Genomic DNA, 57,671 nt, shown 5'->3' with positions numbered 1-57,671 from the left:
GATTTTTTATTTACACGGATGTATTATCTATTTTTTTATTTACATCATAATCAATACGTACGTGATAGATACTCTTCAACATCGCTTTAAAGATGTCAGAAACCTCAGTAATGTCGCGCATTGTGATATTAGCATCCATAAATTGTCGCTGCGTTATTTTATAATCAATAATTTTATCAACAAGCCCATTTATGGAAGCTTCAGTTGGTTCTTTCAAAGCGCGAGAAGCAGCCTCAACAGAGTCCGCCATCATCAGTACCGCTGTCTCTTTAGAAAACGGAATAGGCCCTGGGTATCTAAAAATACTCTCATCTACGAGCTTATCCGGATTATTCTTTAAAAATACATTGTAGAAATAGTCGACACGCGTTGTTCCGTGATGGCTACGGATAAAATCTATAACAACTTCAGGAAGTAAATTCTTTTTCGCCATTTCCACGCCTTTATGAACATGCGAAATAATAATTTGAGCAGACTGCTCCGGTGTAAGTTCCTCGTGCGGATTTGTTCCACTTTTTTGATTCTCAATAAAAAACAATGGATTCAGCATCTTGCCTATATCGTGGTAAAGAGCTCCAGCGCGAACCAAGAGTGGATTGCCACCAATCTTGTAAATAGCCGCTTCTGCCAAATTAGCAACCTGCAAAGAATGCTGGAATGTCCCTGGAGCTTTCAAGGACAATTCCCTCAAAAGTCTAGAGTTACTATTGGTCAGTTCCATGAGAGTAAGATCAGACACAATACCAAACAATCGTTCAAAGGCATAAATCAACGGATAAGCTAGCAACGTAAGCCCTACACTAACGATAAACGGCACAACATCAATCCAATAAATCGAATTAATACTACCATTACGCGTCAGAACGAGACCCAAATAAGCGACAATATAAGTGGCGAGGATAACGAGTGAGGAAAGTAAAAACTGTTCCCGCTTAACCAACGTTTTAATGCTGTAAATAGCTACCATACCCGCTATAAACTGCAGAAATACAAACTCATAGCTGTTAGGGACAAAAAGTGCTGCAATCAATACCATTAATAAGTGAATATTTAGAGCGACACGCGTATCGAATAATACCCGAAAAATGATAGGTACACTACAATAAGGAATATAATATAGGTTGGGGATTTTCATATTGATAGCCCACGATAATACCCCTAGCATAGCTAAAATAACAATCAGAATAATAAAAACAAGTCTATTGTTGTAATATATGGATGTCCTAAAAAAATACAGAAACACCATGAGAAGCGTGATACATAGTGAAATCATAATAAATTGACCAAAAGCAACAAAATTCTGGTTCCCACTGATACGAGCCTCGTCTTCAAACACCTTACGTAAAGACTCTAATTTTTGGTAGGTTTCATTATTGATAATTTTATCCTTTTCTGCAATAAGTTCCCCCTTTTGTACAACCCCTCGTGTCATGGAAATATTGGCCAGTGCATTTTGTTCGACCTTATTCGTCAAATTCTCATCAAAAATATAGTTAATGGTAATGTAGTTTTTTAAGACTTCGGTCAACCAGTTTTTCTTTCCAATTTTCGTATTCTTCTGAATAGCTTCCGATACATATTGATTTGCAGATTCAATCGTAAAAATATCTGCAGTATTTTTTTGTTGCGCGATGTTTTCGTGAATGAGCGTAAAGTTATATTGGCTTTGGGTCCTATCTAGCTTATCAGAATTACCACCTTTATTTTGATAACGATTGTTTAAAGATACGATACCTCGATTGTAGACATAGTTTAATAAAGCATTTCCTACACTTTGATAGCTCTCCATATTCTGATCAATCAGCGAGTCCATATTACTGATTTGCCATTTTTCGGCTATATCGGTATTAAATTGATCGATCTGCTCTTTACTGATACTGATATTTAGATTATAGATAGGCTGAACTGTCTTCAAAATCTGTTCTTTGTCCCTATTAAGCTCCTCTTGGGTTTTTAATATCGCAAAATTATAAGGAGACACAAGATTGTCATGATTCCAAGCTTTTCCTTTTTGAAACTCATACCTAAATCGGGGTTGTTTGGGGAGAAAGATACAGATCAGCACAATCGCCAAAATAACCATTGCAAATTTCACGATGAATGAATTGCTTTGGTTTTTTCCCCGAATATAGTTTATCTTAAGTTTTGCCACTTATTTTCCTTTTTAATGTTTACCAATTTAAACCTACAACAAATGTACTATTTTATAGGTTTAAACGTAGTCGTCATTAATTTACGAAAAGTTTGCGCATTACTTATTCTAAGGCTATCGGCTATATTTAATTCTTCGCCCTCTGGTTATTCCTTTGCAAGGCCATATTATTAAATCTGGCTATAATCCTGCTACACAAGTGAAAACGTAAAAAACAATCTTATTCGAATAAGCTAGCTGCATATTCATTTCTATCACACCAAATCATTTACTCGCGCCATTAAATATGACGAAACGCTATATATTTTATGCTGACTTTTAGCTAAAATCTGAAAACCGTAATTTTCTAAAAAGGGGATTAATAGACTATTCTCCAATACCATAATCCAATGGTGATAAGAACGTGTGCTAGCAAAGCATTTATTCCAAAGTACCGTCCCTATTTCCTGTACATCATACGTTGGAAGAATATAGAATGATAAAAGTTGAACCGATTTTTGTTCCTTAAATATTCCTTGTTTATCTACGGAATTCTTAAAAAGAACATATCCTACAGGCAAATCATCAGAGAAAGCTATAACCATTTGCGTACCTAGAGCATTCAACTCATCTATCGTATCATTTCTGTTTAAGAATTTATTTTTCAACCCTTCGACATTGTCAGTAGTTTGTAAATAAGGGTAAAATTCATTCCACTCCGCCTCTCTAAGTGACAGAAAAAAATCGATTCCTTGATCTGATCCTACAACAAATTTTGATATAATTTTCATTTATTTTCTATTTCTCACAAAAATAGTCCCTATCAAATGTCTATCATCGATACAGAATATAAAAAAAACATCGGTACAGCAACTCAGCGAATGGATAAACCTATCTCCCTTATAAAGTGGAGTGTATTTATAGTGATATTTTCGAAAAATGTAGCTCTAAAATGAAAATCAAAGGCATTTGTCAAAGAAAATGTTTTTCCAGGCGTAAAACTAACACCAAAATCATTACAAGATTTAAAAAACTGTACCATATCTGTACCTTGAGGTAACTGATTCCAAAGACTAAAACCACCATCTGGAGTTGACATTAAGGTTTTTTCAGGAAAAAAAGTTCGGATTTGTTCTGTAATCTCGGCAGCCTGAAGTTGTAAGTAACGCCTAAAAAAACGCAAATGCCTATCATAAGCCACCGAAGACAATAACTTTATTACCATCTCCTGATTTATAGCAGACACACTTCTCCCTAAAGAAAACTTTAATCGTTCTGCAGCAGAAAAATAGCGCCCTGGCGAGAGCCATCCGAGACGTAGACCTGGCGCAACAGTTTTTGAAAAGGAAGAGTAGGTAAGAACCAAACCTCGGTCATCATAATTTCTAATCGTACTGGGTCTAATTGCTCCAAAATATAGATCGCCGTAGATATCATTTTCTATAATAGGAATATCATATTGGCAAGCAATAGCATAAAGCTCTTTCTTTTTTGCCTCCGGCATTGATATACCCGTCGGATTATGAAAGTTAGGGGTTACGACAATTGCCTTAATAGGACTCGATTTACAGACGGATTCAAGGTAGTCAGTATCAAAGCCGATAGTATGTCTAACTGGAATATCAACCGTACGCAATCCAAGATTAGACAGCACCTCCAAAATTGAAAAAACACATGGACTTTCTACCGCGACTATATCATTCGGCTTTGTAATTACAGCAAGAGAAATATACAAACTTTGCAATGCACCATCCGTAATTAAAATCTCTTCAGACGGGACAAATGCGCCATGTCGAGCTATTCGCTTGGACAACAATTCTCGGAGCTCTACGCTTCCATTACTGGGATAGTAGCGAAGAAGAGCTGCCCCCTTCTCCCGAATGATTTGCTGCATAATCTTCAATACCAACTTTTGAGGCATTATATAATCACCAGGGATAGCGGCATTAAGATTTCCTCCCAAAAACTTCTGCTTTCTAGAGGAAGTAATAGAAACCTTATGTCTAAAATCGGAATCTACAGAAAATGGAACAATACTCTTGTCTTCAGCCTTTTTGTCCTGTTGCAATTCGTCACTTACAATATATCCCTTACGCGGGATACTTTTCACAAATCCTTTAAACGAAAGATAATCATAGCCTTTTTGTATAGTACTGACACTAAGGCCATAATCTCTCCTTATCGTTCTTACAGAAGGTAATTTATCTCCAGCTTTAAGTATGTTTTTTATAATTTTTTCCTCAATAACGGAAGTAAATAGCTGATGGCGATATGTTTTCATGATTTCAAAATACTCAACCTCGCTAAATATACGCTTTTTGGATTTGCATCTTAAAAATGAACATTTATCTATTTGTTCATCACTTCACTGTCGCAATATTTCATCTTTCGATAGACCCACTTACTATTAAAATCACCAAAGAAGGAAAATGTCCAAAACGACTAAATGATCCGATTTATCGTTGCCTAGTAACTAAAAAACGTTAAACAAGATAGCCCATAGAAATATCTAAGTTTAACGTTTTTGTATAGACATTCCGGATTTCACAACGTCTTATTTAAACAAAGGGAACTTGTCTATAACGACATTATGTTCCACCAGTAATTATGTTCAAGAATTCTATTACTTCAAATTCTTGAAGATCGAATTCAAAAAAGATGAAAAATAATTTCCGCCCAGATTTAGATTTGAAAAATGCCCGTAATCGTCGATACATCCAGCCTCGTACAATCTGCTATCGGTATCCGATAATGGCTGCATACTTACTTGAATAAAGATTCGATATTCAAACTCATAAAAATACGTTTGTGAAGCTCTATCATATTGGATAGGGGCTCCTGTTTCTCTCAGATATTCAATTATTCGAGCTAATCGGGAAACAGAAAGGTCTAACCTCCTAGCTAAATTTTCAGGTTTACCGGTTCTTTTTTGAGAAATCAACTTATCAAGTAGATTTAATCTTTCAATTTGCTTAAATAGTTGCATAGTAGATTTGCTTATTTATAAAGTTTCTTCAATAAAGAATTTGATCATTTTTGATACAAAAAGACAATTATATTTAGCCTGTAACATTTCACTTTCAGCTTTCAAAAGATTCCCTCGTGAACTGTTTAAGTCATATATTGAGCTTTTCCCTGCTTCATAACTTTTACTTGTAAAACTTAGCGCCATCTCTGCACTTTCGAACATATCTTGTGCCGCCTCATACTGATCCAAATAGGCCCAATAATCAAAGTACAATTTCTCGACATCCTGCTTGATGACTAGATACTGCTGTTTCACTTGAATATCGTTCTGTTGGATGTAATGTTGATTTTTGGCAAGGGTATTTCTCACTCTTCCTTTGTTAAAAATTGGAATGGATAATGTTATGGCTACTTGTTGCGCAAAATTATCTTTTATCTGCGGAAAGAAGCGTCTATCTCCTGTAGACACAAGACTATTAAAGTATAGACTACCGATTAAAGCACTTCCCCGAACAGCTGGATAACGATCTGCTTTAGCTATTTCATTCTCTATCTCGGTCGTCCGTCTCAACAGCTTAAGTTTCTTAAGTTCCGGATGATTGCTTGCCGATTGCTCTATTGCATCCTCTAATGAAAATCCTAAATGTGACGACGGTTCATATCCTTTTTGGTCTTCAACAATATCAAAATTCTTATAATCGAGCAACTGGATCAACTGCACCATATTTAATTTAGCTCGCTGTACATCTTGCTCTGCCTTTTTCAACTGTTGATTTTCTCTCGCTAAATTAGCTTTAGCTTCGTACTGAACGGTCAATGCAGTCGTGCCAGCATTTGTCGTTTTAACTGCCTTTTCATATTGTAAATTAGCGTAAAACACAGCTGTATCCACAGCCCTAGCTATTTCTTTGTTTAACTGAATAGCGAGATAATATTCAATAACCTTGATAGCAATATTCCGTTTCAACACGCGAATTTCTTCTTCGCTCACACCAACCAGAAGCGTCGTTCTTTTAATGTCTTTTTTTAATTTGCCATGATTATAGAGCGTTGCATTGATATCTATACCAAACTCTCCATTTAGGTTGTCATTTCTTCTGGTATTCCCAAAAACGTCTTGGCCTTGTCCAAACTTAGAATACAAGCTCGAAAATCCACTCACTTCTGGAAGCTTTTCATTTTTAGCGATCTTGAGGTCTACAAGTTTTACGCCATTGTTAATCTTACTATTCTGGATTTCCAAATTATTTTCTTGTGCAAATTGAATACAGCGCTGCAAAGTCCACCTTTCCTGACCGAATCCCGAAAACCTAGTCAACAAAAAACAAGAGACAAAAACAAATATTCTGATCATGTTATACCTCCAAAAGTAAAGTCTGTTTATCCCACATGCTGCGATACACCGAATCTTGAAGTAGTAAACTATCATGTGTTCCTTCCTCAACCACTTTACCTGATTTCAGAACCATAATCTTATCCGCATGTGCAATCGTACTCAAACGGTGAGCTATTACAATCATTGTTTTACCTGCAGCTTTAAATGCTTCCAAGGTCTTTTGTATAATCTGTTCCGATTCCGTATCAAGTGAGGATGTTGCCTCATCTAAAATCAAGATATCTGGATTTTTATATAAAGCGCGTGCAATAGCAATACGCTGTTTTTGTCCTCCAGATAGCAATGCTCCATTTTCCCCGAGGTAAGTCTGAAAACCATTAGGAAGCTTCTCGATAAAAGATAAAATATTAAGACTTTTCGTAATGTCTAAAATTCGCTGTACATCTGGAAAATCTTCTCCTAAAGCGATATTATCGATTACATTTCCAGAGAAAAGATCGATTTGTTGTGGTACAACCGACACAACCTGTCGCAACGAATGGTTTGAAATATAATTCAAATCATATTGGCCAATAGTGATTTTTCCTTTTTTTAACGGATACAGGCTTTGCATTAATGCCGCAATGGTCGTTTTTCCCGAACCACTTTCTCCGACAATTGCTGTTGTCTCTCCCTTTTTGAATACGCAGTTAAAACCGTCAAAAACATCTACTCGAGAACAGTAGCTAAAAGAGACATTCACGAACGATATATCGCCAACATGGCTTGAAGTAAGGTCGAGTTTTTCGGTAGATTCTTCGCGCTCCAAATCCATAATTTCGAAGAGACGATCTGATGCTATAATTGCATTCTGGATGGTTTTATTCATTCCTATCAACTGGGTTACAGGAGCCGTAAAGTAGCCTACTAACGCATAAAAAGAAAGTAATTCTCCTGGAGTGATAATCTGCTCTACGACATATTTAGCACCAACCCAAAGTAGAATTATCGTGAATATTCTTGATAAAAACTCAGATGAATTAGCAGAAAACAAACCATTCATCACGGACTTGTAGACAGTTTTTAATAATGTACTAAACCTAGTATCCGTTTTATTATTAGAAAATCCTTCCACACCAAATTGCTTAATCGTTCTAACAGAATTTAGCGATTCTACAAGATGAGACTCCAAATCAGCACCATCTTCCATAAGCTTACGTTCTACTTTTTTATTTAGTTTATTGGTCAACCAATAGACAGCAAAATAAAAAGGAATGACCAATGCTAAGACCAGTGCCAATTTCCAATAATAACTGAACATTAACGCAAAAGAGAAAATTACAATAAATACATTGACAACAATTTGTATAGAAACGTCATTAATAAAAGCTCTAATTTTAACGGCATCATTAACCCGTGAAATGATTTCACCGACCTTCATGGTATCAAAAAAACGTTGAGGAAGTTTTAGTATGTGCTTATAGTAGCCAAGGATCAAATATTTATCAATACGCTGGCCTGTCTCTAAAACCATCACACTTTTCATTGCTCCAATAAAAATTTGAAAGAGCAATAGGATAACCATACCGATAGATAAAAGATTGAGTAATCTAATGTTACCATCAATAAGAACATAATCTGTAATCTTTTCAATATATAAGGATGTAGACAACCCTAAAATAGTATATACAACGGCACCAATCAGGGCCTGGGTAACCACCGTCTTATGAGGTTTAACCAAATTCCAAAATCGGCGATAAACGCCAACTTTTTCATTACGTTGCTCAAAGTATTCATTTGGCTCTAACAAGATCAAAACACCTGTCCAAATTTTTTGAAAATCTGCTATGGTATGCTTTTCCATTTTTCCAAAAGCAGGATCCATTACATGTACATGTGTTTTGTCTACTTTATAAATGACGACAAAATGGTGCAGTTGATTCATCACGATAATGTGGGCGATAGCTGGTAAAGGAATTTGGCCAAGTGCCTCTAGCCCGCCTTTAACCCCTTTAGCATGAAATCCCATATCATTTAACCCTTGTGTCATCCCTAATATATTTGTCCCTCTTGTATCTGTATGGCAAATTTGTCGAATCTTAGCAATGGGAAGATTCAGTCCGTAATGTGACGCTACCGAAGAAAGACAAGCTGCTCCACAGTCCTTGATATCATGTTGTTTTACTATCGTTCCTTTTTTCATCTGTAAATTAGTTACTCATTAGTGTCTGTTTCAGATTATACTTATACTGCCTTTAGTGGTATAAGCATTACATTTCATCCGTCTAAACAAGTTTGTTGCACTCCAATCGTTTTTTTACCTTGATCAAGTGCTCAGGTTTACTTATTTCATCCGATAACCATTCAGTAATAATTTTATATCCATGAACTGGGGTACGGTTTCATGAATAAATCATATAATTTCTCTTCCTTTATATTAAGTTTGGATTAAACCAATCGTCAACTCTATCGAACAATAACTGCCAGAGCGTACGATCTAAAAGATAGAATCGTGCTGTGTATGTACTCCCTTTTTGCACCTCTCCTTTGTAACCATTTTTTAATTGAAGATAATTTTTATCCATAGAGCACCTGACTTTGAAAAAGCTCTGTCCATTCTCCATCGTGACAATATTCTGGTCAATATCATCCACTATACCTTCAATCGTGCCCCATTGATTGTAGTTATAAGTATCGATTTGAAACCGCACTTTCTGCCCTTTTTTGATCAAGCCTATATCATTGGGAGCAACAGAACATTCAGCAATTAGATTACTATCTGCAGATATCTCTACAACGTTCTGTCCTTGGATTAAGAAATTACCTTCTTGAACTCCGGAAAGATTAACCAGTCTGCCTGCGACAGGCGAACGTACAATGTAGTTTTCTCCTTCAATTTTTATTTGAGAAATATCGCTGTTTACCGTGGTCAACTGCCGTTGGACTTCTCTCTTTTGCGCTTGCCATTGTGCCATCTGCTCCTCTTGGATAGCGCTGATTTTACTTTTAGCATTTTTAAAAGTGAAAAAGGTTTTATCGTACTCGGCCTGTGGAATAACACCTTGATCAAACAGAACTTTAGAACGGGAAAGATCTTTTTCTGCCAATTCCAATTGCGCGTTTAGTTCTTCAACTCGCTCCCGAAGTGTCGCCACCTCTTTTTGATATTGTCCTGTGGAAAGATTTTCAAAATTGCCATTTACCAATTTAGATAAATCGGAAAGTTGAGCACTGTAATCGCTATTCAATCCATCTTGCAGTTGCTTCTTTGCTCCCAGATGTTCTGAAGTAATAACAAGTAGTGTATCTCCTGCAGAGACCTCCTGATTATTAAATTTAAGATTGGATTTAATAATACGCCCACTAACAACCGATACAATTTTCGTATTTTCAGATACAGGTCGGACAATACCTCTGGAAGAGGTCGAAACTGGTATTTTAACCAATGGCATCGTTGCAATCGCGCAAATAACCAATACAACAATGGAAATATAAATGGTATTTCTTTTCATGCTACTTTTTTAAAAAAACGTTGATTAACGTCTTTTTCCTGTTAAACCATAGTAGATGCTTCCCGTACACATCTTTTAATAACATAAAAGTAAAATCGGAGGCACTTAAATGAAAAGCTCGTTTACAATTCGTAATTATGGGTTTACAATTCGATGCTTTTTCAACAAAATTTATCGAATAACGATTATTTATTTACACAACCCTACTATATAGAGAAATATAGGATGGAAGTTCACTTCGTATCATTTCTTATTTAACAGGAGATGTTCGCAGAAAAACGACGATACAAGATTCAAAAACACAGAGCGAATATCACAATAAAAGCTTCTTTCCTAAAAGATCTCTACAGATTTTGCAGCAAGAAAATAGGTGTTAAATAAATAGTAGAGACACACGGGAGGTGGTCTCTACTAATGATGAGATTCATCGTTTTTACTAGTTTTTATAGGAGATTAGGGTCTGGTTCCATAATGCTGGATGATCAGTTTGAATGATATTGACAAATGGATAAGCCATGAGGAAAGCTTTGTAAACTTTTTCCCCCTCTAATTCAGCCTTTTCATCGAAATCTCCAAGACTATTCATCCAAAAGTAAACACCTTGCGATTTCAACTTAAGCAGCCGCTCATGATCGCGAAACGATTCGTCGATGTGTATAATCTTGGTCAGATTAGTTTTTAAAATCTCATGCAGATCTTTCATACTTCTTGCCCGAGGAAATAAAGTTATCGAAGGATTAATACGGTGTACACGTTCCATATCCCTATGATCATAGAGAAAAAAAAGTACTTCATCTTCCATACCAACTTTCTCAATAAGTTCAAAAGTCGGATGAATATATTCTTCTTTTTCCTCTTTGAAATCGAGATCGATAATACACTTTCCTTTACAAAAAAGTAAAACCTCGTTTAAGGTCGGTATACGATGTTCTGATATTTCGCCATGCGGTTCCTTTCTCAAGGACAAAGCTTGTACTTCTTCAAATGTAAGCTCACTAATCTTTCCTTTTCCTGTAGTTGTACGATCGACAGTATTATCGTGCATAAGTACCAAAACACCATCTTTCGTACTACGAACATCGACTTCTACAATACTCACTCCTAGCCGGATAGCTTCCTGTATAGACGCTATAGAATTTTCAGGATAATCAATATGAGCCCCTCGATGCGCTGCCACGTGTCGCTCGTTTTTGTTCAACTTATCCAATAACAATTGCGATTGTGCATTTACATCAGATAATCCTACCAAATTGACAAAGATCCAAGACAGCGAATAACCTATTAATCTTCTCATATTTTTATTTTTTTGGCAACTCAAATGAATCAAACAACTCACCATTAAGCTTGTAGCTAGAGAAATAGAGTTTGTTATCCGTTACTCGAATTACTTGATACAGCTGTGTCCGAGAAGCGGAGACCTCCATCCAGCGTTCAGAATCAGAATCATACATTTTAGGCCCAGCTACAGAAAGTAAATAAATGGGACGAGGTGCGTCAACAGCGCCACGAGCGTAGGTATGATCGTGACCTTGTAGAACCATATCAACACCATATTTTTCAAAAATAGGTTTAAAACGTTCGCGTAAGATAGTATTATCTCTATTTTTTGCTGTCGAATACACCGGATGGTGCATTACTACGAGGTTCCATTTTTTCTTTGATGACTTCAAAATTTCTTCTAGCCATTGTTCTTGGATAACCGCAGCTGCAGAATCCAGCATAATTAATTGGGAATTTAACGACACAATACGTAAATCTTGATAATCTAAGAAATAAACAGCATCCTGTAAGTTCTTAGGTCCATTTTTAGGTAGATTAAACTGTACGGACCAATGAGGATCTAGAACTAGCCGCTCCAAAGAATCCCTGCGATATTCATGATTCCCTGGCGTAGGAACAGCAGGAATTATTTGGTGTATAAACCCTGCGCCTTCATACCATTCTCCCCATTCACTATCTGTATTCGATCGATTGATAAGATCACCCGCATGAACGATAAATCGTGCATTTGGCTCCTGTTGAAAGGCTTTTCGGATACTACGCGACCAACGTGATCGCAAATCATTTTGAGCATCTCCTAGATAGATAAACGAAAAATCGCCAGAAGCATTAGCTGTACGAAATTGATTCCAAGAGCTCCACAGCTCACCATCGCCTACACGGTAAACGTAGACTGTACCAGGTTTTAAATTCGTAAAAGTAACATGACCGTACTCGTCCATTTTTCCGGCTCCCCGATCCAATAGCGCAGATGTTCCATGAACTAAGCGTGCATTTTCTTCCAAATCAGGGTTACTCTGCTCTTCAACGATCTGCCCGACAAGTTTATGGGATTTACTATGAGTTCTCCAACTAACAGATTGTGTTGTGGCAGGGTCGTCGGACCAAGTCAACATAACACGATCAGGATATTGACTTTGATCGTTAGTTTGTGCCGTGCTACTCAATACAGCACAACATAAACTTAGACTAAGCAATAATTTCTCTATTTTTTTCATATGTAAATTATTATTTATAAGGATTAGATTTCATTGGAATAAATGAGCTCGTTTCACTCGGTTTGTCTTTTAAAATCCATATGGAATGTCCAGATTTGCTTTGGAGAGCTCACTTCGTTCGGTTATCTTTGATGAGCCCTCCGGGGTTATTTTCATTCGTATTTGTGTTTTTGCAATCATGGACATTCCATAGATGTATAAATCAATATTGAAAGACGTCTAGTAAACTTAAGCCAAATACATAAAGCCTATGCTGCGTTTCTCAACTGTTTCACGCTTACCAAGGTTTATTCGTGCCTTGTAGCAACCAGGGTTTAGACCACGCACTATTTTCGTTATCCGCCTGCGAGTAAGCTGTTTTTTCAATACGTGCTAAGGCTTCCTCTGCATTTTTTTGATTTACACTCATCTCAGTCTGCATATAGGGAATACGTACAGGTAATTGCGTCCTTATAGCCGCAGGGCCTGCCTTCAATTTCGGATACCCTGTCCTTCTGTAATCAAACCATGCCTGCGCAGCAGTAGACCAATTAGAAATCCATTTTTGTTCAATAATTTGTTCTTGTGTATTTGCGAAAACGACTCCATCTTGTTGAATATAGGTTGCATAGTCAGCAGATTTACCCCAACTTGTTAGCGAAAGCTGTACAGCTCTTTCATAATAAGTCTTGGCATCTTCAGGTGTTGTCCATCCTTTCAAAGCGGCTTCCGCTAAAATAAAGCTCACCTCAGAGGCTGCCAAGAGACGAGCTTTTAACAAATCACCTTTTGCGGCGCGGTAAATGTCATTCAAGTAGGAAACATGCGGATTCATCGAGGTCTGTCCGGGTGTCGGATTCAGGTTGTAGGCTGAAGGATTCTTAGAGCCACTCGCTGGCAAACCTACATAATCTGGATCAGTATCTACCGCAATTCCTTCTACCACATCTGGCGATACAATACGAACTCCGTTCACAATTTTATCGGTTTTCGCAGGTTCCGTAGCTCTCACTTCAATAGGGATCTCTACAGGCTTTGCCCATACCGAGAGACGCGGATCATGCAGTTCTTGTAAACGATCAACAAAAGTTGCACACATCTTCATGCGACGAAAATTACTCCCACTTGCATCGAAAACTGTATTCGATGGCCATGAATCACTTGAATTTACCCCTACAAAATCCATCAACACCTCATCTTCCACCGAGGTTATTAATGGAAATTCAGTAGGATTAGCCAACATAGTCTCTATCCCTTCTTTAGCAAAGGCCGGTTCTTTTTCTGATAACCGCATGTAATAACGTAAGGCCAAGGAATTTGCAAAACGTCGCCATTTTAACACATCTCCATCAAAATAAAGATCTGCGCCAGCCAGTACTTCATATGTTCCATTAGGCTTAGCTAGGACTGTATTCGCTTGTTTTAATTCTTCGAGAATTCCCTTATAAATTACATCCTGTTGATCGAATTTAGGGAAGTTATAGTTTACCCCACCTAAGTCTGCCTTAACAGCATCTGTGTAAGGTGCATCACCCCACAAATCTGTGATAAGCCCAAAGATGTAAGCGCGCATAACAAGCGATACACCGTGATGAAAATCGAGACCTAATTCTTTCGAGCGAGTTAGCATAAGTTTATTATCACGTAGGTATCCATAATAGGCATCCCAACTTAATATCCCTCCGGTCAATTCGTAGTCGTTATGTCCATCGAACCAAGCGTCCTTTTGTGTATGCTGCATCACACCGCCCAAATCAATAAAACTCAACTCATTGTATTTACTCGCAGCACCACTTAACACTGTTGAAAGTAATAGATTTGGATTTACATCCTCCTCACTGACACCATTGGGGTTTATATTTAATTCGGTCAAATCCTTACAGCTGGATAATCCCAAGCTTAAAGTAATAGCAAAAAGACATGCACTGATTTTTATATTTTTCTTCATTTCGTGTGCCCTGATAATTTAAAATGTTAAGTTTACTTTGAATCCAATAGGCATAGACCAAGGGTTTACGTTATATCGTTCTATCCCCTGTTTGAAACCTCCTCCCGATTGTGGTTGAAAAGCCATTTCTGGATCTATTCCCACTTTAGCCTTTGTCCAAAGGATAATATTCCGTGTGTATACGCCTACACTACCCGCGTCAATTCCCATACGTTTCAACCATTTTCCAGATAAATCGTAGCTAAAAGACAACTCACGTAGTTTAATAAACGACGCATCAAAGGTCGCTGCACTCATAAAGTCCCACGGATAATTATCCGAATACAAAATATATTTCGTTCCTTCACCCCCTAAATTTTCGGTATATCCTGTAATGTTCCCTTCGGCATCATACTGCGCTATCACACCTGGATTAAACACACCGAAATTTCCAACACCATCCACTGCATAACCGCCATATTCTTCACCTGGTCCCCCAACAATTGGAAAACGATTTCCTTGTACACGTACCAAATCATTATCAATCAAATAATCGCGTAGATCGTCTCCCGTTAAACCATTAGGATTAATCAACTGGTCCAGAAAACGTTGTGTAGTCAAATTAGACTCAAAATACCGATAAGTTTGCGACATAAACTTGCCCCCAAAACGCATATCAGCAGCGATGTTCATCGTGATTTTTTTGTAGCGTAATGTCGACTGCACGCCCATACTAAAGTCAGGGTTGAAGTTTCCAATTTTATTACGGCTATTGTTGATACGAATCGCTTGCCAAGAGCCATTACTGTCCAAAATCGGATAACCGTAATATGGTGATGATGGATCCTCGACAGTAACAAGCTTCGAGTCATATAGATCACCTACTTCTTCGCCTACGTAGGTTCGAGCACCTCCACGTCCCTCAGTCCAAAAGGTATGAAATTCAGCTCCCTCCGATAGTTCCATAATCCGAGTACGGTTACGATGCCAGTTTACACCAATATCCCATGTCCAGTTTTCTTTCTGAATAGGGCGCCCAGAAATAGCCAACTCAATTCCATTACTACGAAGCAAGCCTGCATTGATATTTTTCGAAGTAAAACCACTCGAACTTGGCAACGAAGCTCCTATAATCTGGTTTCTATTATCGAGCTTATATATGGTAGCCTCAAGCTTTAATCTGTTTTGGTAAAGACCGAAATCTGCCCCAACTTCGTAAGAAGTTGCAATCTCCGGTTTTAAGTCGGGTGTCAATAGCGAGCTCGATCGTGTTAAACGTAGAACCTCACCCCAGCTTCCTGGATTGCTAACAATATTAAGAAGGTTGTAGGGAGTCGTGTCATTACCTGCTCTAGCAATACCACCACGAAGCTTGAACAGGCTGACTTCTGCCGTCAGTGGAAGAATCTGGTCTACTAGTACACTTAAGGAGGCCGATGGATAAAAATACGATCGATTCGCTTTAGGCAAACTACTCGCCCAATCGTTACGGGCGGTTAAATCCAAGTAAACCATATCCCGGTAACTTAAGTTAAGTAAACCATAGACGCTATTCACGGCCTTCTGATTAAGCGTACTTAAAAAATCTAGATTCAATGGGCTAATATTCGACAGACTATATAAACCTGGCGTAATTAATCCTGATTCATTTTTTGATGCATTTCTCACCGAAGTCCCTCTATAATATCGTAGATTTCCGCCCAAAGAAGCCGATGCATGAAAATCACCTAACTTTTTATTATACGATGTCAAGAAATCAACATTTTGCTCCATATTCATTAAATTGACAATACCATATGATCCCCGAGGTTCGTTCGTATAGCTATAAGGAATTTTCGTCTCGCGATTTTCCCAATAGATATCATTGGCATACCGTAACATAAATGTCCAATCTTTCTTAATCGTCCAATCCAAACGCAGATTTCCAAATACGCGGTCCCTTACGAAAGAATTATTTACACCGTAAGCTAAAAAGTATGGATTATTATGGTTTCCTGGTGACTGGGAAAGCTGCTGTAACTCTTCTTGACCAGAAATCCAATAATCTTTTAAATCCAAAATATTAATATGTGGAGCAACCTCATACGCTGCTTGAAGCGGATTGGTACCACGATCTCCCGCTGGACGATTATTGGAATTGTTACGACTCGCATCCAACGACAAACCTAAAGAAAGATTATCCCGAATATGCATTGTTGAATTTATATTCAACGTATTCCTAAAAAGATCAGAATTAGGTACAATTCCGCGGTTGTTCATGTTCGAATATGAGAAACGATAGTCTAAACTTTCACTTCGATTTGCCAACGAAATACCATTAGTAGAAGTAATTCCTGTCTGTACAAAATTTTTGATATTGTTGGGATACGATCGTAGTTCCGTTGGAATCGGATTTCCGTTTTCATCTAACGGGCTATTCCACTGTACAGCTTTGTAGCCTTTATCTAATGCAGGACCAACCATATAGCTCGACCCTTCCTCAATAATCAAGTCGCCTGGCTGATCCCCCGGCTTCCAAGGTGTCGTACCACTTGCAAACTTATTATGCAAACCAATAAACTTATTCGGAATATCAAATACCGTATTGCTATTTACCGCAACGGTCATTTTATCAACATTCTTACCACTTTTTGTCGTGATAAGCACAACACCATTTCCTGATCTGGAACCATAAAGTGCGGATGCACTTGGTCCTTTTAATACAGAAATGCTTTCGATATCTTCCGGATTAATATTGGAGATCGCATTACCATAATCGACTTTATTATCATCACCTATCTGTCCAATGTTGTTTACCCCATTTGTAAGAGGTACACCATCTACCACAAAAAGAGGTTGATTATCGTTACTCAACGAAGTAGCTCCACGAATCACCATACTTACCGAAGACCCTGTAGGACCAGTCGAACTAATAGACACTCCGGGAACCTTTCCTGCCATACCGACCAAAAAATTATCATTGTTCATCCGACTGATGTCTTCTCCTTTGACAGTACCTACGGCATAGCCCAAAGAACGATCTTGACGTTTTATACCTAATGCTGTTACAACTACTTCACCTAATTCACTTTGGTTGGTTTGCAAAGTAACCTGGCGTACAGTTGTGTTAGCATCAACATTAACGTTTGCTAATTCTTTATTGATATAGCCGATGTGGGTAATCAGAATTTCATAATTTCCACTGATTAGATTAATTTCGGCTTCTCCTTTCGCATTTGTTAAGACACTTTGTTTGGTAGAAATAATCTTAACTGAAGCACCTGCAACAGGCTGTTGCTGCTCATCTGCGACTTTCAATCGTAATACATGCGATTGTTGTATGACTTTACGCGTCAGTACAACACCTCCGTAAACTTTTTTTGATTGAATATTAGTATTCTGTAGAATGTAACCTAATACCTCATCAAAACTTGCATTTTGGAATTTTTTTTCACTGACCTTTACCTTTTCTAGTTGCAATACTTGTTTATCGTAACCTATAGCATTACCTGTTTTCTGCGAAAGAGCAGACAATGCTTGTTCTGCAGTACTACTTCTTAAATGAATACTTATCTTATCTGACGAATCTGTATTCTCCCTTACGTTCACTGTGATAGCTTCTGCTCCTTGTGTATAAGTGAGCGGACAAAGCGCAAACGCGACAGCTAATTTCGTAAGCTTAACAATTTTATACATATATTTGCGTAAATGTTTGTTTTAAACATGAATCTTAACGGTGCTCACTGGTCGATTTAGCGGTTTGCCAGATGAGCACTTCTTTCAGAAACTCCCCCTAGTTTCTATAATTCCTAATTAGATAGTTTTTAGTTATACAGTATTATTTCATTTTTATCCCTCCTAAATTTTAATTGGTGAATATTACATATGATTGTAAGAATCTGATCTAACGATTCAACTTGTGGTATCAGCAGTGAGTAGCTGAAACTCCGGGTATTGAGATTATCTGTTTTAAGTACCAGGCCATACCTTGATAACATCAATTCACTTAATTCATCAAAGCTCGCTCCATCCAACATAACCCCTCCAGTAGTCCAGATATTAGCATACGCTGGATTACTATCGAAACCTGTAAACACAGCATCATTTGTATTGTAACGCAAGCTCTTCCCTGCGACTAGAATATGTTCTTCATTATTTTGTTTTCCAGTCACACGCACGCGACCAGTCTTCACATTAACTACAACCTGCTGCAATCCTAATGCATTATTTACGTTGAAAGAAGTACCGAGCACCTCAATATCAAGAGTTCCTGTTTCTATAGAAAAAGGATGCAAAGAATCACGATGTATATCAAAAAAAGCTTCCCCTTGATCCAAATATATCTTGCGATTTTCCCTAAAACCATTTTCGTCAAATCGAACTTTCGCATTTCCGCTAAGAAATATAGAAGAACTATCTGGCAGCCTCACCTCCTTTATTCCACCAGGTTGCGTAATAACTTCTTTCCAAGCCGTTTGATGAAAAAGATCAAATTGGATTTCCTCTTTATAGAAAAACAACACCGTGGCGATACCGATAAGTATACAAGAAGCTGCAACCGAAATCCAAGACTTCTTCCAAATCCCAGCCTGTTTGTTTTTTTTCGTGACTAGAATAGATAAATTAGAAAATAACTCCTTCTCGAGTTGATTACGATGGTGTTCGTTGACAAAAGGATTTACCTCTTCCGAAGAAACCGCGTTATACCATGTATCGACTTTCTTCTTATCGTCGTCTGATAGGCCCTCTCTAATATACTCTTGTATAATCTTTTTAAATCTTCCTGAATCCACCTGCATATTGATTTTATTATACTACAGTTGGAAATGGGGAAAGTACTTTAATTAAAAATGTTGTTTATGTTAATAAATTATGAACACAGTAAGAGCTTATTAAAAGAACCAGCATGCCATCATGATCGGCAAAACGTTGAGTCAGTTCTTTCTTAAGAATTTTCTTAGCTTCCGATAGATAGTTTTTTACAGTTTGCTCCGCAATATTGAGATGTTCTGCGATCTGTTGAATGGAATAATTATCGCTACGCATTTGGTAAACTGTTTTCATTAAGCCGGGAAGCTTCGCAACCGAAATTTCAACAATTTCTTCTAACTTTTGGTATACCGTCGCGCTCGTATTTTCAACGAAAACGGTGGTTTCCATTCTATGTAACATATTTTCTACAACATCTTTTCGCACACGCTCAGAGGCGTAATAGTTTAACACTTTGTTTTTAAGTGCTCGAAAAAAATACGGTCGCAATGAGATATACGCGCTGTTGATTAAACTCCTTTTCTCCCAAATATGTATAAAAACCTCCTGAACCACATCTTTGGAAAGATCCTCATCACGCAAATGCCGATACGCAACCGTATAAAGCTGCTCCCAATAGAGGTTAAAAAAATATGCAAATGCACGCGGATCCCCATTTTTAAAAAGAGGTAAATAGAGAGATTCTTCGCCGGGTTTGGTATTCGTCACGGTGCAAATATAGCTTGACAACGTTAGGAGAATGTTAATTTTTCATCAACCTTTAGAAATAGGACGCTGTCGCCATTACAGGTAAAGACCAAGTTGATAAGGCTGCTCAAGTAAATCTAATCCGTAATGGAGATCTTCTATCCTACTCAAATAAAAAAAACACCAAGATTGGAACGAAGTTTACAAATATTTCCGAACGCAATCCATCACGCTAATTCATCTATTTTGACTTTACGTTGTTTTCTAGCGTACAAAAAGGCGAGGTTAAAAATAATGACGGCTGTAAAAATCATTCCAAAGGCAATAATTTGAGTTGTATTAATAGGCTCATTATAATAGAATATGGCCAGCAAAAAACTGATCATCGGGTTTAAATACAGCAATGTCCCCACAATTGAAGAGTCTAACGCCTTTAAGGCAAAATTATTAAGGAATAAAGGGATAATCGTATATACAACTGCGATGATGGCAACAAAAACATAAAAATTTCCGGTTTTTGGAATATCATTTTCAACCATACTTAGGATAGGCAGTAACAGGAGTGTGCTAATAACAATATGGATGGTGAGCGTAAAGAATTTATCTATTTGAAATCTATTCTTTTGAAGCAGCAAATAGATGGCATAAGACAATGCAATAGCCATACTGTAAATCAAATCCATAAAGTGTCCATATGCAAGTATAACGCAGCTAACACAGCTTAAAAACACGGCAAACCACTGCACTTTATTCAATTTTTCCCGCAAAAAGAAACTGGCCAAGACTGTCGTCAAAATGGGGCATATGAGATAGGCTAAAGAAGTGGCATTTACAGTTACAGTATTCATTACATAAATAAATGAGAACCAATTCAAGCCCAACATGACAGCACTTACTAAAATATTTACAATCAGCTTACCCCTTTCTCTTGTAGATAAAGTCTGTAAATAGTTTATACTGGCAAAAACCTGCTTTCGTCGAAAAACAAAACATGCCAAAGCAATACTGATCGAAGCAAAAACTACACGGTAGATAAGAATATCGAGCGCTGGATAACCACGTAAAGGTCTTAATACCAAAGCAAAGGTTCCCCAAATGGCAAAACCAGTTATGGCAGACAAATAATGTTTCATCATTTTTCTAAAAAGCAAACATGTACGAAGTTATAAAAAATACCTAAGACAACTTATCCTAGTCAGCCTGTTACTTCAGTCCATCGTCCAAAACCTTTTTGCTCAACTTAAACTCCCTGTATGCAAAGGCCCCCGATTTGTAGCCTATAACCGCTCCAAATTCGATTTCTTCAATTGATGCATATTTAGGAAAAACAGCAGACCGATACACATTCGACGCAACCATAGGCTTTTCGAATACACGAAAATGTATACCATCTTTTGAGTAAGCTAAGTAATTTGAAGTAGATGTATATCCTTCTACGTTTCCAATAGCTAAACACAGAAAGTAGTAGCCATCTATATATGAGGCTTGTAAATGCCATGTGGAATATCGACGATCAATCTCAAGCCAGGGCTTATTCATAAATTCTACTTTATCGCTATTTCTATATTGTGTAAAATCTAAACCATTTAATGATGATCTAGATCTAATATCTGTGAGTATAGGAGATTTATAACTCGGTTTAAAATCTACTTCATAACTAACAATCCGGTTGTTCGTTCTTATAAATGACGGTGAAATAATATGGTTATCTTGTAGTGAGGCAGGCTCATTACTATCGTAAACTATCTCCAAAGGCGTCCAATCAATTCCATTTTTGGATGTCTGCCGAACTATAGTCCGTTCTGCATCTTGAGTTAACTTATTAGCATTATTCTCACTTTTTGCGCCCCATTTTTTCAATATTTGATTAGAAAAAAAACAACCTCGATAGTACAACTGAAATTCTGTTCCATTAAAAATCCAATCTACATCTGACCAATATCCTTGATTTGGTTTACCGTTGGCAGGTGTATATGAATCTTCAAGAGCTGGGGGACGTTGAATCGGATTAACAAGTCCTGCTGGAGTGATCCAATTTTTACCATCATCGGACACGACAACCGTTGGGTTTTCATAAAGTGCAGCCGTACGATCAGACCCTATTATGCCGAAGTAGGGAGTAAAAACCATCCAATATTTATAACCGTTGAAACCCAATGGAAAATATACCACATCGGGATGACAATAGCTTGCTTTTGATCCAGAAATATCGCGAATAAGTTCATTCAACGAACCACCAGGTATATTAGCATTTGCAATAGCATGAATATTAATTGTGCCTAGGTCTGTAGTGAATCCATTAGGTATTGGTAATTTCCCATTGATTACCCCTGGCGTAGGTTCTGGCTCTGGTACAGGCTCAATATCTACATGAACATTTTTTTTACAGGCTATAGCCAAAAAAAGGGCAAAAAATAGCCATAGACTTCTTTTAAACAACATAATTTGAAAAATAACTTATATTAATAATATTGGTCGTTGATCTCCCCTACTTTGCTCGATACTCCCTAATTTTAGTTAACAAATACAAATATCTATTAAATTTCCCGATATAGCAACATATGTAACATCATCAGCTTACCTAAAAAAGAAACAACTAGATCTCGATTAATTACAGTCAATCATAATAATTGACTGTAATTCATAAAACGAACAATTCAAATACATTCCTTATTTATTAAATCAGTTATGACTGAAAAAAAACAACTATATACAACGAAACTTTAGAGGTACTTTACTAAACTAAATCTATAAAAACCTTATCTATCAAACATAATGATTATCTTACTACAATAAAGTCATCAAAAAACCGTAAATGATAGATCTGAAAGAGATAATAGCGCATTCGGCCCTGGATCAAATACAAGAAGGACAACGAATAGGATTGGGATCGGGAAGAACCATAATGAAACTGGTTGATATCTTGGTTAAGAAAAACAAGCTAATCTCCTCACTGGTTCTTTGCTCTTCGTGTCCCAATACGATCACCATGTTAAGAGAACGGGATATATATGTTCAACCCCTTGACGAAGTTGATCATCTACACATATACTTTGATGGATGCGATCAACTAGATAGTCGATTAAACGCTTTTAAAAGTGGAGGCATCATCTTCTCCAACGAGAAGATTTTAGCGTCGTGTGCAGAAAATTTTGTACTGCTAGCAGAGTGTACAAAATATATCGAAAAATTGGACCATACCTTTCCCTTTTCGCTAGAAGTAGCTAGCCAAGCGAAGGCAGCAGTTTTTCATCAATTGAGAAGCGTATTTCCTGATGCCAACATACACTTTAGAATGTCGTCTGACCCTACTGAAACAGTAAATACGGTAACAGGGAATCCTATTCTCGACATAAGGTTTAAAAAGTTACCCGAACTAGAACGCCTCAATGAGCTAAAATCTATGGCCGGGATTATCGATCACTCTTTATTTTACGCATTGGCAACAAAGGCTATTTTAGCTGGCCCAAGTGGTTTACATTTATTGAAAAAATAATAAAAATGAATACAAAAAATATTACAACGGGTATTTTATCTTTCGGAATGTCGGGCCAAGTTTTTCATAGCCCTTTTATCGATGCTCATGCTGATTTTGACCTAAGAGGAATTGTTGAACGAAGCAAAAAAATAGCACATCAATATTATCCGCATATCATCAGCTACGACTCCGTAGATGAATTATTAAACGATGAACAAATAGAACTCGTCATTGTAAATACACCGAATTATTTACATTTCGAACATGCACTTGCCGCGTTACAAGCAGGTAAGCATGTGCTGGTTGAAAAACCCGCCACAACCGACCGTACAGAGCTGTTAACATTACAGAAGTTAGCCGAATCAAAAGGATTACACTATATGGTTTATCAAAATAGACGATGGGATACAGACTTCAATACGGTAAAAAACATTATAGAAAGTGGTAAATTAGGCAAAATAATAGAAGTAAACTTTAGATTTGATCGCTACAAACCTACTATTGGCGTAAAAACATTCAAAGAAAAAGGAGCAACAGCAGGAAACGGATTGGTATTTGATCTCGGACCGCATCTTCTGGATCAAGTGATCAGCCTATTTGGTCGTCCAATCCATAGCCATATACTAACCTCCAGTAACAGAGAAAATTCGCTTGTACCCGACTTTTTCACCTACCAACTCCAATTCAATAACGATATTACAGCAAATGTTACTTCAAGCCTCTTGACGGCCAATCCATCACCAGCCTTTATTATCCATGGATCTAAGGGAAGTTTTGTAAAAACAAGAAGCGATATACAAGAGACTCAGCTATTAAATCACATCCAACCACTTGATCCATCCTACGGTAAAGATCCCAAGGAGCAAGCAGGAATTCTAACAACTTTTGATAGCGAAGAAAATCCTATTCAAGAAATCATAGAATCGGCTAACACAACTTACCTTCAGCTTTTCGATGCTGTGCATAGCCAAATTCGACAAAACATTCCTTATCCAATTCGCCCGGAAGAGATTCTTTGGCAATTGGAACTGTTGGAACAATCAACTTACAAATAACTGAAATACAACTATTTATGCAAACATATTTACTTAATAAAGCATCTTTTCTGTTATTAATTTTTCGACTATTTGCTGTATGATAATCCCAAGGAAGCTAAATAGTTGAAACGGAACTTGAAGTATATAATACATTATGACTGTTTCAAGTATTTTCAACACACTTCATTTTCTTCTTAACCTTGCGGATCTTAATAGACAGCAACAAAACCGCTGCCATAAAACAGAGAAGAGCAATGCCACTCAAAGCAACTAAAGGCTTATAAGTATGGTATTTTTCAGCGTGTTGAATAAATAGAAGTCTAAAAATACGTAAAAAATGCGTAGAGGGAACGGCATTCGCTATCCATTGAACCCAATGAGGCATTAAGCTAGATGGCCAAGTAAAGCCACTAATAATAAAAGCAGGTGTTGCTATTACCATTAGGACTTCTGTTGACTTTAATTGGGATGGCAGGATAATACTGACCAAAACACCGATAAAACAGACCGACAAAAGGAATGCAAATGTGCATAAAGTAAACCATGCTAAATCTGTGTAAAGCGGCATTTGATAATACTGACCAAAACCCCAATAGAGAAAAATGATACCAAGCGACATCGACAGATAAGGTATCATTTTGATAAGAATCAATATTACTGGATTTCCTACCTTGTCAACTAATTCCTCGAAAGTTCCATTCTCAAATTCAGAAGAAAACGAAAGTGCTAAACCGAGCAGTAAAACTTGCTGCAACACGGTAATCAATACTCCTGGCAACATAAAATAAAGATAGTTCCCACTTCGGATATTCTGTTTAACAATCGTTGTTTTAAATGGCTCATACTGCTGCGCTGCAATGGTAGCTGGAACTCCTTTCTTCATCTGCGTCTGTATTTGTATTCCCGCTTTTAACGTCATCGCACATACATTTACAGCCATTAACGCCGTATTTGAAGTGAGAGTATTTGCACCATCCACGAAAACAATGATCTCAGGCAAACGGTTTTGCTGGATTCCGGAGGAGAAACCTGCAGGAATATAGACTATTGTACTCGCCTCATTTTCGATAGCAATATCTTTAGCGTTGAATAAAGAAGGGATAATGCGAACAACATCTATGCTCTCATTGTCTCCCAACATTTCAATAAATGTGGCACTTACATTGCCTCTATCTTCATCAATCACAACTACAGGCATTTGAGTCACTTTACCTCGTTGGTATACATGTCCGATCAAGATTCCATATAAGATTGGAGCACCTAAAAAAAGGACCAACAAAACTTTATTATTAAAAAAAAGCTTAAACTCTCGTAGGATTAACGTCTTAAAATGCATCACTTATCACCTCCGAATTTATGGTAATTGAAGGACGACCAAACTTTTGGTCAAAAGGTCATTACTATGCTCTCGATCTTGCGGTACAACTTTAATTTCAAAAAGAGCCTGCTGAATATCGTAGTCGGGATATGCAGTTGCAATATTTGCGTAAGCACTCAATGTCTTGATTGCGGTCACTTTCGCCTTTATTTCCTTATTATTCAAATAAGGTACCTGTACCACAACATCTTCCCCTTTGCTCCAGGCTCCTATTCTATCCTCTGGAAGTGTAAATCGAAAATAAGTACTGTTGTTTAGAAATCCGTTAACGATAGGATAACCAGCCATTGCTAATTCACCAATTTTCAGATTAATAGTCTCTATGCTCATATCCTGAGGTGCAAGGATATACTTTTCTTTCGCTGCCACGTTGACTTCTTCAACAGCACCCAAGGCCCTTTCTTTTTGACCAAGAGCCATGATCTGTTGTTCATAACGCGCTCCTCTTTTCGCTTCTGCCATTTCAGCTTGCGCTGCTAGATATTGGCTTTTCGCGCCTTGGTATTTTGCATATGTTTCATCGTATTTTTGTTGAGATATAAGACTATCGAGAAGTAAATTTTGAAGTCTATCTATTGATTTCCTTGCAAAATCGTACTGTTCTTTAAGACCATCCACCTTCGCCTGCAATTGTATAAGCTGCCCTCCCGTAGCCCCCTTCACAGCCATAGTATATTGTGCATCAGCTGATTGCAAAGCGCCACGAGCCTGTTCCGCTTTGGCCTCTACCTCTGGAATATCAAGTACAAGTAACGTATCCCCCTCATTTACCAAATCTCCTTCTTGAACCAAAAACTTCACAACTTTACCAGGCACCTTAGTCACTACAGTTATTTGTTCGCGTTCAATTTTTCCTTCTATACGATTTTCCTTTACGTCGTTCGAACAAGACAGAAAAAAAAGAATCGCACCTGTAAAATAGAGTCTTTTCATGTTATTCATTAATCGTTTGTAATAATTTCCCAGAAGCATGTAGCAGTTCATACACCGCAGATCGTTGTTGCAATACATGACTAAAATAGTTTAAACTAACCTTGTACCACTCGTTTTCAGCCGCTAATAACTCGGTAACATCAATTAATCCTGCATCATGTTGTCGGGAAGCCATCTGCAAATTATTTGACGCGACTTTCACTTGTTGATTTCCCACTTTCAACTTCAGGTTTGTAGTGTTGTAACTTACTTTGATTTTATCCAGTAACAAGGTAAACTTTTCCTCTACATCTGCCTGCTTAGTCGCATTAATAATTTGATCAAGTTCAACTTGTTTCAAATTATTTTTATGCTGTCCACCATTAAAAATTTCCCATTTTGCACCCAATCCTACCATAAAATTGGGACTTCCCTTCAGATAGTTGCCTGATAAATTTATATCGCCTACAATAGGATAATCTTTGACCCTCAAATTTGTTTGAAATACATTCAAATAATTAGCCGCTCCAAAGGCAAAAATCGAAGGCCATAATGCGCCTTTTTCTTTTTTGTACAAATATTTGTAAGCTTCTGAAGAGGCTTGTAATGCTTTTAATTCTGAGCGTTGCAGAACATCTTCAGGTAAGAAGGAAAAGTAAATTGGTAATAAGGGATAGAATACCCCTCCTATTTCCGATACTGACAAACCCGTTTCTTGTTCAATCTTTTTTATCAAAAGCTCCTTATTCCCTGATAACTCAACCTTTTTCTCTTCTAATTCCAACAATGCTAGCTTAAGTTTATCTCTGTCGTAAGGAATAGCCATCCCATTTGCAATCGCTTGATTGACTTTCTCTTGTTCTTTTTTCAAACGTTTCTCCGAATCAATAATAAGTTTGTTTACCTCTGTTAATAACATCAACTGATCAAACGTTGCTACAATATCTTTTGCAAGCTCTTCCTTACACGCCTCTACTAAATAGTTTTGAGCTTTTGCTTTAGCTTTCAGCGCCTTTTCTCCATTTGGAATCTGGAGACCAGTGAAAATGATCTGCCGTACTGACACTCCTGCATAAGCCACTTGTGTATTCATACGAAAGTCAGTAGCACCCTCAAAGATTCCTGTATTTAGAATAGGTAAATTTATGGTTGGAATATCCAAACTTCCATTGGCATGTACGTACCCATATAAACCCGTTGCCGACACATGGGGCAACTTTTTTGACTTCACCCCTTCTACTTCCAATACAGCTTTGTCCACTTCGTAGCTCTTTAGTTTTAATCCCTTATTGGTTTGAAATGCCTTATGAATAAATTCCTTTACATTCGGATCTACGACAGATTGTGCAATCCCATAATAGTGGTAGATAATCATGCTAAGGGTCAGTAACCCCAAGCTTAATTTATTCTTCATAATATTCATTTATTTATTGCACAACAAATATCTGCCTTATATGGTTTACTTTTTTTAAGATATCTAAAAAAACTACATAGACAAGATGGACTTTAATCAACGTTTTCCACGAATCACACTCAATGTTTGTTGAGAAATCCCTAAATAGGATGCTATATCACCCAAAGGCACTCTAGACAAAATCGTAGGATGCTGTTACATAAGCTTTTGATAGCGATCCTGAGCTGTTTCAAATTGCAGGCCTTGTAGATGTGAAGAAAATCCAATTAAAGATTGTAAAAGAATAGATTGCATCAATTGATTGACTGGAATAGAATACATCGATAGTTTTTCAACCAAAGAAAAGGGAACAATGAATACTGTTGTATCTTCAATGGTTTCAATTCCATAAATTGATTTCCTATTATAAAATGTACTTTCTGATCCCGCCGCAAACATATCTTCAAAAAAAAGTAATGCGTAATCTTTCCACCTGATTTTTCATAAAACATTCTGACAATATACGGAGAAAATCACTAAAAAAGTTAATACAATCATAAATTCCCAAGTTATTTATGAAATGCCTTTTTTTTGATATATATTGCCCCGCATAAAGAAGAAGAGAAGTTTATTCATGATTATTTTTTGACAGCAATTCAATACGATGAAGTATTATCAAATATTAGGCCTTGTGTTTTTCTTAGCTATCGTTTCCTGTTCAGACGACGTGACTAGTCCGGAAACGGAAGAGCGGGACTATTCCAGATTATATGTTTCCTTCGAGGATTACGGAACATCCGATATCGGCATCGCCGACTCCAATATACGGATAGTTTCGAGGGCGGATTCTACTTCGTTCAAATTTGACAAAGCACATGTTTCACAAGCAAAAGGTGGTGGACCGATTTATTTTAATCCTTTTTTGCAAGCGGTAGTTCAAGCTAGCGCTAATGCCACTGTGAGTGATTATTCGATATATGGTATTACGATAAGCTCAAAATCGGTGCTGTCGAATGGCGGTTATACCACGAATTCTTACTTTTCAAAAGTAACAGCTCTGGCCTATCACAGGTCTTCTGATGCGTTGATTGTGGTAAACTCTGACGGATCGAATTCCGGAATATATTTGGTAAATCGACCAACAAGTTTATCCGTAAATCAGCGACCTTATAAAAAAATGTTCACTGAGGATCTTCAAATGCAAGGAGCTGCGTACAAAAACAATCGATTGTATGTCGGAAAAAGAGGCGAAAACGGTGGCTTGTATGTGTTTGAGAATATCATTACCAAATCGGTAAACTCGACAGATTCAACTGCTAATATTAGCCCTGATCGTTTTATCGGTATTGAAAATGCCAAAAATCTCCGTGGGATGTCTTATGATACAGTACGCAATGTACTAGCCATTGTAGATTATGACGATGGAGAAACTACAGGAACAGGACGTATCCTGATATTTGAGGCGTTCGACACTAAATTGACGGGAACGACTATATCGCCCACTCGTATTATCACAGGAGAGAATACTCAACTGACACAACCTGTAGATATCGCTCTAGATGTTCGATCAACCGGGGAATACCTATATGTCGCAGATCGATCTAAAAAAATATTTCGTTTCAAGATAAGTGATAGCGGAAATGTGGCTCCAGATGAAGTAATCACAATTGATCAAACACCAACTGGACTGACGCTAGACAGCAGAGATGATTCGACAATCCCTTACCTATAATAACTCAGTTAAAACAGTATTTCAAAGAAATAAAAGAGGTGCATTAAAAATGTCCTCTTTTACTTCTAACATTTTTTTACAACGCTTTAATCCGAATATTACGAAAAAAAACTTCAGATCCGTGTCCCAAAAAACCAATATGTCCTTTTGAACGGAGAAGTCCAGGGTGCGGCTTATTATCTAACGTACCATTTTTAGCTGCATCAGCTAAATCTCCATCGAGAATAACGACATCGTTCAGCGTTACTCGTATCTTACTTCCTTCTACCCGAATTTCTTCCCTGTTCCACTCACCTATTGCTTTCATCGCCAAACGTTTTGCGGGTATAACACCATATACAGAACCATGATATTGATAATCTTGCAAATTCTCGTAAATAGCTGCATCATTATCTAAAATTTGAATTTCTGATCCAACATAGGCTGCATCGCCTTCTAGGGGAGTCCGAATACCAACTCCATTATTTGCACCCGTAGTCAATTTAAAATCAAAGCGATAAATAAAATCTGAAAATTCTTTTTTTGTATAAAGGTTTTTTCCAGACTTGGCGTCAGGGTTTGCGCGCAAATAACCTTCAGGTGTAATTTCATAGGCTGTACTTTCTGTCCATTTATCCAAATTCTCCCCATCAAATAACACTTCAAATCCTTTTGCCTTTTCGTCATCATTCAAAGTGTAGATCTCTTTCCTGGCTAACTCCTTAATAAAAATATCGCGATACCAAACACGAGAACCATGTGCTTGTAATTCTATTTGCTCTTGAGGAAAAATAGATTGATTGCGATCCCAATAATTTTCCAAGGCAACGGAATCCACGACCAATAAACCATTTAACCATACCGAGACCATCTCTCCAACCATCCGGATTTTAAATGTATTCCATTCACCAAGTGCATTATCGGCGACTTCCAACGGATCTTTAGGCCCTTTTACATTATTATATAGCCCTCCCGATCCTACTTGAGCGCCCACATTGGTACGGGATATATCCCAAATTTGTACTTGAGGTGTTCCTCGAAGATAGATACCTGCATCAGGTTCCTTACCATTGGGATCCAACTTCCAATCAACAAGCAGCTCAAAATCACCATATTGTTTAATAGTAGCAATATTATCACCTTCACCGTTAAAAACCAACTCACCATTTAATACCTGCCAATTTCTGTGCATCTCCACATCCGCTAATCGTTGTTTTTGCTCTCTCTCTTTTGCTGGCATCGACGCTCTTTTTAGAGGATTCTCAACCAAGCCCTGCCATCCATTCAAATCAACACCATTAAATAAAGAGACAAAGCCTTTTTCTTGCGGCATTTCTGATAGATGACGAATAATGGCCTCTTTCAAATAAGAACTTTCACTGCCACCCAAATTCCCTATTGCATTCTCCAAAATCTGCCTTACATCATCTCCCGTAAAAGCTTTATTATCCATTGCTATATTCATAGCGGTATTGGTTGCTGCATTTTTCAACTTCATATCGCCCATATATTTTGCCGCAAAAATCATCGCTTGATAAGTGCCTACAGCTTGTAGACTGCCCAAAACATGTTGCTTCTGTTCTGTAGTTTGCGCAATAGAAAACGCATCTTTAAGATATAAAGTCTTTTGTTCAGCTGTACTTTTATCTGCATTAATTTGACGAACCAATCCGTTAAATAGTATTCCAAATAGTTCATCGGAATGTTTCGTCCGAGCTAACTTTATCAAGGTATGAAGAACCTCTGTATTGGACCAGTTGGCCAATTCTCTTATCGCAATCTCACTCAGAGATGAATTTGTCAGATAGCTTGTCACTGTCGTTAAAGAAGCCGCTCCCCCGACACCCGCAAAAACAGGAAAGAATTTTGCAAAGGAAGAATCTTCTGAAGGGGAAACACCAAGTGCTATTAACTTTTTGATTTTTTCGTCCTTATCCGGACTAGCTTTCAGAATAGCGACCAGTGACCTTTGTAAATATGGGGCATCTACATTAGAACAGCTTTTCAACAAATTGACTATCGGATCGAAATCATCTGAATTGACTACATTTGGTAATGCACCTAAGGCCGCTGCATGTAAAGCCGTATCATCAATCGTTAAAAGAGGCAGCAAAACAGACGAAGATTTTGGATTGCTACGTTGGGCGAGAACACCAAGTAAAACGACCTGCGTTTTCCGATCCTCATGAGGTAATGCACGATTGATTTCGTCAATAATCTGCCCATTTTTTGAGGATAATAGCAATGCCACAATTCCTTTTACAACAGAATCATCAGCCTTCTCAATTTCTTCGATCAAATAAAGGCTATTTTCACCTTTTGATAAAGCAAAAATAGCATCTATCCCAGCTATTTTTGCTTTACTATCGGAAATCGCATCGACATGACTCTCCAAGGTAGAAATATGTGATGCACTACCATTAGAGGCTAAGAATTCAAATATACTCTCCTGTATATCAGGAGACACTTTACTAAGCGTTGCAATCAACTTTTTTAAATCAGCAGGTGTAACCCGAGTTTGCAACAATTCAAGAGCAGTTTTTCTGTATAACGCATTTGTACTTAATGCGCCTTTCATTAACAGCTTCTTCACTTTAGCGGGATCAATCTCAGCCAACAATTGTATAGCTCCAGCTTGCAAACTCGCTACACTTCTCTTTTGAGCTTCTTTATGCAAGACATTTGCTACTGACGATGCAAGATTAGGATTTCCCTCTTTCAACAGATTATGTGCATAAATCAATGTTAAGCCGGCAATATTACTAGAGTCAAATTGATAGTTTACATCTTTCAATTTCTGCAAAAAGAATGGAGCAGATTGAGAACCAGCAATTTTACTGAGCGCTGTATAAGCCGCAAATTGATAGTTTTCCGAGGTATATTTCGTTAATGTTCCAATAATTGCCTCCTCATCTACTTTCGATTGAAGATCGCCCAAAGCCGTCACTATGGCCATTGCTTTATTTTCACTTTTCACCTCTTTGAGTGCTACAGAAAGCGAAGTTGCAGCTTCCTTCGTACGTATCCCATTCAATGCAAGAACGGCTTTATCATATAGAAAATCGTCCTGCAAGTAAGGAACTATAGCTACTATAGCTTCATTCTTCGAAGCCTGCCGCATCAACTGCAGAACAAACGCTTTATTATCCTTGTCCGTTAATTTATCTAAAGCTAATATCAATCCGTTTGAATACACCATACGCTGATCTTCTTTTCCTGGTTGCATTACATAAAATGCATAAGAGTTTGCGGCATATTCCACAGAAGCATTATCAGAACCTTGCGGCTTCAAGGTTAACAGCAAATTTGCGATATCCTCAGCACTAAAATTTCCCAATTCGTTCATTGCTTCTAGAACCCGAGCTTGTTCTAGAGCCGGTTGCTGTGCTAAGACATCTGCAACCTTTGTTAACGAACTCCTATTTACGGGTTGTTGGCCCTGAGTACTAACATACAGCAGCAATAAGACCAATATATTGAATACTTTTTTCATTCTTTATTAGGTTAGTTAGATTGACCAAGGACCGCGCATCGGTTGATTGAGTAATCGATTAGCTGCTTCATCATTTACAAATTCTTGTTTCAAGGAATTGAATTCCAATGTACGGTTTAACCGCAATGCTGCCAATCCCAAATTTACCAAAGTTGCAGAATAATACCCATTCTGCTCATTCAGCGCAAATTTTTTACGGCTGCGGCAAGCTTCAAGAAAATCGGTAACCTGAGGTGCAGGATCAGGGTATGCTAAAAGTTTATGTTCCAAGTCTGGAATATCAGACACGAAACCTTTGTAAAGTTTGCCTTTCGGTCCCTCAATATAAGCTTGTCCTTCTTCTGTACCAGCACCATCCAAAACAATTTGGCAACCATCAGCATAGGTATAGGTGATTTTACGCCATGTACCAACAGCATCGCTATGTTGTTGAGGGGCATCTACTTCTATTTTAACAGGACTTTCTTCATCTTTACCTAAAAAATACTGTACCGGATCTAAATAATGTTGTCCCATATCGCCCAATCCACCGCCATCATAATCCCAATAGCCACGGAATGTAGTATGTACTCGATGCGAACTATACGGTTTGTAAGGCGCAGGGCCCAGCCACATATCATAATCTAATTCCTTTGGAACAGATTCTATAGGTAAGTTCTCTTTTCCTACCCAATAGAACTTCCAATCGAAACCAGTATGTTTACTTATCGTAACTTTAAGTGGCCATCCCAACATTCCCGTATCAACCAATTTCTTTATTTTCTTGACCGGAACATTCATTCCATAGAAATTGGCATCAAATCTAAACCAGGTATTTAAACGGAAGATATTTCCATGCTGTGCCACAGCTTCCTTCACTTTCTTTCCTTCCCCTATGGTTCGAGTCATCGGCTTTTCACACCAAATATCCTTTCCTGATCGAGCAGCCTCTACCGCCATAATGCCATGCCAATGTGGTGGAGTAGCAATATGGACAATATCAACTTCTGGATTTTCTATCAATGCTCTAAAGTCAGTATATTCTCTGACTCCACCGCCCAGCGCTTGTTGAGCCAATGCAAGATGCCTTTTATCTACATCACATATTGCAACAGTCTTCGTTCCGGCATAATCAAAGTGTCCTCGCCCCATAGCCCCAACTCCTATAACTCCCTTTGTAAGATGATCGCTTGGCGCCAGAAAACCCTTTCCTCCCAATACATAACGGGGAACGATCGAGAAAGCAGCAGCACCAATAAGTGATCTTTTTATAAAATCACGTCTAGATGTGTGTTTTTCATTCATTATCGATTAGCTTTAGTTTAGATGAAGGTATTAAGTTAGTATTTTTTATCCTTAATAACCAGATTGTCACAGTATTGTTGGTATACGTTTATCCATAAACCGTATCTCTTCCTGTACATTAAGATAATACGTATAGTGCTAATCACAAGATAAACATTCTAATTCAGACGTAAAAATGGTCACACGATAAACGTATTAAAAAGTTTCTTTCCTTAACTTTTTTATTCTAATTTTAATGGAGTACATATATATGGCTTCAAACAACGTACAAATAAGAGATTTCACGCGGATTGATGCGATAAAGAGCCTCCAATCAGAAAAACTATGGGATATTATAGTCATCGGAGGCGGAGCAACTGGTCTGGGAATAGCGGTAGATGCTGCCTCTCGTGGGTACAAAACGCTGCTTGTTGAAAAACATGATTTTGCGAAAGGTACTTCTAGCAAAAGCACCAAACTTGTGCATGGCGGCGTAAGGTATTTAGCAAATGGAGACTTCAAACTCGTATATGCAGCTTTACATGAACGTGGTCTTATTTTTCAAAATGCTCCACACCTTGCTTCTATTCAACGTTTTATTATACCGCTTTATCATTTTTTCTCAGCCTTTAAATACTTTAGCGGATTAACACTATATGATTGGATGGCAGGAGACTTACGAATAGGAAAATCTAAGTTGTTATCAAAAAAAGCCGTTATTCGGCAAATCCCGACCGTAAAACAAAAGGGGCTGATCGGAGGAATCGCATACTTTGACGGTCAGTTTGACGATGCTCGATTTGCTATAAATCTAGCGCAAACAGCGAATGAGCATGGCGCTACCGTTCTCAACTATACCAACGTTATTCAAATAACAAAGGATAAAAATGGAAAAGCAACTGGCGTTATTTTTACCGATAGCGAATCGCAAAAAACGTATACAGCGGAAGCGAAAACTATTATTAACGCTACCGGAATTTTCGTTGACGATATCTTGAAATTAGATATGCCTGATCACCAAAATCTCGTAAGACCTAGTCAAGGTACCCACATTGTTCTCGATGCTCATTTTTTAGGTGGCAGTGATGCCCTGATGGTACCAAAGACGAGTGATGGGCGTGTACTATTCGCAGTACCCTGGCACGGAAAGGTACTATTAGGGACGACAGATACTCCGTTAAATGAGCATGAGATAGAACCCCGACCTTTGGCCGAGGAGATAAGCTTTATCCTCAATACGGCAGGTTCTTATTTAAACCCAGCACCGAGTCATACCCATATAAGAAGCATTTTTGCTGGTTTACGTCCTCTAGCAGCGCCTAGAGATAATCAAGAAACAAAAGAGATATCACGGGATCACAAGCTGTTTACAAGTCAATCAGGCTTAATTAGCATTACAGGAGGTAAATGGACTACATATCGCAAAATGGCAGAAGAGGCCGTGAATTTAGCAATTCAAGTAGGACAACTCACTCCACAAACCTGTCAAACCAAACACTTAAGAATTCATGGCTACGATACACAAAAACGAGATGATCATTGGCAGATATACGGAGCAGATATTCACCATATTGAAGCTTTAATAAAGGAAAACCCTTCATTTGCCGAGAAAATACATCCTGAATTTGATTTCTGTATTGCGGAAGTTATATGGGCCTGCAAAAACGAGATGGCTCTCAAAGTGGAAGATTTTCTAGCCCGTCGTATACGGATGTTATTATTAAACGCAAAAGCATCTCTGCAAGCGGCCCCTCTTGTCGCTAAAACTATGGCACAACAATTGGGAAAAGATGAACAATGGATAAAAAAAGAACTTGCTGACTATCATCAACTAGTTCAAAATTACATCTTATAAATGTAAAACCATTTAACAGTTTACACGTTACATAGCAAAGTGCGAATCAATATGAAATGTCCATGATACAAACCGAATGTAATGAGCTCATTTATTCCGATGAAATCTAATACTTATAAACAATAATATTCATATGAAAAAAGCCTTATTCAAATTTTTAAATAAAGTAAACAAACGCTTATTACCCAGACTTTATAAAAAAGACCCAAGCCGACTCAAACCTTGGGAGCGTATTATTCTAGCATATAAATACTATATTCTAACTCGTTCCTTAGATTAATCCTTATCTTTTTTTGGAAGACTCGCTAAAATAGTACCATCGGACTTGATATGCATCTCTGTTTGAGGGTAAGGAATAGATATGCCTTTTGCATCCAGTGCCAATTTTATTCTTTCTTGTAATTCATTATGTGTCGCCCAAAATTGTTCTTTATTTACCCAACCACGAATTGTTAAGTTGACAGCGCTATCGGCCAATTCGCTAACAAAAATCTCCGGCTTAGGTGTATCTAATATCCGTTCATCGGATTGAATGAGCGCGAGTATAACATCTTTAGCCTCTTTGATATTATCATCGTAAGAGATACCAACGATGAATTGAAATCGACGAGAAATAATTTTCGTAAAGTTCTTGATAACGGAATTCGCAAGAGTACCGTTGGGACTAAAAACCCGGATTCCCTCGCCGCTAAGCAAAGTGGTATATAAGATATCTATACGTTCTACTGTGCCCTCAGAACCGTTGTTGCTCGATATATAATCTCCTACTTCGAATGGACGGAAGAGCAAGATAAGCACTCCGCCAGCGAAATTGGAAAGACTTCCTTGTAGTGCCAACCCCACCGCTAACCCAAAAGCAGATAATGCCGCGATAAAGGAAGTCGTCTGAATTCCCATAGTATTAGCTACAGTTAGAAAAAGCAAACAATAAAGAGAAAATTTAATCAAACTACTCAGGAAACTACGAATAGATCGATCTACATTCTTCTTCTCAAAACGACGTGCTATCAACCGCAATGCAAGATTAATAAGGTACTTTCCTACAACAAGAATAACGAGCGCAATAAGAACGCTTGGCAATTTTAAAATGACTAAGTCAATTAACTTTTCAATGCTGCTTTCAAATTTTTCCATAATACAAATCTAAAATATTATCGTACAGCATCCATCGTTTTATCTAATTTACTTTTTGAATTCCTCCTATTTTCTTTGAAAATTTGTAAATCCACCTGTTATTAAATAATTATTTGCACAAAAAAAACCAAACTGTCATTCGTTTAGATTACCTTTAATTTATGTCATGGATATACTTAGACAATAATGCTACAACAAAAATAGACCCTTCGGTATTAGATGCCATGTTACCATTTTTACAGGAAGCTTATGGAAATGCATCCAGCATACAACATCGTTTAGGTCGAGAAGCCAATCAAGCCGTAGAGCTAGCTCGCCATCAAATCGCAAACAAATTGGGAGCTCGGGATAACGAAATTTTCTTCACATCAGGTGCAACAGAAAGTATTAACGCTGTATTACGGGGAATTTCTGAGGCCTACAAAAGAAAAGGCAGTCATATTATCACCTGTCAGACGGAACATAAAGCAGTACTTAGCACATGTGCTAACCTCGAACGCAAGGGCATTGAAATCACGTACCTTCCCGTAGATGAATCCGGTGCTATTAATCTGCAACAATTACGGGATAGCATACGTAATGATACCATACTTGTCGCGTTAATGGCAGCTAACAATGAGTCCGGTGTTCTGCATCCTTATCTGGAGATTGCCAGGATTTGCGAAGAAAAAGACGTCTTATATTTTTGTGATGCCACACAACTTGTAGGTAAAAAAGAAATCAACTTACAGGAAGTTCCCATAGACATCCTAACTTTTAGTGCGCACAAGATACATGGACCAAAGGGAATTGGAGCTCTTTTTATACGTAGAAAAAGAAAACCTATACAAATTCCTGCACTTATCACGGGAGGTAAACAAGAACAAGGGTTTAGAGGAGGGACATTGAATGTTCCCTATATCGTTGGTTGTGGCAAGGCGATAGAAATTGCGAAAAACCATGCCCAACTAAAAGATTACAGAAATTTTATAGAACAAGAAATTGTCAATAGAGTTCCACAAGTTATTGTTCATGCCGCTTCAAATCATCGGCTTGACAATACTAGTTTTATCGCTTTTCGGCATTTAAAATCGGCGGAGCTAATAACAGCTCTCCCCCATATTGCGCTGTCTTCGGGCTCGGCTTGTGCCTCGGGACTCTTAGATCCTTCTCATGTACTTAAGGCCATGCATGTTAACGATGACGATGCTTTTAGTAGTATCCGTATTAGTCTCAGCAAATTTAACGAAAGAGAGGAAATTGAACGATTTGTGGAAGAGATTATTGGAACTGTTCAGAACTTGCGGGAATTATCTCCTATTTGGAAGATGTATAAAGACGGATTAATTGATTAAATTTGACATTTGTACAACCCTCTTTAATTGCAAAAATTAGAAAGATTATCGACTTTTGTATAAACTTCAATAACGATACACGAAATGGTAACTATCACAGATAAAGCAAAAGAACGTATTCAGCAAATCATGCAGAATGAGCAATATGATGACAGCTATTTTGTACGCGTAGCTGTTGAAAGTGGCGGGTGCTCTGGACTATCCTATAAATTGAACTTTGATAACGAAGAAAAAAAAGGAGATCAATTTTGTGAAGATAAAGGTGTGAAAATCTGCCTAGACATCAAATCTTACCTTTATTTAGCAGGTACAGAATTAGACTATTCAGAAGGCTTAAATGGGAAAGGTTTCGAATTTCACAACCCGAATGCCAGCCGTACCTGTGCCTGTGGCGAGAGCTTTTCAGTATAATAAAAAGCTGCCTATATCTTAATAAAGGCCTGTTTTAAAACAGGCCTTTATTATTACTACGATATTTTCAATAAAAAATCAAACAAACCAATAAAATCACTAATTTTACCCTTATTTTTTAAAAAAATAACAATCAACAACAATGATGATTGTTATTTGGACGCTAACATCATATGGGACGTAACTTACTAAAAACCGAACAAGCCATCACGTTTGTAAAGGAGACTTTTTCAAAAAAATTAATTAAGGGATTAAACCTCATCCCTGTTTCTTCGCCACTAGTTGTATTAGATGGTACTGGTATCAACGACGATTTAAATGGAGTAGAACGGCCTGTCGGTTTTCCTATCAAATCACTAAATGATCAACGTGCTGTTGTAGTACACTCTTTAGCGAAATGGAAACGCGTTCGTCTCAAAGAGCTGGATATCGAAGAAGGAGAAGGTATTTTAACAGATATGAGAGCCCTTCGTCCCGATGAAGACTATACGCCTATTCATTCTATATATGTGGATCAGTGGGATTGGGAAAAACATATCGCGTTGACTGATCGGAACCTTTCCTACCTCCAAAATACTGTTTTAACGATTTACAACGCTTTATATGAGACAGAACAAGAAGTACAACAGCGTTATCCTGAAAAAGTAGCGGTTTTACCTCAGGAAATAAAATTTGTATCTTCTGAAGAACTCCTATCTATTTATCCCGACCTTTCCCCAAAGGAGCGCGAAAATGCCATAGCTAAAGCGCATGGGGCTGTATTTTTATACGGTATAGGAGCTAATTTGAGTAATGGTGTTCCACATGATGGAAGAGCCGCCGATTACGATGACTGGAGTACCGATAATGAAAATGGCTACAAAGGGTTGAATGGTGATATCTTGGTTTGGAACCCGATATTAAATACAGCCTTCGAATTATCTTCTATGGGCATCCGTGTCGATAAGACCGCGTTATTACATCAACTTACGGTTAGAAATAATCAGGAACGCACAAAATTATCTTTTCATACCATGCTTCTCAATGATCAATTGCCACAGTCTATAGGCGGGGGAATAGGGCAATCGAGGGTATGTATGTTTATGTTAAAGAAAGCGCATATTGGTGAAGTTCAGGTTAGTATTTGGGATCAAAATCATCGTCTTCATTTGGCGGGACAAGACATAAACTTGCTGTAAATATCTTTTCAATACAGATTAACGAATTTAAATTGAAACGAATTAACGTTTAGATGTTCTCTTAATTCTATTAAATTTAGTTAATTTGCGTCTTTATTTTTTGAATAGATAGAAAATATTATGATTATACAACCACGCGTAAGAGGATTTATCTGCTTGACTTCGCATCCAGAAGGTACAGCGGAGCATGTTAGACAACAGATAAATTATGTAAAGTCTAAGGGTAAAATTGAGAACGGACCAAAAAAAGTATTAGTAATTGGTGCTTCTACTGGCTTCGGGTTGGCTTCAAGAATAACCGCTGCATTTGGTTCTGACGCCGCAACAATAGGTGTGTTTTTCGAAAAACCCGCTGCCGTAGGGAAACCAGGCACTGCTGGTTGGTATAATAGCGCAGCCTTCGAACAGCAAGCTCAAGAAGCTGGGCTCTACGCAAAAAGTATAAATGGAGATGCTTTCTCTGACGAAATTAAAAAACAAGCTATTGCACTAATCAAAGAAGATTTAGGACAAGTAGATCTTGTTGTTTATTCATTGGCGTCGCCACGTCGTACCCATCCAAAAACGGGAATCGCACATGCGTCTGTCTTGAAACCTATTGATCAGCCTTTCACTAACAAAACAGTAGATTTTCATGCTGGTGTTGTTTCTGACATCTCTATTCAGCCGGTAGAAAACCAGGAAGATATCGAAAACACAGTTGCTGTTATGGGTGGCGAGGATTGGAAGTTTTGGATAGAAGAACTAAAAGCGGCGAATGTACTTGCAGAAGGTGTAAAAACCGTTGCGTATTCTTATATAGGCCCTGAACTTACTTATCCAATTTACAGAAATGGTACGATAGGAAGAGCTAAAGATGATTTGGAAGCTACTGTCCCTGTGCTTAATGACCTTTTAGCAGACCTTAATGGCGTGAGCTATGTCTCTGTGAATAAAGCATTGGTAACACAATCTAGCTCTGCAATTCCTGTAGTTCCTCTGTATATTTCTTTACTCTATAAGGTAATGAAAGAGAAAGGAATCCACGAAGGTACGATCGAGCAAATGCAACGATTATTTGCTGAAAGGTTGTATTCCAATGCGGAATTACCTTTAGACGAAAAAGGAAGAATCCGTGTAGATGATTTAGAAATGCGTGAAGATGTACAGTCTGAAGTTGCTAAACTTTGGGAACAAGCAAACACTGAAAATTTAGAAGAAATTTCGGATATAGCAGGTTATCGTAATGATTTCTTTAATCTCTTCGGCTTCAACTTTGTTAATGTGAATTACGATGCAGATACCAATGAAGTAGTAACGGTCCCTAGTATCAAAGACTAATAATATTTAAAATATAAAAAAAGGCGATAGAAATTTCTATCGCCTTTTTTTCTGAAAGAGCTTATTCACTACAATCAAAAATCCCCTCTTTACTAAACGTCCAATGAAATTTATTATCTCGATTTTACCCTATTTTTTGTTTAGCTTACTACATGCACAATCCTACAAAGTTACTTATCAGCAAAGTTATCACGACAAGACAAGCGCAGAGGAGAAAAACATAATAGTATTTACGGATAGTAAGCAAACGGTTATTACTTCTACACCGATTATCCAATCACTCATGCCCTACCCTTATGAGGTTCTTTATATCTACAGAGAGCAAAATAATCATTTATACAAAGTAACAAACATATCTGCAGATAGGGAAATTGCAACGTTGGACACCTTCAGTTTAGAAAAGAACAGTATAAATCTGAATACAACAGACCGCAAGCAAATTTTGGGATACAACTGTAAAAAAGCTACCCTTTCTGTAAATTCAAATCAAATAGAGCTTTGGTATACCACTGAACTCCATGTAAAAGGAGCCCCCAACGAATTCGGTCAAAATATAGGCTTGGTATTGGAATATGTAAGAAACGGGAATACAAAAATTACCGCCACTAAGATAGAAAAGATAAAACATGTTCCTTCAAATGCTTCTCTTAGATCATTCTCGCCCTTGGTTGACCCATTAACTTATCAAGATGAGCTTTGGAGAAGTCGTTTTATACAAGTTCCAATTTTTAAAAATGAACAGATTAACTTTACCGAAACACCAAAATCGGATAGTATAATACGTTTTGCGCACGGAACGGTAATTCTAAAGCGGGTAAAAATCCCAGCGGTAGACAAGCAAGGACAGGCTTTTATTCAACTTATTGAAAAATCAAATGGTGATGCCTATGATAGAACGGGATCTGTCTTCATGATAGCGGAAGATCAGGCACAGACCTTTTTAGACGGCATGAAAAATGGCATGCATACACTTCCATTATATGACAATGGAGATGGTCAAAAATACCCTGGCATGGTACGTACCACAGGATATTCACCGTTATTAGAACTTATGCGCTTTTTTACCCCATTTGGTATAGCTCATTTTAACAACCGCCTAACACTAAAAGATAAAACCTGGCAAGATTCGGTCATTTATAGACAAGATATATCTGAGTTTTTATCCCTTCTATCAGGCAAGGAAGTCTATATAGGCGCATACATTGGCAACTATGACAAAGGAGGACATACCATAAGTTTAGAAATGACATTTCATAAAGGACTTTCAAAAATGAACTACACACACATCATCCCTATTTTCAACAGTACGAATGTCATGGAAATGGGAGGTCAAACCTATGCAACATTTTTTAGTCAACAACATGGTTTAGAAGTCACATTTGATTTACCTAAAGCAGCAACAGATGTTCAACTTCGTTACATATCGACAGGTCATGGAGGTTGGGAAAACGGGGACGAATTTGTTCCCAAAGAAAACAGTATCTATATCGATAATAAATTGATTTTTAAATTTACACCTTGGCGCACAGATTGTGGCTCCTATCGCCTATTCAATCCTGTGTCTGGGAATTTCCAGAATGGTTTATCCTCATCAGACCTCAGTCGTTCCAATTGGTGCCCCGGTACAGTGACTACTCCAAATTATATCAATTTAGGAAATCTACCGGAAGGCAAACATACGATACGTGTACATATACCACAAGGTGCCCCAGAAGGTAACAGCTTTAGCTTTTGGAATGTCTCGGGAGCAATTTTGTACAACTAACTAAACAGATAAACAAGAAAGGATCGTAATCACGATCCTTTCTTGTTTATCTTCCTTTTTTAAATAAGAGATAATCTATGCTGAATTTGCCAGGTCCCAACAGCAATATGCCCAGATAGCCCCCCAAAAAAGCAGTAACCAGTTCATGTTTTCCAAAAATTTCCCAATTATGTATAGAGAAAATCACCAAAATAGTAATTAAAAGAGGTATGGTCGCCAAACGAGTAAATAAACCAATGACCAATAAAATAGAACAAAAGAACTCTGCAAATATGGTTAAACTGAGCGAAAACGTCCCCCCTAAGCCTAAGAAATCCATAAATTGACCTTTACGTTCGTTAAACTCGACTAACTTAGCGTAGCCATGATGTGGAATCATCAGTAATCCAAATACAAAACGTAATATAAAAGCCGTGAGACTCAGCGCAAGGGATCCTTTGGGAACAGTAAAAAAGAATTTCTTCATTTGTCAATTATTTATTATTTCACAAATATAATAGGACTTGAAGAAATTTCTCTTGCTAAATTTAAATTAGTCTAAACAAAAAACTTTCCTTTTTATAAAAAAGGAAAGTTGATCCTAATTATCAGAAATTCTTAACGCAAATGTGCTCGTAACATCCACGCAGTTTTCTCATGTTGCTCTATGATACTTACTAAAAAATCCTCTGTACCAGCATCGTGATGTTTATCGCCCACAGTATCAATTTGCTCCCGAACATAGACGATAATAGACTCAAAATCAACCAACAATTCCTTAATAAACCCCTTGCTATCATTTTTATCATAGCGGATCTCGGTCAATTCCGTCAATGCCAAAAATTCTTTCATCGTACCTACAGCATAGTGACCAATAGACCGAATCCGTTCAGCGATTTCGTCAATAGTTTCACTCAGTTGATCATAGATGCTTTCGAAAAATAAATGCTGGGCATGAAAGTCTGCACCTTCTACATTCCAGTGGGCATTGCGAGCTTTCACGTAGAGGACATGTTCATCAGCCAACAATTTGTTTAAAATAGAAGCCACCGCCTGTCTATCGTTTTCTTTAATACCAATACTTGTTTTCATGAATTTAAATTTTAAGAATATACAATTTGATTTTTATCCATATGAATAATTAATGCCTGTAGCCTGTTCATGTATAGGAAAATACAGCTACCATAACATCAAATTCCACCGTTTATTCTAAGCAAGAACCATGCTAAAATCGATATGGCGGACATCCACTAAATGGTGGTACACCTCGGTCTTTGTCTTCAAAAAATGACAATCTGATGCCCAAAAATAGCTTTAGCATTTTTTAACTACCACACCCCTATTCAGTTTATCTAAAATTAGCGACAAACTTTCTATTTTTGTACAGCAAAAAAGTATTGTCATGGCTACATCTGCCCTTTTTCTTCATACATTCAAAACAGATATTTCTGAAATTAAAAAACCAGAAAAATTCACCTTTCCATTTTGTTACGAACCCCATCCTTTAAGTAAAATTGCTGCAACAGAATTACAAGAATACCTAGAAACGCAGGACGACTTTGTACACAATTTTGGGCTAACAGCTATGGATGGCTTGATTATTGGCAAGATGTTCGGTGTACTCGTTGTGGAAACACCAACTGGAGAATTAGCGTACCTAGCCGCATGCTCCGGCAAGTTAGCTGGATCTAATCAGCATCGTTACCTCGTGCCTCCTATTTTCGATATGCTCCAAAAAAACAGTTTCTTTATCCTCGAAGAAGAAGAAATTAATAAATTGAACAGGACCTTAGGAAAATTAGAAAACGATGTAAAAATTCCGCTATTACAAAAAGAGTTAAAAGAACTCGAAGAAAAGGCGGCTAGTTCACTTCGAGCAGACCGTCATAAGATGAAGGAGGCAAAAGCTGCTCGAAAGCAGTCTCGGGACGAAAACAAGCCTATACTATCAGAAGAAGCTTATAAAATTTTAGAAGAAGATCTCGTCAAGCAAAGTTACCGAGACCAGCACGAGCACGCGGTATTGAAAACTTACTGGAAGCAGAATATTCAACAGTTGCAGGATGAACTACACATTCTCCAACACGAAATAGAATCACTACGTGCATTAAGGAAAGAGAAATCTTCTAATTTACAACGTAGACTATTTGACCAGTACCAATTTCTCAACGCAAAAGGACAACCTAAAAGTGTATTACAAATCTTCAACGATTATGACGTGTCTATTCCGCCAGCTGGAGCTGGTGAATGTGCTGCGCCTAAACTTCTTCAATACGCCTACGCAAATAACCTTTTTCCTGTTTGCATAGCTGAATTCTGGTGGGGAGCTTCTCCTGCTTCCGAAATACGTCGCCATAAAACATTTTATCCCGCTTGTAAGAGTAAATGCGAACCTATTTTAACACATATGTTGGATGGACTAGTTCTTGATCAGAATCCGATGTTAGAGAATCCGGCCGAAGGTAAGGACATAGAAATCATTTTTGAGGATGACGATATCGTCGTGGTCAATAAACCTTCGGAGTTTTTGTCTGTGCCGGGTATTAATATTAAGGACTCCGTTCAACACCGCATCATGGAACGTTTTCCTTATATAACAGGGCCAATCATCATCCATCGCTTGGATATGTCAACCTCAGGCATTCTTGTGTTGGCCAAACATAAAGATGCTCATCAGTTTATACAAGATCAGTTTATTAAACATACCATTAAAAAGCGATATACGGCCCTTCTTGACGGTCAATTGGCCACGAAAGAAGGCGAGATCAATTTACCCATTCGGGTAGACTTAGATGATCGTCCTCGTCAGATGGTCTGTTACGAGTATGGCAAACCTGCGCAGACTTTATTTAAAGTAGTCTCTAAGGAAGGAGAATTTACAAGGGTTCATTTTTTTCCACAAACCGGCAGAACCCACCAACTACGTGTACATGCCGCACACTCGCTAGGCCTAAATCATCCTATTGTGGGAGATGATCTATACGGTACACGTGCAGAAAGACTCCATCTACATGCTGGCTTCATTGAATTTGTACATCCGCGCAGCAAATCAAGCGTCAGTTTTACAGTTGAGGATCCTTTCTAATTGTAATATTAAAATCAGAAAAATCAAAAAAAAGTCACAATAAAGAATGCTATAGCATTTCACTTTTCAAATATTTAAACTATTGTTACTTTTGTTCGAATTTCCAAAGACTTGACTTAGTTAGTTCAAAAGTCAAATCGATAGTTTATAAAATATCATTATGTCTAGATATCATATAAAAACAGCTAGCAAACAAATAGGAATGCTTGTTTTGTTTATCACGATCTCCCTTGTGTCTTTCGCACAAACGCTGCATATTAAGGGCAAAGTGATGGATGTAACAAACAAGGAAGCTATTGGATATGCTACAGTCGCCGCTATAGGTTCAACGACTGCGACATCGACAGATGATAACGGGAACTTTGCATTAAATGTAGAACCCGGCTTCTCCAAAATCAGAATTTCATATGTTGGCTACGAATCGCAAGATGTAAGCATAAGTGGCGAAACATATCAGGAACTCAATATATACCTTGTTCCCGAAGAAAACACCATAGAAGCTGTTACAGTGAAAGCACCTCGGAGATCTAAATATTCAAATAAAAATAATCCCGCGGTAGAGTTAATTCGTCAAGTAATAGCGCACAAAGATGAAAATCGCATAGAAGCCTATGAGTACGCGGAATATGAACAATATGAAAAAATATCCCTTGGATTGAGCAATCTCTCTGAAAAGTTTAAAAATAGAAAAGTTTTTAAAAACTATCAGTTTCTGTTTGAGAAAGAAGATGCTGAAGAAGGCCAAGTAGAAAAAGGATATACTTTACCTGCCTTTATTGAAGAGCGTTTGTCACAAATTTATACCCGCAAAAAACCAAACAATACCAAACAATTAATATTAGCAGAACAAAGGGCACAATTCGATCCAAAATTTATTGATAACAATGGTTTGAGTGCTTACTTTAATAAACTGTACCAAGATATTGACATCTATGAAAGTAATATTGAGCTTGTTACGAATCAATTTTTAAGCCCAATTGCTGGTTCATCCCCCACTTTCTATAAATTCTACATCACAGATACCGTTAAAACGGTAACTCCTTATCTCGTTGAGCTAAGTTTTTTTCCTAGAAATAAGGCGGATCTGTTATTCCAAGGGAAACTCTATATTACATTAGATGGGAAGTATGCGGTAAAACGTGCAGAATTAAGTGTTGCTGATGATATCAACTTAAACTTCGTCAGAGATCTCGATGTTAAACTCGAATTCCAACAAGATCAACAACAGCGCTATTACCTCAAAACAAGTTCCTTAGGTTTAGACTTCTCCTTAACGGACAAAGGTACTGGTATAAAGGGGAATAGAACAGTAACTTTTGAAGATTTCAAAACGGGCGTTGTACAACCCGATAGCATTTATTCTGGACCTTCTGTTATCAAAGTCTATGAACAAAAAGGACAACAACAGCAGGCGGCGCAACCAGACGATTATTGGACGATGCATAGACCGATTCCTTTGGAAGCAAAGGAACAGAATATCTATAAAAATATTGATACGTTACAGCTTATACCTTCATTTCAACGTTTCATGGATATTAGTGCCCTTGTGTTGTCTGGTTATAAACAAGCAGGTCCCGTAGAAATTGGTCCAGTTAACACTTTTTATAGCTTCAATCCCGTAGAAGGATTTAGGCTTCGTTTGGGTGGACGTACGACAGATTTATTAAGCAAAAGATTCTATGCAGAAGGTTATGCGGCTTATGGATTCAAAGATGAGAAGTGGAAATATTTTCTGAGTGGAACATACGCTTTAAATAACAAATCTGTATATACGTTTCCACAACATTACCTGCGCGCATCCGTTATGCGAGATACGAAAATACCAGGGCAAAATTTAGAATTTGTACAGGAAGATAATTTTTTACTTTCCTTCAAACGGGGGGAAAACGAACGTTATCTCTACAATGATATCTATCGTCTAGAATACAAAAAAGAGTTTGAAAATCACTTCTCTTACACTATCGGCTTGTCAAAATGGAAACAGCAACCTGCTGGTATACTCACTTATCAAATGTTGGACGCTAATGGTAACAATACTGTATTTAACGAACTAAACACAACGGAACTTTCCGCTAGTTTGCGCTATGCTCCCAATGAAGAGTTTTACCAAGGAAAACTATATAGAACCCCGATATTCAATAAGTATCCTATTTTCTATCTGAATTATGTCGCAGGGTTAAAGAATGTGCTAAACGGTGACTATAACTACCATAACTTTACTTTGGGCGTCGACAAACGCTTTTATTTCTCTCAGTTAGGATACGCTGATGTAAACGTAGAAGGAAATTATATTTTAGGTGATAATATACCTTTTCCGTTTTTAAACATACATCGCGCCAATCAAACGTACGCGTATCAACTGCGCTCTTACAACCTTATGAATTTCTTAGAGTTTGTAAGTGATCATTCGGTCTCTACCAACATACAATATTACATGAATGGTTTTTTATTAAATAAAATCCCTCTTATCAAGAAACTAAAATGGAGAGAAGTATTTAGTGCAAAAGTTATTTACGGAGGACTTCGCGATGAGAATAATCCAAGCTACACGAATCAGGTATTGCAATTTCAGAAAAATGAAGATAACGTTCCAATCACGTACGGATTCAGCAACAAACCCTATGTGGAGGCCAGCGTAGGTCTTTCGAATATCTTTAAGTTTATTCGTGTGGATTATGTAAGACGCCTGAACTATCTCGATCAGCCCGACGCCCCTAAACATGGTATACGAGCGCGCATCAAATTCGACTTCTAAGATATTCACCCATTAGCAAAAAAAGCCACTTCCTAAATAAGTGGCTTTTTTTATGATATTTAAGCTCTTTAGTAAGAAACAATCCGCAGATTTTTATACTTTTAGTTATTAATTAGTTTGATTTTACGAGACAGCAATAACCAGCATAAACGTTCATAAGCATCTTCCTATGTATCCAGACAAAATTCAGTTAATTTATCAATATCCCTCGATGACCCAGGTTGATCTTGAACAGATCGTTGCCCAGCACGAAAAAGTAAATTTAAAAAAGGGAGATTTCATCCTAAAGAAAGGTCAAGTTAGCGATTGTTATTACATTTTAGAAGATGGAATTATACGTTCTTTCGTTTACGATTACGATGGAAATGATATCAGTACAAATTTCTTTTGTAAAGATGAAATTGTTATTGAAGAAGCTTCGATTTTCCATCATATCCCCACGCAGGAAAATATCGTTTGTTTAACAGACTGTACCCTTTGGAAAATTAATTTCGAAAATTTTCAGGCATTATTTGAGACCATACCCGCACTAACCGAATGGGGTCGGGCATGGATGGCCTATCAATTATTTTTAACAAAAAAAAGAGCATTAGATATTATAACATTGCCAGCTATCGATCGTTATAAGCAACTTTTAGAAGCTAAACCCCAAATATTGCAACAAGCGCCCTTGAAATTTATTGCGACCTACTTGGGAATCACCGATACATCGTTAAGTCGTATTCGCAAAGAGCTCGTTGGAAAATAGGACTTTTTGAAAACTTGTCCTAAGACAAGTGTGTTCATCAAATGTAGCTGTATTTTTGAAGTACATACACAACAAAACACACGCAACATGGAAATTAGCTTTGATGCAGGAATCAATATCGCCATGAAAATTCCTTTAGAAAAATATCGGGAAACAGTCGCTTTTTACCGTGACATTTTATTGTTTGATGTGGAAGAAATTCCGATTACTCATCCTACAGTACTCGCCACACATCGCTTAACTTTCGGACAAAACATATTATGGTTAGATTGTGTTAAGGAGTTAACATCGTCAAAAATATGGTTCGAAATCCTTACAAAGAACATAATGGAAACAACGAATTATCTGCACACAAATGAGGTTCGTTTTTGCGACGAAATTGAAGCTATTGATCAGTCCAAAATGCATTGGATTAAAGATCCCTGCGACAATGTGATTTTAGTAAAAAACAAAGAATAACATATGGAAGCTATACAAATCAAAGCAACAATTAACAATCGTGTAGAAACAGTATGGAACGCTTATAATTCCGCAGAAGATATCATGCAATGGAACCAAGCTTCAGATGACTGGCACTGCACGCAGTCCATTAACGATTTACGTGTAGGTGGTAAATTCAAAAATAGAATGGAAGCAAAAGATGGAAGTTTTGGGTTTGACTTTGAAGGTATCTATACAGGTATAATCCCCTTCAAACGCATCTCGTATAACATACCCGATGGAAGAAGTGTCAATATCACTTTCACAAGTCGTGGGACACAAACAGAGGTAAAAACGAGCTTTGATCCAGAACATGAAAATCCTATAGAAATGCAACGTGACGGTTGGCAAGCAATACTCAACAATTTCAAAAACTACGTAGAACGTATCTATGGAGACATGACAAATTTATAATTAACGAAAATCCATAATTATACCGATGTAGCCTGCTCTAGAATTTAGAGTGACATTAAATTTCAACAAAGTATTCAGAAATGAAAACGCACAGCACTAATTACTTTAATACACTTATTACCGTAGCCGAAGATACAAAGGCTGTTACAGGAATCTGTCCAGTCGAAAAAGGCGAAAATAAAACGATAGCAAATTACCAATACGCTTTATTGATGAGTCATCCCTATTGCTTTACCTCGGACGGTCTTATTTTTTCAATCCATGCACAACGTAAAGAACTACTTGAAAAAGAGCTAGAGCAAGCGCGTATGCTGTTTTTTTCAAAAGGTCAACCTTGTTTGCGAACGTCACCTTTAACAAAACAATACGGTTGGGGAATCCACGCCAATAGCGAAGGAAAAGTCAAACTAGTAAATAGTTCTTCTAGTGAGTATTTACAACTCTTAGAAGATCCGGAGGTAACTAAGGTCGCTGCAATGAAATCTAAGCGTTAAGTATTATGGATAAAAATTTCACAACTGTAGACGAATACATTGCTCTTTACTCGCCAGAAGAACAAATATTACTTCAAGAAGTACGCAAGGCTATACATGAGGTAGCACCAGAAGCTTCGGAAACTATTAGTTACCAAATGCCTACTTTCCGTTTCAACGGTAATTTAATCCATTTCGCCTTGTATAAAAATCATTTAGGAATTTATCCTGGATCTACCGCTATAGAACATTTTAGCCAAGCACTGTCGACGTATAAAACAACAAAAGGCGCTATTCAGCTCCCTATAGACAGACCCCTACCGAAAGATATTATACAAAAAATAGTACGATTCAACCTCAATTTATTGCAGGAGAAATCTTCTCCCGACTGGAAGCGTTATCATACACAGTGGGAAGATGCAACAAAAATCATAGAACAAATTGTAGATCAACTCCCTCTAACAAAGACCTTCAAATGGGGAGGAGACGTTTATACATTTCGGAATAAAAATGTATTTTCATACAGGGGATTCAAAAATTACTTTGCTATTTGGTTTTATAATGGTGTTTTTTTATCCGATCCAGAAGGTGTTTTAGTAAGTGCTTCCGAAGGTAAAACAAAATCTTTACGTCAATGGCGTATCACAAGTATAGCCGAAATAGATGTCAACAAAGTAAAAATGTACATCGAAGAAGCGATACAGACTGTTCTTGACGGAAAAGAAATCAAAATGGAAAAGATGGGAGAAAAAACTGTATCAGGTATTTTAAAAAACGTACTCGATGCAAATCTAAAATTACAGGAAGCTTTTGAACAACTAACCCCAGGAAAAAGGAAAGACTACATCATTTATATTGAGGAAGCTAAGCAAGACAAAACAAAAATGGCCAGAATAGAAAAAATTATCCCTCTAATACTGACAGGTAAAGGTCTAAACGATAAATACAAACCCTCTTAATAACACTTTTCATAGCGGAGATAGTCTTCAAATATTGAAGACTATCTCCGTTAGATGCTCAAATATGCCATGATGCATAATGAGGTAGTAATAATGAAAATTAATTTAATTAAGCTCTAGAACGACAACCGAAAAAGGAGGTAAAGTCAACTGAACTAAATCTTTTTTCAATTTTGCATCTTCAAAAGCCTTTGGTACAATTCGATTATTCGCATCGAAGTCATTGAAATCGCGAAGTTTCTTTGTTGTCAAAATACGACCAGATACATTTTTATACGTTTGACCTAAATTGACCGTAATATCCTGTTTTGCTGTGGGATCGATGTTTACAATAGAAAGATGAACTTTTCCATCTTTACTTTTAGACGCAGAAGCAGAAACTGCAGGGATAGATTCACCATTTTTCTCCCATTGCTTACTCGCTAACGTTAAAGGAATTAAAGTAGCATCTTGATGTACTTTATACATTTCCATTACATGAAAGGTCGGTGTTTTAATCATCTTCTCACCTTTTGTTAAAATAACAGCTTGCAGAACATTGATTGTTTGTGCTAAATTAGCCATACGAACACGTTCAGCATGATTATTGAAAATATTTAGCGTCATCCCCGCAATCATAGCATCGCGCATCGTATTTTGTTGGTATAGAAATCCGGGATTAGTGCCTGGCTCCACCTCATACCATCCACCCCATTCATCCACAACTAACGCCACCTCTTTTTTAGGATCATATTTATCCATAATCGCACTATGCTTTTCTACTAACTCATTCATAAACCAAGCCGACTTCATCGTTTGAAAATATTGATCATCAGTATACTCAACAGATGCACCTTTTTTACTCCAATCTATTACTGCATAATGATGAAGAGCGACCCCTTTAACTAAACTTTTAGGAAGGTTTTTCATTAAGGTCTCCGTCCAATGGTAGTCAGCGCTATTTGCACCAGATGCAATTCGGTACAAGCCTCCAGTATTTGTCCAATCAGACATAAAGGTCGCATATTTTCTATAGATATCTGTATAGTACTCCGCGGTCATGTTTCCTCCACATCCCCAAGCTTCGTTACCCACTCCCCAAAACTTAACATTCCAAGGCTTTTCGCGACCATTTTCACGACGTAAATCAGACATTGGGCTCCGTCCCTGAAAATTAACGTACTGTACCCAATCCGCCAGTTCCTGCACCTCTCCACTTCCGACGTTTCCGGCCAAATAAGGTTCCGTACCTAATAATTCACACATATTCAAAAAATCGTGCGTACCAAATGAATTATCCTCCGTCACCCCTCCCCACCAGTTATTTACGATTGATGGTCTATTTTCTTTTGGACCTATACCATCTTTCCAATGATAGGTATCTGCAAAACAACCTCCTGGCCATCTCAGATTTGGTATTTCCAATTCTTTTAAAGCAGCTATCACGTCATTTCGAACACCGTTGGTATGAGGAATTGTTGTATTTGCTTCCCCCACATAGAAACCGTCGTAAACGCAACGACCCAAATGTTCAGCAAAATGACCATAGACATGTTTACTGATTTTAACCGCCGATTGATCTGATGATAATTGAATGGTAGTTTGAGCCGACACACTTCCAAGTGTCAGACCTAAGAAGAGTACTGAAAAAATATGCTTCTTCATAAATTTAAAATAGGTTTACGTCCCTAATATACAAATATAAATGTCAAAAAAACATTTAATAAAAAGATAATTCTTGTAAATGGAACAAAAGGAGGATTCACTTGTTGTATCGCTTAGCTATACGATTGTAAGAGTGGGCTTAAAATCTTGTCTTATGACAAGTGGGAATAGGATTGATGCAATTAACTTTGATACAATGTTGAACAAAAAAGTTCACCACAAGTATAAACTACTAAATATTGAAAAAATGAGCATGAAGAATACTATTCAATTTATAGTAGCGGACTCTGGAAAAGAAGTTCGCGTTTCAAGACAATTTCCTGCAACACTCGATGAAGTTTGGCGTGCGTGAACAGATGCAGAAATACTTGATCAGTGGTGGGCACCAAAACCTTGGCATTGCAACACTAAAAGTATGGATTTTCGAGAAAAAGGAAAATGGATTTATGCTATGAAAGGTCCTGAAGGAGAAGAAGCTTGGGCTAGCTTCACTTTTGAACAAATAGAACCCCTATCAGCAATAGAAGGTCAGGATAGCTTTACAGATGAAGAAGGCAATATTAATGAAGGATTTCCAAGGATGTATTGGAGAACGGAGTTTAGCGAAAACGAATTAGGTACCTTAATCGAAAATAAAATTGTAGCACGATCAAAAGAAGACCTTCAAACTCTACTTTCTATGGGTTTTAAAGAAGGATATGAAATGGGCTTAGACAATCTTGAAGAATATCTCACCAAATAATCTCACATTCAACAAACAAAATTATGGCAAAAGTACACGCTTATTTAAATTTTAATGGTAATTGCGAAGAAGCTTTCACCTTTTATCAAACGGTCTTTGAAAGCCCACTATCAGGTGTATATCGTTTTGGAGACACACCCGAAGATCCTAACTTTCCAACACCCGAAGAAGATAAAAACAAGGTTATGCATACCTCCCTTCATATCAACAAAGATGTGATGCTTATGGGGTCCGATTGTATTGAAAGTTTCGGTCAGAAGGCAACCTATGGCACGGGATCCTATATTATGTTGGACACCGATACTGCGGAAGAAGCCCGCACACTATTCGATAAACTTGCTGTTGACGCTCAAAATCTAGAAATGGATCTTGGCGAAACATTTTTTGCTGAACTTTTTGCATCATTCACAGATAAGTTCGGCATCGCATGGATGATTCATTTTGAGGGCAATAAAAAAATGGGGCAATAACAATGAAATTCTTAAAATACCTTTTGATCACCATTGTCGGTATTATAGCTTTGGTATTAATTATCGCTGCTTTCCTTCCAAAAAAGTTTCATGCTGGTAGTGAAATCGTTATCAATCGTCCCGTTACAGAAGTTTTCGATTATGTTTCCTCATTAGAAAAGCAGGGCACGTACGATGCTTGGTCTAAACAAGATCCTAATATTGAAAAAAAATATACAGGAACGGATAGAACAGTGGGCTTTACTTACGAATGGAAAAGTAAAAAAGTTGGCGATGGAAAGCAGGTTATCACCAAAATAGAACCTCAAAAACGAATTGACATGGATTTATTTTTCAATGGCTCTGACGTAGCCAACAAATCGTTTATAGAAGTATCTCCAATAGACGAAAGCAGTACTCGTGTGACTTGGGAAATCGACGGTGAGATGCCCTATCCTTTCAATATCATGAACGTTCTATTCGATATGAGCAAAGATTTTGAAACAGGATTAAAAAACCTGAAAGGCATTCTAGAAAAGTAAAGGAGAAACATGAAGAGCAAAATCTATCCAGCTATTTGGTGTAACAACAACGCATCAGATATATTTAATTTCTATACCGAGACTTTTTACGGTAGTCAGATTATAGAATCAAACCCTATTGTAGTCTCTGCCGAAATCCTCCAAGTTCCCTTTATAGGCATCAATGGTGGACCGATTTTCAGACCAAACAATGCCATCTCCTTTATGATCATCTGCGAAACCGAAGAAGAAATCAAGAAGCTCTGGCAAACGTTTGAACCCCAAGCTGAAATTCTTATGTCTTTACAGTCATACCCTTGGAGCCCACACTACGGTTGGCTTTGTGATTTACATGGTGTTTCTTGGCAGTTTTACTTAGGAAAACTGGAAGATGTAAACAATCAGCAACTCGTTCCTACACTTATGTTCTGCGGACCACAACAAGGCAGATGCCAAGAAGCTATACATTTCTATGCACAAACATTTAAACATTTTAAATCACAAGGGCATATACCTTATCCTGACGGCGAGAAAAAAAGACAAATCATGCATGCACAATTCATTGTGGAAGGTTTTACCTTAATGGCTATGGATAGCGGTGTAGACCAGTCTTTTTCTTTTAATGAAGGTGTCTCTTTCGTCATCTCTTGCGATGACCAAGATGAAATAGATTATTATTGGGATTTATTCACAGCAAAAGGAGAAGAGAGCCGTTGTGGCTGGTGTAAAGATCAGTTTGGTGTAAGCTGGCAGATTGTTCCTAAAAACCTCTCTAGCATTCTGCAACGATATCCCGATGCCAATAAAGCATTAATGCAAATGGCCAAAATTGAAATCGAGAATCTCAAAAAGTAACAAAATGATGCTTACTGCAAATGCAAAAATAGAAATCCAAAAGAATATCGAAGAAGTATTCGAAGCGATTGTCGACCCAATCAAGATGAGCGGTTATTTTATAGCGACCAGCAGCGGCGTATTAGAAGAGAACAGCACCGTCCAATGGACATTCCCCGAGTTTTCAGATTCTTTTCCGGTAACAGGAAAAAGAATCAAACAGCCGTACTACATTTCATTCGATTGGAGCGGCGGACAAGAACATCAACTTGTGGAGATGCAACTTACAGCAGGAAAAAGCAACAGTACCATTATCCAAATCACTGAACGAGAGATGCCTATCAATGAGGAAGGGATTGAACAGATGAAAAAACAAACAGAGGGATGGGCTAACTTCTTAGCATGCCTTAAAGCATATCTAGAATATGGGATCAATTTAAGGCAAGGAGCATTCGATTTTTTACAGAACAACGAGTAAATTAGCTGCATTTATTTAAATTGTGGTTTATAAAATAGCATGGATAACATATACACTTACGTGATACTACTGCGTGCCGTAAATGTTTCGGGCAAAAATATCATCAAAATGGCAGATTTACGTGAACAACTTAAAGATGCGGGATATAAAAACGTCCAAACTTATATACAAAGTGGCAATATCATTTTGGAATCAGATCTATCAAAAGCCGAAATAGAAAATCGAATACAAAGTCTTATCCAATTAAAATTCCAATTGGATATTCCTGTATTTGCATTACGGCCTCTGGAAATCGAAAATATAATAACGGAAGGGCCTCAAAATGAAAACTTAGATCCAAGTCGTCTTTTCATTACCGTACTAAACCAAGCACCAGAAACTGCACTCACGGAAGCTCTTCGTTCAATTGATCACGGAGACGAATGGTTCAATGTTAAAAAAAACATTTTATACTTCTATATACCTCAAGGTATGGCAAAGTCAAAAATGAATAATGCCTACTTTGAACGTAAATTGAAAGTGGTAAGTACGGGTCGAAACCTAAATACTTTTCAGAAATTATTGGCCTTATCAAAAAAATAGAAATTTCTATCAACAACAATAATAGGATCAGAGTCAAAACCTGTGGACTACGCAAATAATTTGGTTAATCTGAAGAGGAAGAAATTGATGTCACCCACCCC

47 protein-coding genes are annotated in these 57,671 nt (G+C 37.5%); 22 read left to right on the top strand and 25 right to left on the bottom strand.

Annotation, left to right across the window (positions count from 1 at the left end):
• Positions 1-10 precede the first annotated feature (10 nt).
• From ACSZOX_RS03345 to ACSZOX_RS03275, 15 genes are all read right to left on the bottom strand, one after another.
• On the bottom strand, positions 11-2,152 hold the full coding sequence (locus ACSZOX_RS03345) for an HD family phosphohydrolase (protein WP_437918340.1): 2,142 nt from the start codon (positions 2,150-2,152) through the stop codon (positions 11-13).
• A gap of 254 nt (positions 2,153-2,406) precedes the next feature.
• On the bottom strand, positions 2,407-2,922 hold the full coding sequence (locus tag ACSZOX_RS03340; RefSeq protein ID WP_437918339.1) for a GNAT family N-acetyltransferase: 516 nt from the start codon (positions 2,920-2,922) through the stop codon (positions 2,407-2,409).
• A gap of 83 nt (positions 2,923-3,005) precedes the next feature.
• On the bottom strand, positions 3,006-4,412 hold the full coding sequence (locus ACSZOX_RS03335; RefSeq protein ID WP_437918338.1) for a PLP-dependent aminotransferase family protein: 1,407 nt from the start codon (positions 4,410-4,412) through the stop codon (positions 3,006-3,008).
• Between the two features lie 342 nt (positions 4,413-4,754).
• Positions 4,755-5,117 (bottom strand): hypothetical protein, encoded by a 363-nt coding sequence (locus ACSZOX_RS03330; RefSeq protein ID WP_437918337.1) that lies wholly within the window; start codon positions 5,115-5,117, stop codon positions 4,755-4,757.
• A 15-nt stretch (positions 5,118-5,132) separates the two neighbouring features.
• A complete protein-coding gene (locus tag ACSZOX_RS03325) occupies positions 5,133-6,452 on the bottom strand; it encodes a TolC family protein (protein ID WP_437918336.1) in 1,320 nt (439 codons plus the stop codon).
• 1 nt (position 6,453) lies between these two features.
• Positions 6,454-8,616: a peptidase domain-containing ABC transporter gene (locus ACSZOX_RS03320; RefSeq protein ID WP_437918335.1), complete on the bottom strand. Its 2,163-nt coding sequence runs from the start codon at positions 8,614-8,616 to the stop codon at positions 6,454-6,456.
• Between the two features lie 229 nt (positions 8,617-8,845).
• Positions 8,846-9,925: an HlyD family secretion protein gene (locus ACSZOX_RS03315; protein ID WP_437918334.1), complete on the bottom strand. Its 1,080-nt coding sequence runs from the start codon at positions 9,923-9,925 to the stop codon at positions 8,846-8,848.
• Positions 9,926-10,361: 436 nt separating this feature from the next.
• Positions 10,362-11,219, bottom strand: a complete 858-nt coding sequence (locus ACSZOX_RS03310) for a glycerophosphodiester phosphodiesterase family protein (protein ID WP_437918333.1) — start codon at positions 11,217-11,219, stop codon at positions 10,362-10,364.
• Between the two features lie 4 nt (positions 11,220-11,223).
• Positions 11,224-12,423, bottom strand: coding sequence for a metallophosphoesterase (locus tag ACSZOX_RS03305; protein ID WP_437918332.1), 1,200 nt, complete (start codon positions 12,421-12,423; stop codon positions 11,224-11,226).
• Positions 12,424-12,700: 277 nt separating this feature from the next.
• Positions 12,701-14,350 (bottom strand): SusD/RagB family nutrient-binding outer membrane lipoprotein, encoded by a 1,650-nt coding sequence (locus tag ACSZOX_RS03300; protein ID WP_437918331.1) that lies wholly within the window; start codon positions 14,348-14,350, stop codon positions 12,701-12,703.
• Between the two features lie 18 nt (positions 14,351-14,368).
• On the bottom strand, positions 14,369-18,004 hold the full coding sequence (locus ACSZOX_RS03295) for a SusC/RagA family TonB-linked outer membrane protein (protein ID WP_437918330.1): 3,636 nt from the start codon (positions 18,002-18,004) through the stop codon (positions 14,369-14,371).
• A gap of 128 nt (positions 18,005-18,132) precedes the next feature.
• Positions 18,133-19,107, bottom strand: coding sequence for a FecR family protein (locus tag ACSZOX_RS03290; protein ID WP_437918329.1), 975 nt, complete (start codon positions 19,105-19,107; stop codon positions 18,133-18,135).
• 58 nt (positions 19,108-19,165) lie between these two features.
• A complete protein-coding gene (locus ACSZOX_RS03285) occupies positions 19,166-19,786 on the bottom strand; it encodes an RNA polymerase sigma factor (protein ID WP_437918328.1) in 621 nt (206 codons plus the stop codon).
• A gap of 206 nt (positions 19,787-19,992) precedes the next feature.
• A complete protein-coding gene (locus tag ACSZOX_RS03280; protein ID WP_437918327.1) occupies positions 19,993-20,901 on the bottom strand; it encodes an EamA family transporter in 909 nt (302 codons plus the stop codon).
• Between the two features lie 67 nt (positions 20,902-20,968).
• Complete coding sequence (locus tag ACSZOX_RS03275; protein WP_437918326.1) at positions 20,969-22,207, bottom strand: hypothetical protein; 1,239 nt, start codon at positions 22,205-22,207, stop codon at positions 20,969-20,971.
• A 373-nt stretch (positions 22,208-22,580) separates the two neighbouring features.
• Here ACSZOX_RS03275 and ACSZOX_RS03270 point away from each other — a divergent pair, with 373 nt between their 5' ends.
• Together ACSZOX_RS03270 and ACSZOX_RS03265 are read left to right on the top strand one after the other, a co-directional pair.
• Positions 22,581-23,261 (top strand): ribose-5-phosphate isomerase A, encoded by a 681-nt coding sequence (locus ACSZOX_RS03270; protein ID WP_437918325.1) that lies wholly within the window; start codon positions 22,581-22,583, stop codon positions 23,259-23,261.
• 5 nt (positions 23,262-23,266) lie between these two features.
• Positions 23,267-24,298, top strand: coding sequence for a Gfo/Idh/MocA family oxidoreductase (locus tag ACSZOX_RS03265; RefSeq protein WP_437918324.1), 1,032 nt, complete (start codon positions 23,267-23,269; stop codon positions 24,296-24,298).
• Between the two features lie 145 nt (positions 24,299-24,443).
• On the opposite strand, the gene ACSZOX_RS03260 is transcribed toward ACSZOX_RS03265, so the two are convergent.
• The 4 genes from ACSZOX_RS03260 to ACSZOX_RS03245 all read right to left on the bottom strand — a co-directional run bounded on the left by ACSZOX_RS03260 (position 24,444) and on the right by ACSZOX_RS03245 (position 28,422).
• Positions 24,444-25,559, bottom strand: coding sequence for an ABC transporter permease (locus ACSZOX_RS03260; RefSeq protein ID WP_437918323.1), 1,116 nt, complete (start codon positions 25,557-25,559; stop codon positions 24,444-24,446).
• A 75-nt stretch (positions 25,560-25,634) separates the two neighbouring features.
• Positions 25,635-26,591 carry an HlyD family secretion protein gene (locus ACSZOX_RS03255; RefSeq protein ID WP_437918322.1) on the bottom strand — a complete coding sequence of 319 codons (957 nt, stop codon included), beginning with the start codon at positions 26,589-26,591 and terminating at the stop codon, positions 25,635-25,637.
• Between the two features lies 1 nt (position 26,592).
• Positions 26,593-27,984 carry a TolC family protein gene (locus ACSZOX_RS03250; RefSeq protein WP_437918321.1) on the bottom strand — a complete coding sequence of 464 codons (1,392 nt, stop codon included), beginning with the start codon at positions 27,982-27,984 and terminating at the stop codon, positions 26,593-26,595.
• Positions 27,985-28,179: 195 nt separating this feature from the next.
• A complete protein-coding gene (locus ACSZOX_RS03245) occupies positions 28,180-28,422 on the bottom strand; it encodes a hypothetical protein (protein WP_437918320.1) in 243 nt (80 codons plus the stop codon).
• Positions 28,423-28,627: 205 nt separating this feature from the next.
• Here ACSZOX_RS03245 and ACSZOX_RS03240 point away from each other — a divergent pair, with 205 nt between their 5' ends.
• A complete protein-coding gene (locus ACSZOX_RS03240; RefSeq protein ID WP_437918319.1) occupies positions 28,628-29,695 on the top strand; it encodes a hypothetical protein in 1,068 nt (355 codons plus the stop codon).
• Positions 29,696-29,771: 76 nt separating this feature from the next.
• Here the strand turns inward: ACSZOX_RS03240 and ACSZOX_RS03235 are convergent, their stop codons facing one another.
• A complete protein-coding gene (locus ACSZOX_RS03235; RefSeq protein WP_437918318.1) occupies positions 29,772-33,167 on the bottom strand; it encodes a 3-keto-disaccharide hydrolase in 3,396 nt (1,131 codons plus the stop codon).
• A gap of 15 nt (positions 33,168-33,182) precedes the next feature.
• Positions 33,183-34,451 (bottom strand): Gfo/Idh/MocA family oxidoreductase, encoded by a 1,269-nt coding sequence (locus ACSZOX_RS03230; RefSeq protein WP_437918317.1) that lies wholly within the window; start codon positions 34,449-34,451, stop codon positions 33,183-33,185.
• A 235-nt stretch (positions 34,452-34,686) separates the two neighbouring features.
• Here ACSZOX_RS03230 and ACSZOX_RS03225 point away from each other — a divergent pair, with 235 nt between their 5' ends.
• The gene (locus ACSZOX_RS03225; protein WP_437918316.1) at positions 34,687-36,285 is read left to right on the top strand and encodes an FAD-dependent oxidoreductase; all 1,599 of its coding nucleotides are present in this window, start codon (positions 34,687-34,689) and stop codon (positions 36,283-36,285) included.
• A 276-nt stretch (positions 36,286-36,561) separates the two neighbouring features.
• On the opposite strand, the gene ACSZOX_RS03220 is transcribed toward ACSZOX_RS03225, so the two are convergent.
• Entirely contained in the window at positions 36,562-37,419 is an 858-nt protein-coding gene (locus ACSZOX_RS03220; RefSeq protein WP_437918315.1) for a mechanosensitive ion channel family protein, read from the bottom strand.
• 161 nt (positions 37,420-37,580) lie between these two features.
• Here ACSZOX_RS03220 and ACSZOX_RS03215 point away from each other — a divergent pair, with 161 nt between their 5' ends.
• The 5 genes from ACSZOX_RS03215 to ACSZOX_RS03195 all read left to right on the top strand — a co-directional run bounded on the left by ACSZOX_RS03215 (position 37,581) and on the right by ACSZOX_RS03195 (position 43,427).
• Positions 37,581-38,753 carry a cysteine desulfurase family protein gene (locus ACSZOX_RS03215; protein WP_437918314.1) on the top strand — a complete coding sequence of 391 codons (1,173 nt, stop codon included), beginning with the start codon at positions 37,581-37,583 and terminating at the stop codon, positions 38,751-38,753.
• 84 nt (positions 38,754-38,837) lie between these two features.
• Complete coding sequence (locus ACSZOX_RS03210) at positions 38,838-39,164, top strand: HesB/IscA family protein (RefSeq protein ID WP_437918313.1); 327 nt, start codon at positions 38,838-38,840, stop codon at positions 39,162-39,164.
• A 173-nt stretch (positions 39,165-39,337) separates the two neighbouring features.
• Positions 39,338-40,342, top strand: coding sequence for an aspartate--ammonia ligase (gene asnA, locus ACSZOX_RS03205; RefSeq protein WP_437918312.1), 1,005 nt, complete (start codon positions 39,338-39,340; stop codon positions 40,340-40,342).
• Positions 40,343-40,462: 120 nt separating this feature from the next.
• The gene (gene fabV, locus ACSZOX_RS03200) at positions 40,463-41,662 is read left to right on the top strand and encodes an enoyl-ACP reductase FabV (protein ID WP_437918311.1); all 1,200 of its coding nucleotides are present in this window, start codon (positions 40,463-40,465) and stop codon (positions 41,660-41,662) included.
• Positions 41,663-41,765: 103 nt separating this feature from the next.
• On the top strand, positions 41,766-43,427 hold the full coding sequence (locus tag ACSZOX_RS03195) for a PNGase F N-terminal domain-containing protein (protein ID WP_437918310.1): 1,662 nt from the start codon (positions 41,766-41,768) through the stop codon (positions 43,425-43,427).
• Between the two features lie 46 nt (positions 43,428-43,473).
• On the opposite strand, the gene ACSZOX_RS03190 is transcribed toward ACSZOX_RS03195, so the two are convergent.
• Both ACSZOX_RS03190 and ACSZOX_RS03185 read right to left on the bottom strand, forming a co-directional pair.
• Positions 43,474-43,893, bottom strand: coding sequence for a DoxX family protein (locus ACSZOX_RS03190; RefSeq protein WP_437918309.1), 420 nt, complete (start codon positions 43,891-43,893; stop codon positions 43,474-43,476).
• A 131-nt stretch (positions 43,894-44,024) separates the two neighbouring features.
• Entirely contained in the window at positions 44,025-44,498 is a 474-nt protein-coding gene (locus tag ACSZOX_RS03185) for a Dps family protein (RefSeq protein ID WP_437918308.1), read from the bottom strand.
• 310 nt (positions 44,499-44,808) lie between these two features.
• Between ACSZOX_RS03185 and ACSZOX_RS03180 the strand changes: the two genes are divergently transcribed.
• The 7 genes from ACSZOX_RS03180 (at position 44,809) to ACSZOX_RS03150 (ending at position 52,320) form a co-directional block, all read left to right on the top strand.
• The gene (locus ACSZOX_RS03180) at positions 44,809-46,491 is read left to right on the top strand and encodes a pseudouridine synthase (RefSeq protein ID WP_437918307.1); all 1,683 of its coding nucleotides are present in this window, start codon (positions 44,809-44,811) and stop codon (positions 46,489-46,491) included.
• 160 nt (positions 46,492-46,651) lie between these two features.
• Positions 46,652-49,246 (top strand): DUF5686 family protein, encoded by a 2,595-nt coding sequence (locus ACSZOX_RS03175; protein WP_437918306.1) that lies wholly within the window; start codon positions 46,652-46,654, stop codon positions 49,244-49,246.
• A gap of 169 nt (positions 49,247-49,415) precedes the next feature.
• A complete protein-coding gene (locus ACSZOX_RS03170; RefSeq protein WP_437918305.1) occupies positions 49,416-49,994 on the top strand; it encodes a Crp/Fnr family transcriptional regulator in 579 nt (192 codons plus the stop codon).
• Between the two features lie 87 nt (positions 49,995-50,081).
• The gene (locus ACSZOX_RS03165; protein WP_437918304.1) at positions 50,082-50,453 is read left to right on the top strand and encodes a VOC family protein; all 372 of its coding nucleotides are present in this window, start codon (positions 50,082-50,084) and stop codon (positions 50,451-50,453) included.
• Between the two features lie 3 nt (positions 50,454-50,456).
• A complete protein-coding gene (locus tag ACSZOX_RS03160; protein ID WP_437918303.1) occupies positions 50,457-50,888 on the top strand; it encodes an SRPBCC family protein in 432 nt (143 codons plus the stop codon).
• 80 nt (positions 50,889-50,968) lie between these two features.
• The gene (locus ACSZOX_RS03155) at positions 50,969-51,382 is read left to right on the top strand and encodes a DUF6157 family protein (protein ID WP_437918302.1); all 414 of its coding nucleotides are present in this window, start codon (positions 50,969-50,971) and stop codon (positions 51,380-51,382) included.
• A gap of 5 nt (positions 51,383-51,387) precedes the next feature.
• The gene (locus ACSZOX_RS03150) at positions 51,388-52,320 is read left to right on the top strand and encodes a DUF1801 domain-containing protein (RefSeq protein WP_437918301.1); all 933 of its coding nucleotides are present in this window, start codon (positions 51,388-51,390) and stop codon (positions 52,318-52,320) included.
• Between the two features lie 105 nt (positions 52,321-52,425).
• Here ACSZOX_RS03150 and ACSZOX_RS03145 read toward each other — a convergent pair whose 3' ends face one another.
• Entirely contained in the window at positions 52,426-53,964 is a 1,539-nt protein-coding gene (locus ACSZOX_RS03145; protein ID WP_437918300.1) for an alpha-N-arabinofuranosidase, read from the bottom strand.
• A gap of 364 nt (positions 53,965-54,328) precedes the next feature.
• Here ACSZOX_RS03145 and ACSZOX_RS03140 point away from each other — a divergent pair, with 364 nt between their 5' ends.
• The 6 genes from ACSZOX_RS03140 to ACSZOX_RS03115 are packed head-to-tail and all read left to right on the top strand — an operon-like array spanning position 54,329 to position 57,570.
• Complete coding sequence (locus ACSZOX_RS03140) at positions 54,329-54,706, top strand: SRPBCC family protein (RefSeq protein WP_437918956.1); 378 nt, start codon at positions 54,329-54,331, stop codon at positions 54,704-54,706.
• Positions 54,707-54,729: 23 nt separating this feature from the next.
• Positions 54,730-55,176 (top strand): VOC family protein, encoded by a 447-nt coding sequence (locus ACSZOX_RS03135; RefSeq protein WP_437918299.1) that lies wholly within the window; start codon positions 54,730-54,732, stop codon positions 55,174-55,176.
• A 2-nt stretch (positions 55,177-55,178) separates the two neighbouring features.
• Positions 55,179-55,697 (top strand): SRPBCC family protein, encoded by a 519-nt coding sequence (locus tag ACSZOX_RS03130; protein ID WP_437918298.1) that lies wholly within the window; start codon positions 55,179-55,181, stop codon positions 55,695-55,697.
• A 9-nt stretch (positions 55,698-55,706) separates the two neighbouring features.
• On the top strand, positions 55,707-56,531 hold the full coding sequence (locus tag ACSZOX_RS03125; protein WP_437918297.1) for a VOC family protein: 825 nt from the start codon (positions 55,707-55,709) through the stop codon (positions 56,529-56,531).
• A 4-nt stretch (positions 56,532-56,535) separates the two neighbouring features.
• Positions 56,536-56,988 (top strand): SRPBCC domain-containing protein, encoded by a 453-nt coding sequence (locus ACSZOX_RS03120; protein ID WP_437918296.1) that lies wholly within the window; start codon positions 56,536-56,538, stop codon positions 56,986-56,988.
• Positions 56,989-57,027: 39 nt separating this feature from the next.
• Positions 57,028-57,570 (top strand): DUF1697 domain-containing protein, encoded by a 543-nt coding sequence (locus tag ACSZOX_RS03115; RefSeq protein WP_437918295.1) that lies wholly within the window; start codon positions 57,028-57,030, stop codon positions 57,568-57,570.
• Positions 57,571-57,671 lie beyond the last annotated feature (101 nt).

The sequence above is a fragment of the Sphingobacterium sp. LRF_L2 genome (genome assembly GCF_965644235.1).
GTDB lineage: Bacteria > Bacteroidota > Bacteroidia > Sphingobacteriales > Sphingobacteriaceae > Sphingobacterium.
This window is presented reverse-complemented; position numbering and strand designations above follow the sequence as displayed.

What these genes read in the sequence shown, in the direction of transcription:
- ACSZOX_RS03340 (WP_437918339.1), bottom strand. Translation starts at nt 2,922, where the DNA reads ATGAAAATTATATCAAAATTTGTTGTAGGATCAGATCAAGGAATCGAT.
- ACSZOX_RS03335 (WP_437918338.1), bottom strand. Translation starts at nt 4,412, where the DNA reads ATGAAAACATATCGCCATCAGCTATTTACTTCCGTTATTGAGGAAAAA.
- ACSZOX_RS03330 (WP_437918337.1), bottom strand. Translation starts at nt 5,117, where the DNA reads ATGCAACTATTTAAGCAAATTGAAAGATTAAATCTACTTGATAAGTTG.
- ACSZOX_RS03325 (WP_437918336.1), bottom strand. Translation starts at nt 6,452, where the DNA reads ATGATCAGAATATTTGTTTTTGTCTCTTGTTTTTTGTTGACTAGGTTT.
- ACSZOX_RS03320 (WP_437918335.1), bottom strand. Translation starts at nt 8,616, where the DNA reads ATGAAAAAAGGAACGATAGTAAAACAACATGATATCAAGGACTGTGGA.
- ACSZOX_RS03315 (WP_437918334.1), bottom strand. Translation starts at nt 9,925, where the DNA reads ATGAAAAGAAATACCATTTATATTTCCATTGTTGTATTGGTTATTTGC.
- ACSZOX_RS03310 (WP_437918333.1), bottom strand. Translation starts at nt 11,219, where the DNA reads ATGAGAAGATTAATAGGTTATTCGCTGTCTTGGATCTTTGTCAATTTG.
- ACSZOX_RS03305 (WP_437918332.1), bottom strand. Translation starts at nt 12,423, where the DNA reads ATGAAAAAAATAGAGAAATTATTGCTTAGTCTAAGTTTATGTTGTGCT.
- ACSZOX_RS03300 (WP_437918331.1), bottom strand. Translation starts at nt 14,350, where the DNA reads ATGAAGAAAAATATAAAAATCAGTGCATGTCTTTTTGCTATTACTTTA.
- ACSZOX_RS03295 (WP_437918330.1), bottom strand. Translation starts at nt 18,004, where the DNA reads ATGTATAAAATTGTTAAGCTTACGAAATTAGCTGTCGCGTTTGCGCTT.
- ACSZOX_RS03290 (WP_437918329.1), bottom strand. Translation starts at nt 19,107, where the DNA reads ATGCAGGTGGATTCAGGAAGATTTAAAAAGATTATACAAGAGTATATT.
- ACSZOX_RS03280 (WP_437918327.1), bottom strand. Translation starts at nt 20,901, where the DNA reads ATGATGAAACATTATTTGTCTGCCATAACTGGTTTTGCCATTTGGGGA.
- ACSZOX_RS03275 (WP_437918326.1), bottom strand. Translation starts at nt 22,207, where the DNA reads ATGTTGTTTAAAAGAAGTCTATGGCTATTTTTTGCCCTTTTTTTGGCT.
- ACSZOX_RS03270 (WP_437918325.1), top strand. Translation starts at nt 22,581, where the DNA reads ATGATAGATCTGAAAGAGATAATAGCGCATTCGGCCCTGGATCAAATA.
- ACSZOX_RS03265 (WP_437918324.1), top strand. Translation starts at nt 23,267, where the DNA reads ATGAATACAAAAAATATTACAACGGGTATTTTATCTTTCGGAATGTCG.
- ACSZOX_RS03255 (WP_437918322.1), bottom strand. Translation starts at nt 26,591, where the DNA reads ATGAAAAGACTCTATTTTACAGGTGCGATTCTTTTTTTTCTGTCTTGT.
- ACSZOX_RS03250 (WP_437918321.1), bottom strand. Translation starts at nt 27,984, where the DNA reads ATGAAGAATAAATTAAGCTTGGGGTTACTGACCCTTAGCATGATTATC.
- ACSZOX_RS03245 (WP_437918320.1), bottom strand. Translation starts at nt 28,422, where the DNA reads ATGTTTGCGGCGGGATCAGAAAGTACATTTTATAATAGGAAATCAATT.
- ACSZOX_RS03240 (WP_437918319.1), top strand. Translation starts at nt 28,628, where the DNA reads ATGAAGTATTATCAAATATTAGGCCTTGTGTTTTTCTTAGCTATCGTT.
- ACSZOX_RS03235 (WP_437918318.1), bottom strand. Translation starts at nt 33,167, where the DNA reads ATGAAAAAAGTATTCAATATATTGGTCTTATTGCTGCTGTATGTTAGT.
- ACSZOX_RS03230 (WP_437918317.1), bottom strand. Translation starts at nt 34,451, where the DNA reads ATGAATGAAAAACACACATCTAGACGTGATTTTATAAAAAGATCACTT.
- ACSZOX_RS03225 (WP_437918316.1), top strand. Translation starts at nt 34,687, where the DNA reads ATGGAGTACATATATATGGCTTCAAACAACGTACAAATAAGAGATTTC.
- ACSZOX_RS03220 (WP_437918315.1), bottom strand. Translation starts at nt 37,419, where the DNA reads ATGGAAAAATTTGAAAGCAGCATTGAAAAGTTAATTGACTTAGTCATT.
- ACSZOX_RS03215 (WP_437918314.1), top strand. Translation starts at nt 37,581, where the DNA reads ATGTCATGGATATACTTAGACAATAATGCTACAACAAAAATAGACCCT.
- ACSZOX_RS03210 (WP_437918313.1), top strand. Translation starts at nt 38,838, where the DNA reads ATGGTAACTATCACAGATAAAGCAAAAGAACGTATTCAGCAAATCATG.
- asnA (WP_437918312.1), top strand. Translation starts at nt 39,338, where the DNA reads ATGGGACGTAACTTACTAAAAACCGAACAAGCCATCACGTTTGTAAAG.
- fabV (WP_437918311.1), top strand. Translation starts at nt 40,463, where the DNA reads ATGATTATACAACCACGCGTAAGAGGATTTATCTGCTTGACTTCGCAT.
- ACSZOX_RS03195 (WP_437918310.1), top strand. Translation starts at nt 41,766, where the DNA reads ATGAAATTTATTATCTCGATTTTACCCTATTTTTTGTTTAGCTTACTA.
- ACSZOX_RS03190 (WP_437918309.1), bottom strand. Translation starts at nt 43,893, where the DNA reads ATGAAGAAATTCTTTTTTACTGTTCCCAAAGGATCCCTTGCGCTGAGT.
- ACSZOX_RS03185 (WP_437918308.1), bottom strand. Translation starts at nt 44,498, where the DNA reads ATGAAAACAAGTATTGGTATTAAAGAAAACGATAGACAGGCGGTGGCT.
- ACSZOX_RS03180 (WP_437918307.1), top strand. Translation starts at nt 44,809, where the DNA reads ATGGCTACATCTGCCCTTTTTCTTCATACATTCAAAACAGATATTTCT.
- ACSZOX_RS03175 (WP_437918306.1), top strand. Translation starts at nt 46,652, where the DNA reads ATGTCTAGATATCATATAAAAACAGCTAGCAAACAAATAGGAATGCTT.
- ACSZOX_RS03170 (WP_437918305.1), top strand. Translation starts at nt 49,416, where the DNA reads ATGTATCCAGACAAAATTCAGTTAATTTATCAATATCCCTCGATGACC.
- ACSZOX_RS03165 (WP_437918304.1), top strand. Translation starts at nt 50,082, where the DNA reads ATGGAAATTAGCTTTGATGCAGGAATCAATATCGCCATGAAAATTCCT.
- ACSZOX_RS03160 (WP_437918303.1), top strand. Translation starts at nt 50,457, where the DNA reads ATGGAAGCTATACAAATCAAAGCAACAATTAACAATCGTGTAGAAACA.
- ACSZOX_RS03155 (WP_437918302.1), top strand. Translation starts at nt 50,969, where the DNA reads ATGAAAACGCACAGCACTAATTACTTTAATACACTTATTACCGTAGCC.
- ACSZOX_RS03150 (WP_437918301.1), top strand. Translation starts at nt 51,388, where the DNA reads ATGGATAAAAATTTCACAACTGTAGACGAATACATTGCTCTTTACTCG.
- ACSZOX_RS03145 (WP_437918300.1), bottom strand. Translation starts at nt 53,964, where the DNA reads ATGAAGAAGCATATTTTTTCAGTACTCTTCTTAGGTCTGACACTTGGA.
- ACSZOX_RS03135 (WP_437918299.1), top strand. Translation starts at nt 54,730, where the DNA reads ATGGCAAAAGTACACGCTTATTTAAATTTTAATGGTAATTGCGAAGAA.
- ACSZOX_RS03130 (WP_437918298.1), top strand. Translation starts at nt 55,179, where the DNA reads ATGAAATTCTTAAAATACCTTTTGATCACCATTGTCGGTATTATAGCT.
- ACSZOX_RS03125 (WP_437918297.1), top strand. Translation starts at nt 55,707, where the DNA reads ATGAAGAGCAAAATCTATCCAGCTATTTGGTGTAACAACAACGCATCA.
- ACSZOX_RS03120 (WP_437918296.1), top strand. Translation starts at nt 56,536, where the DNA reads ATGATGCTTACTGCAAATGCAAAAATAGAAATCCAAAAGAATATCGAA.
- ACSZOX_RS03115 (WP_437918295.1), top strand. Translation starts at nt 57,028, where the DNA reads ATGGATAACATATACACTTACGTGATACTACTGCGTGCCGTAAATGTT.